Source organism: Candidatus Spongiihabitans sp. (assembly GCF_965237845.1).
GTDB lineage: Bacteria > Pseudomonadota > Gammaproteobacteria > Arenicellales > Poriferihabitantaceae > Spongiihabitans.
In genome coordinates this window covers 1324812-1382482 of record NZ_OZ250154.1, presented here as the reverse complement: position 1 = coordinate 1382482, position 57671 = coordinate 1324812, and the positions used below count along the sequence as shown (strand labels likewise).

Below are 57671 nucleotides of genomic sequence, written 5' to 3'. Positions count from 1 at the left end.
AGCTCTCGGTCACCAAGCTCGATCACAAACTCCCGGAAGTTTTTTATCCGGCTTTCAACCGCTTTATACTGCCGCTCATTGCGCGCGATTTCCATAAACCCGGTTGCCTTACCCATGTCGTTTATCCATGCCGCGTCTGTTTGATTGCGGGCGCATATTCGGATTCATGGCTGGTCGCTTGATATATTTTCAACAGCGCCTGTTGAAAATCATGCGGAACAATCTTTATGAACTGCTGGCGATACGCTGACCAATTATCCAATATCCGATTGGCGATGGCGCTGCCGGTAAAATTTTTATGATGACCAATAATCCGCTTTAGCCGCGCCTCGTCGGCTTCGAGTAAATTGTCACTATTTTCATTGGCCGCATCCTCATCCACCATTTCCAACGTCACCATCTGCTGGTTGCAACGCAAATCAAACTGACCGTCTTCGTCCAGCACATATGCAATGCCGCCGGACATGCCGGCGGCAAAGTTTCTGCCGGTCAGGCCGAGGCAAACCACAACGCCTCCGGTCATGTATTCGCAGCCATGATCGCCGACTCCTTCCACCACGGCAACCGCGCCTGAATTACGCACACAGAATCGTTCGCCAGCCACGCCATTAAAATAAACCTGGCCACTAATTGCGCCATAAAGAACCGTATTACCCACAATAATGTTGTCTCGCTGATCGTCGATTGCGCTATCCGCCGGCGGATAAATGACCAATTTTCCCCCTGACAATCCTTTGCCAACGTAGTCGTTTGCTTCACCTTCAAGTTCGATAGTGACCCCTTGTGCAAGCCATGCACCAAACGACTGGCCCGCAGTGCCTTTGGCTTTAATATAGATGGTGTCGTCTGGCAAGCCAGCATGACCATGTTTTTTGACCACTAGCCCGGAAAGCATTGCCCCAAATGCACGATTTGTATTGCGTATTCGGACGGGATTTGCGAAGTCCCCGCTCGGAGAATTACAACCGATGGAAACCGATTGCCCTTTTTCCAAGGCCGGCTTTGCCTGAATTATTATCTTCCGGTCTAAAACATTCTCCAACCCGTGATCTTGTTGTTCGCATTGATAAACCGCCACAGTTTTGTCCACTGCCGGTTTAGTCAATATGCGGGAATAATCCAGCCCCTTTGCCTTCCAATGTTCGATAGCATCTGTCATTTTTAACCGATCCATTTGGCCTATCATTTCATCAACCGTCGCGTAACCCAACCTGGACATTATTTGCCGCAGCTGTTCGGCGATGAAGAAAAAATAGTTGATGACGTGCTCGGCCTGGCCAGTGAATTTTTTTCTAAGCACTGGGTTTTGGGTTGCGATTCCCACCGGGCAGGTATTGAGGTGGCATTTACGCATCATTAAACAACCCTGCACGATCAATGGGGCCGTGGCGAAACCAAATTCATCGGCGCCCAGTAACGCACCAATGGCAACATCCCGCCCGGTTCTGACTCCGCCATCAACCTGTACCGCAATGCGGCCACGCAATTTGTTCAACACCAAAGTTTGATGGGTTTCTGCCAAGCCAATTTCCCAAGGCGAGCCGGCGTGCTTGATCGAGGTTAGCGGGCTGGCCCCGGTGCCGCCTTCATAGCCAGAGATGGTAACGTGGTCTGCATGCGCCTTGGACACGCCCGCGGCGACCGTGCCCACGCCCACTTCGGATACTAATTTGACCGAAATTCTTGCTTCGGGATTGACATTTTTAAGATCAAAAATTAATTGCGCCAGATCTTCTATGGAATAAATATCATGATGAGGCGGAGGTGAAATCAACCCAACGCCAGCCGTTGAATGTCGCACCCTGGCGATTTGCTCGCTGACTTTATAGCCCGGTAATTGACCGCCTTCGCCAGGCTTCGCGCCCTGAGCCATCTTAATTTGAATGTCGTCAGCATTGACCAAATAATCTGTTGTGACACCGAATCGACCCGATGCAATTTGTTTGATCGCGGAACGTTTGGGGTTTTTTGACCCGTCTTTTAGTGGTCGGTAACGCTCTTCTTCTTCGCCGCCTTCTCCGGTATTCGACTTGCCGCCAATCTGATTCATCGCTATCGCAAGGGTAGAGTGCGCCTCGTGGGAAATCGATCCAAATGACATCGCCCCGGTGGAAAATCGCTTGACAATGACTTCCGCTGGTTCAACCTGATCGATGGGAATCTGTTTGTCTGCCCATTGAAATTCGAACAATCCCCGAAGATTGAAAAGCGCCTTGTCCTGTTTATTGATAATTTCTGAAAACGCTTCAAATGTTTTCGGATTTTTGCCTCTGGTCGCATGCTGTAATTTGGAGATGGTTTCGGGATTCCAGATATGGACTTCACCGCGCGTGCGATAAGCGTAATCGCCACCGGCATCCAATTGGGTTCGATACAGAGGATGATCGCCGTAAGCCTGATGATGCCAAGTAAGAATATCTCTGGCAATTTCCGCAAGACCGATGCCCTGGATGGTGGAACTGGTGCCTTTGAAATAGGTGTCGATGAAATTTTCTGACAACCCGACGGCATCAAAAATTTGCGCGCCGCAATACGACTGGTAAGTGGAAATCCCCATCTTGGACATGACTTTTTTAAGCCCTTTGTTAACCGCGCGAATATATCTTTGTTGCGCTTCCTCAAAATCCATCCTTTTACCTTTCGGGCACTTCGCATTTAACCTTTGGTTCAACATCCCAAGCATATTATTAATGCTATCGAATGCCATATAAGGATTTATCGCCTCGGCGCCATACCCGGCCAAGGTTGCAAAATGATGCACTTCCAGGCAAGCGCCGGTCTCAATGACCAAACCCGATTCGGTACGAAGCCCTGTTTTAATCAAATGATGGTGAACCGCTGAGGTTGCCAATAACGCCGGGATTGCAATATTATCCGCATCCATTCGGCGATCAGACAGAATTAAAATATTAAACCCTTTTTGCAATACCGCTTGCTCGGCTTTATCGCACAACAGTTGAATCGCATCTTTCAAACCTTGCTGTTCCTGCTTGCTATCCTTGCCCCTCTTGTTGTTAATGGCGTAACAGATGTTTAGCGTTTTGGTACGAAAGGCGCCGTTTGTGTGGTCTTCAATTTGCCGAACGCGCTCCAATTGATTGTTGGTCAGCAGTGGCTGGGGAACGGTTAAACGCATTGCCTGGCCGCCATCGCGCTCACCGCCGCTCTGGCCGAATAAGTTAGGGCGCGGCCCAATTAACGAAAGCAATGACATGACCAATTCTTCGCGAATAGGATCAATCGGCGGATTAGTCACCTGAGCGAAATTTTGTTTGAAGAAATGAGAAAGATGTTTTGGTTTATTGGATAACACTGCGGGCGGGACATCGGTTCCCATAGAACCAAGCGCTTCTTCTCCATTTTGAACCATCGGCAATAACAGGAATTTTAAATCTTCCTGGGTATAGCCAAATGCTTGTTGGGCTTTCAACAAGGTTTCCGTGTCTGGCGACATTGCACCAATCGCGATACGCAGCGAGCCCAGTTCAATCTGAGTGTTATCCAGCCAGGCCTGATATTTGTTCAAACTTGCCAGTTGATGCTTGATTTCCTGGTCATCGACAATCCTGCCCTGCTCGAGATCGATCAGAAACATTTTACCGGGCTGCAAACGCCATTTCTTTTTGATGTTGTTTTCGGGAATATTCAATACCCCCATTTCCGATGCCATGACCACCATATTATCTTTTGTGATCAAATAACGCGCGGGACGCAATCCATTGCGGTCCAGCGTCGCGCCAATCTGCTTGCCATCGGTAAAAGCGACCGCCGCAGGGCCATCCCAGGGCTCCATTAATGCCGCATGGTATTCATAAAAAGCCCGATGTTGTGGATTCATCAAGGTGTTTCCCGACCAGGCTTCCGGAATTAACATCATCATCGCATGGGTCAGCGAATATCCCCCCGCCACCAGTAGCTCGAGTGCATTATCAAACGCGGCTGAGTCCGATTGCCCATCTGGAATAACCGGCCAAATCTTGTCTATGTCGTCGCCCAGCACATCGGAAAACATCGTGCTTTTTCGCGCTGCCATCCAGTTGATATTGCCGCGAAGTGTATTAATTTCTCCATTATGGGCAATCATTCTAAATGGATGAGCAAGATCCCAGGTCGGGAAAGTATTGGTGGAAAAACGCTGATGCACAAGGGCAAAAGCTGACACCATGTCCGGGTCAAGCAAATCCGGGTAGTATTCCGCGACCTGATTGGCTAGCAACATGCCTTTGTAGTTGATTAATCGCGATGATAGTGTGGTTATATAGAACTCTGTATTTCCTTCGATATCCGATTGCCGAATTCGTTTTTCAATCTGCTTGCGGATGACAAATAACTTTCTTTCAAAATCATCCTGATGCTCAAGGCGTCGGTCACGGCCCACAATAACTTGCCAAATATCAGGTTCGGTGGGCAAAACACTGGCCCCAAGACTTGAGTTGTTAACGGTCACCCTGCGCCAGCATAAAACACTTTGCCCCTCGTCCAAAATGTATCGCTCTACGATACCCTTCGCTTCGGCCCAGCCCGTTTGCGCCTGGTCGGTTTTACCTCGTTTAGTTATTCTTGCGCCTCGTTCCTTTAAGATATTAGGGTTGCGAAGTGTAGATTGCGGCATAAACACCATTCCCACGGCATAAAACCCGGGGTCTGGCAGATCCACTGGAATCACCTTGCGAAAAAATTCATCGGAAATCTGCAATAACACGCCCGCACCATCGCCAGCATTGGGGTCGGCGCCAACTGCGCCACGGTGGGTCAGGTTTTTAAGTATCTCTAGGCCGTTTTCGATGATTTGATGGCTTTTACGCCCGTCAATATTGGCGACAAATCCGACCCCGCAGGAATCGTGTTCATTCTTCGGATGGTATAGCCCTTGCTTTGTTGGAGATAATGAATTCAAGCTTTGCCTAATGAATAATGAATAATATTTGGGTTCAGAAAGAAAAACCCGCTAACCGGAAAACTATAGCGAGTTTTTCGCGTGTTGCAAAGTGCACTGCACTGCCGTAGTTAATTGTTCTGCAACAACGACTAACAGATATTATAGGCTAAGGTTATATTAATAAGCTCAAAACAACAATAATACACTTCTAGCATATTTATAACAGACTCTTATAACAGTTATCTACGCCGGCCGTGAGCATCGCCGGTCGTACGTTGACAGAACATGAGGATTTCCAATCGCTTCGCAGTCGTATATCGGTGTCAATATTTGCAGAATGATCGAAACGATTATCCCGTAGCGTAGCGCTTTAACGTCGCGTCAAGTGCGGATTCATCGTAGTCACTGGTAATAGATGCCTCGCCAATTGACTTGAGTAAAACCAAACGCACTTTGCCAGCCTGCACTTTTTTGTCCAATCGCATCAATGACTTTAGTTCATCCGCGGATACATCATCCACCGGTTCAACCGATAACCCGGCCTTGGACAACAACGCTATCACGCGTTGTACGTCTTGTTCAGAAATCCATCCCTGCGTCCAGGACATGTAAGCTGCCATTACCAAACCCAGTGCTATGGCTTCTCCGTGCAACCATTTACTATAACCTGTCGCCGTTTCTATGGCGTGGCCGAAAGTATGACCAAGATTAAGCAGCGCTCTGATTCCGCTTTCCCGTTCATCCTGTTCGACGATTTTCGCCTTGTTGCTACAGGATTGCTCAATGACATATTCAAGCGCTTGGGTATTTTGCTGCATCACAGCATTGATATTTTTTTCGAGCCACTGGAAAAACCCGGCATCATTGATCATTCCGTATTTAATGACTTCCGCGATGCCGGACGAAAATTGCCGCGCATCCAAAGTGGCCAATGTTGAGGTGTCCGCAATCACCAGTTGGGGTTGGTAAAATGCACCAATCATGTTCTTGCCGCGCGCATGATTAACCGCAGTTTTACCGCCCACAGATGAATCAACTTGCGATAACAACGTAGTGGGAATTTGAATGAAAGGGACTCCCCGTTGATAACACGCCGCAGCAAACCCCGCCATATCTCCAATGACTCCACCACCAAGCGCAATAACCGTTGCAGAACGGTCAAGTGGAATTGCCAGCATTTGATCAAATATTTTCTCGGTGGTCTGAAGACTCTTTGTCTGCTCTCCGTCTGCAAGAATTATTTCCGATATGTCCTTGCCGCTTAAAGCCCTTTTCACTTTTTCCAGATACAGCGGTGCGACAACTTCGTTGGTGACGATAAATACCTGATTGCCGCGGATCCAGGGAAGCAACTCCTCACCTTTTCCCAGCAACCCACTGGAAATTTTTATGGCGTAACTACGATCACCAAGATTTATGTTAACGGTTTTCATTGATGTTCTGGTCGTCCACCAAAAAGTGGCATGAGCGAAGTTTATCGGTAACCAGCGAGCATATCGAGCGCAAGCGTTTTTTATTTTAAGTATCCCTTGCGGGGCAGTTGGTTAATGTTATCAAAGGATATATTTTTCTTGCGGTCTTGCTCGCAGAATCCGAACTGACTTCGACGATGATATCGGCTTCATCAACATACAGAGGATCGCGCTCAAGCATAAGCTGAGTTAGTTTAGCTTTCGGGTCAAGCTGTTGTAACAGCGGTCTGGTTTGACAGTTCCTCAGCCGTTGCCATAAAATTTTCAAGGACGCCTGTAGATAGACAACTTGGCCGTGTTTGCGCATGACCAGCCGATTCTCCGGTCTTAATATGATTCCGCCGCCGGTTGATATAACTGCCTGGCGACCATCGCTAATCTCGGCGAGTAGTTTTGATTCCCGATCTCTGAAACCAGATTCCCCCTCGATCTCAAATATATGACTTATTGAAACCCCGGTTCGTTGTTCAACAAGCTGGTCGATGTCGATGAAATCAAGCAACAATAGTTTTGCCAGTTTTCGGCCAACCGTGGTCTTTCCAGCCCCCATCAGCCCGATCAAGTAAACGTTACCTTGCAATCGTATCCCACATGATTTTGATTTCTGCAGCTAACTCGCTATTTTGTCTAAGTATTTCAATCAGCTATTATGATCAGTGCCCGCATGAGTTGGTTACAGTTTGTCCCATTTGGTTTGCGACTCAGGCTCATGCAATTTCCAGGCTATAGACTGCTTGCATAGCAGGCACAGAATCAATTAATAATCATTCTAGCATAGCAGGATTGCTTATAACCTCAGCAATCTTTAATTTGTCACATCCATTGACGGGTAAAACGCCCAAACTGTTGGCGATGCAAAAACGTCCATAGTCTCAAAGGTTATGCTTGATTTCCATACGTTGGCCCAGCTTTTTTAGCTGGTCTCTGGGCAGCATCGCTAAACGGTCTGCCTATTGTCCGACATTCGATGTGACAATCATGCGACCCGATTGAGCGGATTTCCTACAACACCAAAACCTGGCGCATGGTGGAACCATCCGCTAGGCGGTCAAATCCTTCATTCAAATCATCTAACGCAATCTGACGGCTGGTCAACCGATCGATGGGGAGTTTGCCGTCTTGAAACAACCCGATATAGCGGGGTATATCCCGGCTTGGCACACAGCTTCCCATATAGCTTCCCTTGAGAGTCCGCTCCTCGCCGGCAAGACTCAGATGCGACAGGGAGATCGACGCGTCGGGGCCGGGCATACCGACGGCAACGGTGGCGCCGCCCCGGCGAGTTACCTTATAAGCCAAATCAAGCGCCTGCGGCACACCCGCCGTTTCAATGGCGATGTGTACACCGCCGCTGGTCGCGGTTCGCACGCACTCCACGCAGTCGTCATTTTCATTTTTGACGTTGAACGCTTCATGTGCACCGAGCTGCAGAGCTAGCTGGAGCTTGTCATCGTTGATATCTACGGCAATCACGCGCCCGGCGCCTGCAGCGATGGCCGCCAACAACGCGCTAAAACCAACACCGCCGAGACCGATGATGGCGACCGATTGTCCGAGCCTGATGTTCGCAGTGTTGACCACGGCCCCAACGCCGGTGATTACCGCACAACCAAACAATGCGGCCTGCTCGAAGGCAACGCCCGGGTCTATCTTGACCAGTCCGTTTTGAGAAATGACCGCAAATTCGGCGAACGCCGCGACACCCGAGTGATGGAATATACGGTTGCCGTTTTTATGAAGACGCGTGCTCCCATCCATCATCGTACCCGCCATATTCGCTTTTGTTGCCGGCTGGCACAGGGCCGGCCGGCCCTGCCGACACATTTCGCACCGACCACAACTAGACACGTAAACGGGCACGACGTGGTCCCCCACCTCGAAACCGTCCACGCCTGCGCCTATTTCGGCAACAACGCCAGCACCTTCATGACCAATGACCATCGGTGTCGGCTTGGCCCGTTCGCCATTGATGGCCAGCAAATCCGAATGGCAAAGGCCCACCGCCTTGATTTGTATGAGCAGCTCGCCTCGCCCAGGCGGATCGAGTTCAATTTCCTCAATGCGCAAGGGTTGGCTTTTGGTAAACGGATGCGGTTTTCCCGACTCCCATAGGACCGCGGCTTTAATTCTCATTATTGCTTCCCCTTGGTACCATGCTTATGCGACGGCCTGCCGTTGCGCGCCTCGGCTTGGCTGATTGATGCATCCAGAATGTTTATCCCTTCGTCGATGATTTCGATTGACGCAGACAACGGCACGAGCACACGAATGACATTTCGCGTCGGTCCTGCGGTGATCAGAATCAGGCCTTTCGAAAGCGCGATACGGACAATCTCAGCGGCCAGGTCACCGGAGGGCTCGCGTGTTTCCTGGTCAGCGACAATCTCAATGGCATTCATGCAACCCAACGCACGGACATCACCGATACAGCTAATGGCGTTCTTGTTCCTCATTTTTTTGAATCGGTCGTCAATATGGGCACCCAGTTTCAGGCCTTGTTCGAGCAAGCCTTCCTTGTCGATGATATCAAGAACGGCAAGCGCCGCCGCGCAAGCGACCGGATTGCCACCGAATGTGCCGCCAAGGCCGCCCGCTGGCACGCTGTCAATGATATCGGCGCGACCAACAATGCCCGATAACGGAAGCCCGCCGCCCATGCTTTTGCCAACGCATGTGAGGTCAGGGGCAATGCCGAAGTGCTCCATGGCGAACATCTTTCCAGAGCGACCAAACCCGCTCTGGATTTCATCGGCAACCATAACAATGCCGTATTGGTCACAAAGTTCGCGCAAATAGGCGATGAACGCCGGCTCGGCGACGTTGTAACCGCCTTCACCTTGAACGGGTTCAAAGAAGGCGGCCGCGATTTGCGTGGGTTCAACATCGCTTCTAAACAAAGTGTCGAACGCGCGTTTGGTGTCATCAAGGGTGACACGATGGTATGCGTCTGGAAAAGGAATTCGGTAAATTTCTGTGGGGAATGGTCGAAACCCAACTTTAAACGGGGTCATCCGCGCTGAGGCCCATCCCCATATACGAGCGGCCATGATAACCGTTAGTGAACGTCAGCAACGCTGGGCGCCGCGAATGGTGGCGCGCGATCTTGACCGCATTTTCGACTGCTTCGCCGCCGGCCGAGAAAAACAACGATTTCTTTTTGAACTCTCCGGGGGCCAACGCGTTCAGACGTTCGGCAAGTAGAACGTAACTTTCGTAGGGGCTAATCTGAAAGCAAGTATGGGTGAAACTGTGGATTTGCTGTTCAATCGCGGCTATGACCTTGGCATGTCCATGTCCAACGTTCTGGCACCCAATACCTCCGCAAAAATCGATGAAACGGCTGCCCTCAACATCCCAAACTTCTCCACCCTGAGCCCGGGCGGCAACAAAAGTTGATGAGTAAGCGATAGCACGAGCGACGCTTGCATCGCGTCGTTGCTCAATCTCAGCATTGGTGGTCACAACTTTAACCTTATTCCAATTTAATCTCCGCGGCCGGGCAAACCGCCGTTATTTAGATTATGCCCGAATCGATCGGTTTACGTTTAATACGGCCCGGCTGGCACCCTGAACAGAGCTAAAGAGACCCCGTCGGCACCGTGGAGAACAGAAGCGATCTCAACTCACAACCGCGTTTTTGAGTGTTCAAAGCCGTTTTAGTCCGTAGCGATTCGGTTTCCGGTGCCAGGCATTGCCTGCGCATTCATTAACACCTGAGCCGAACCTCGAATCGAACTTGAATCACTCGAGAAGTTGTGCATCTGGCGTAGCCGTCACTACGGCCAGATGCACGGTAATCAAGTGAAAAGATCGTCATTTCGGTAACATTGATGAGACCTCGGCAGCCATCTCCGCCTGGAGTTGCTTCATATCATTGGCTTCGCCGATCACGATCGACTCAAGGAAATCATAGATTACCTGAGTAATCGCGAGACCATGGTTGCCGGGATAGGCGATCCAGTCACGAAGCAGACCCGCTTGGCGGACGGCTGTCTGCTTGTTCGGGTTGTCTTTGTAGAAGTCGCCCAGCATGTCGTTTGCCGCTTTGTTTGGCGGCATATACCCCGTGGTTTCGGCGACGATTGCGGCACCGGCCCCAGACGTGATGAACTTGATGAAAGACCAGGCGGCTTCGACTTGTTTCGGATCATCGGAGGTTGAAGTCAGAATCACCGCGTTACCGCCAGCAGGCAGGCCTTTCGGCGCTGAACCCATGCCTGGAAACTCACCCGTCTTCAATTCGAAATCGCCTTTTGCCCGCTCAATGGAACCCACTGCGGAGGTTGACCAGAAGTGCATTGCCACCCGGCCGGCCGCAAATGGCTTGCCGGCGTCACCCACTGCTAAGTTGATCATCTTGCATTCCCGAAACAGTTTTTTCATGGTCTCCAAGGCGCGCAACCCGGCCGGGCCGTCAAAGTTGACCTTGCCATCCTTCAGGATCGGCTCCCCCTGACTCCACATCAAAGCTTGGAAGAACCAGTTGCCCGTGATGTTCCAACCCCAGAACAGCGGGTTCTTGAAACCCGCAGCATGAAGCTTCTTGCAGTTCCCAATGACCTCGTCCCAAGTCTTCGGCACAGACGTGATACCGACTTTCTTGAGGTTGTTCATGTTGTAATAACCCACCGGTAGCGAGACTGCAAACGGCAACCCATAAACCTTGCCCCCGAATGTGCTGAGGTCAAGCATTGCCTTGTGATAACCCTCCTTGGAAAAATTCGTTTCCTTGGCAATAAACGGTTCCATCGATTGGGCGATGCCTTTCTCGACCAAGAGCGCCTGTCGGTTGAGGCCTTGCAAGCTGATGTCTGGCTGTTTGCCGGCAACAGCTTCGCGCAGTATCGTTTGGGTGGCGTCCTCATAGTTATCGTAGGTTGCGCGGAACTTAACCTTGATGTCAGGGTGTTGTTTATTAAACAACGGCATGATGCGCTGGAACGTGACATCGAAAAGAGCGGAGTACGGATACCCCACTTCAATGGTGACCGGATCCGCCGCTTGGACGTATGTCGTCAAAGTGCCCGCCAGAATGGCAGCTGATAAAGTTATTTTGAGTTTCATTTGCTTTTCTCCTAATTGAATTTGGTGTTTATGTTTAGTAGCTTGGAGGCTCTGTTGATATTAGAGACAAAGCGGGCCTCATATTATATCCAATCCTAAGTCGACGCAACCGACTGTCCGGGTTCACCACATATGAGACAAAATCAGGCAGCCAGGGTGAGTTGCTGATAGTACGCCATCGGCCTCATTAAATCCAAACTATCGTGTGATCGGTAATGATTATAGGTCCACTGGTAACGGGCCAGTTCCTGGTTGATCGCGGTCACCGTCAACGACCCTTCATACAGCGGATAGAACTCATAACGACTGCATTGGCTCGCTCAACGCAACCGTCCCATTCAGGCTGTTTAGGCGGCAGCACAAACAGCGGCAGGTTCAAAGCCTCGCAGGCTTGTTCAAACTCATCTCGAAACTCGCTGCCGCCATCGACTTGTATCGACAGGATTTTGAACGGCGCTTGTTCAATAAGAGGGGCCAGGAAGTCCCTGGCGCAACGGCTGGTCGCTCGACTATAGGCTTTCAAGGCAACAAACCCGGTGCTCGGACAAGCCGCCTTGAACTCCTTGACGCCAAAGCCCGCTGGCAATCCTGCGCTCATATGGTTGATCTGCACCAGCTCGCCTGGCTGCCAGCGCGCATCCCGTATTGCCAGCGCTTGGCATGGCGCTGGAACTGGCGGCGGCGTTTGGGCTTGACCTGCTTTAAGCGCACCAGCCGGGCCAGGATGCACCCGACCGTGCTGAGGCTGAGGGTCAGACCCTGATCCTTGGACAACACCTTCCAGATCTTGCGCTTGCCCCACAAGGGGTATGGCGCAGGTGCAACACTTGTTGTGCCCGTTGGTTTGTCCATTGCACACCGCGGGGACGCTTCGGGCCGCGGCTTTGATTTTCCAAACCGCCCCAGCCGCGCCGCCGATAACGATCTAGCCTACGGCAGCAGGTCGCCTTTGACCCGCCGATGGTTTTCAGGCATAACGCCATCGTGCAGCCTGCTGCTTTGAGCTCGGCATACAGTTCCAGTTTCTTTATTCGATAGATTGCGGGTTCACTGGCGGTATCGGCAATCGCTCAACTGCGGACCGGTTTTCGCTCCTGCAAAACCTGCATTTCCGCCATCCTTGGCGGTCATATGATTGGATACGCAGGCTTTTAATCTGCATCGGGCAGTCTCCCGTGATTTAAGTGAAAGGATTTCACCTCAGACTACCCGATTTTTTATCCTCCTAATAATCTCATTTGTATCTGAGCCCGGACACCGGCATTTCGAAAGTGTGTTCAGCTACTTCATGCCGGTCAGCGTGATGCCCTCAATAAAGCGGCGTTGGGCCAATAGAAACGCTACGACCAATGGCGCGACCACCACGGTGGCCGCCGCCATCATTGGCCCGTATTCGTTACCATCCAGGTCGGATTTGAACATCCGCAATCCGAGCGGCGGAGTCATCAGGTCACGATCACCCGTGATTACGATGCGCGGCCAGTAATAGTCGTTCCAATGGGCGACGACGGAAAAAATCGCGAAGGCAAGCAACGCCGGAACGGCCGCCGGAAGCATGACCCGCCAAACGATGGCGAATTCGCTTATGCCGTCGATGCGCGCCGCATCGATCAAATCATCCGGCACGGTCATGAAGAACTGACGCATTAAAAAGATTCCGAACACCGATATCGTCCACGGAATCACAAGCGCGGCGTAGGTATTCGTCAACCCCACCTTCGCCAACATCACGTATAACGGCAAGGCTATCGCATGAACCGGTATCAGCAAGCAAAAGAGCACCAAGCCGAAGACTAGGTCGCGCCCCCAGAACCGTAATTTGGAAAGCGCGTAAGCGCAAGGCAGCGCCACCAGCACTTGAATAAAGAAAATCGATAGCGTCACAATCACACCGTTCAACATATAGCGCAGTAGCGGCGCCTCGCTAAAGGCCGCAGTGTAGTTGTAGACAATGGGGCGCATGGTGCATTCGTCCAGAGGCCGCCCGGCTTTGACGCACTTGGGATCCGTCATCATGGCCTGGGTGCCGAAGAAACCTCCTTGGTTACCCTCGATCTCGACCGGCGATTTAAATGAGTACGAAAGCATGAGATAGAATGGCAGAATGACTACCATGCTACCGGCCAGCAGGACCGCGTGCTTCATCGTTTCGCCAAACCACGTTGTCTGGGCGTTCATGAGTAATGCACCCTCCGATTGACGAAATAAACCTGAATCAGGGTGAGGGCGAGAACAAAAACAAGAAAAACCACGGTGATCGCCGAGCCGACCCCGAGCAGGTTGTGCCGAACCCCCTTCTCATACATTGCGTATACCATCATGTAAGTGGACTTACTGGGTCCGCCGCGGGTCAGCGCCTCGACTGTATCGAAAACTTGGAACGAGCGTATGGACGTGATAGTGACGACGAAGACATGGGTCGGTCCTAGCATCGGCCAAGTGACAAGCCTGAATCGCTCCCAGACACTAGCCGCGCCATCGACGGCGGCAGCGCTGTAGAGTTCACGCGGGATCGCCGTTAAACCGGCAAGATACAGCACCATGTTGAACCCGAAGACCTGCCAAATGCCGATAAAGGCAATGGTGCCCAAAGCATATTTCTTGTCGCCTAGCCACAGCGGGAAATAATCGACGCAGCCGCTACCGTACCAACTGTCGACGGGGTCGGCACCGAACCACGCGCCGGTCAGCAAACTGTGTAGCCAGGCGATGTCACAGCCGCTGCGAAGGATGTCGTTGACCAAGCCAATGATCGGATTCAGTGCAAATTCCCAAGCGATCGCCATGGCCAGGAGTGTTGCCATGACCGGCAAGAAGAAAACCGCCTTGTACACTTCGCCACCGAACCGGAGGGATGATATCAACATCGCGGACCCTAGCCCGAGCGCCACGGAGACAGGCACGACAATCAGCACATAAATCAACGACGCACTAAACATTTTTTTGTAACTGGAGAATTTCAGCAAATCCTGATAATTCGTCCATCCAACCCACTCAAAACCCGGATTGCCGAGGCCGTAATCGGTAAAGGAGAGTGCCGCAGCAACGATCACGGGCACGATCAGGATGATGATCATCAAAATCACCGCCGGCGCGACGAACCAGATTGGGAGACGGGAACGTCCCATCAGGCCGCCGTCACGATTTTGTCCTTGATGCGCCTGCCGGCGGCATCGAACAGGAGAGCTTTTCTGGTATCAAGATTGACAGTAGCTTGGTCACCCGTATGGAACCAATCCAGTGCCGATGCGCCCATGCGGCTGATAATCCGGCTACCGGTATCCAATTCCGCATGGAAATACACTTCGGAACCCAGGTTCTCGTGATGCACGATACGACACGGAAGACCGTCAGCGTTTAGGTCTCCCAGAGCCACGACTTCGGGGCGTACTCCGATCTGTATTTCCTGGTCCTTGGCATCGGAATACAAACCCGGCATGGGCCGACTGCCGATACTGATAGCGCCGCTATCGCTCACCTGCGCGGGCAGGATGTTGATCTTCGGGCTGCCGATAAACTCCGCAACGCGGATGTGATTGGGGTTGGCATAGACCTGGCTGGGGGTGTCTACCTGAAGCAGCTCGCCGTCCATCATCACCGCAATCCGGTCGGCCATGGTCATGGCCTCGGCCTGATCGTGGGTCACATAGATAAAAGTTGTTGCTAAGCGGCAGTGCAGTTCGGCAATCTCGGCACGCATGTGAACACGCAGTTCGGCATCCAGATTGGAAAGCGGCTCATCCATGAGGAAGGCCTGAGGATGACGCACCATGGCGCGTCCAACAGCGACCCGCTGACGTTGCCCGCCTGAAAGCTGGCCGGGTTTACGGTGCCTGAGATGGACGATGCCGAGCATGTCCATGGTCTCTTCCACGTCGCGATTAATTCCGGCGACGATGCCGGACGTGCCGGGCAGCCACCGACTGATTAGCGGCAGACGTTGCGCAAAATTGAGGCGCCGCATACGCAAAGGCACCGTGATGTTCTTTTCCACCGTCAAGTTCGGATAGAGCGCATAGGATTGGAACACCATGGCGATATCGCGTCGGCTGGGATGTCGCGCGTCCACCAACTCGCCACCGATCAAGATACTGCCAGCATTCTGCTGCTCCAGGCCAGCAATGATGCGCAACAATGTCGATTTGCCGCAACCGGATGGACCGACCAGAACAATGAACTCACCGTCCTTGATATCAAGCGATATATTCTTCAGCACGGCAACCGCGCCGAAGGACTTTTCGATCTCACGTATTGTCACGCTAGCCATATCAGCCTCTCAACGCGCTCAAAGCCCCATTACAATTGATTTTCTTGATTATCTTTCTTATCTGGTCGGTGCAGTAGTAACTGTGAGACTAGAATCAGACCCTTGGCACATCGTACCACAGTTTTTTGGTTTTCTCACAATGGTGTCCGGGTTCGCCACATATGAGACAAAATCAGGCAGCCAGGGTGAGTTGCTGATAGTACGCCATCGGCCTCATTAAATCCAAACTATCGTGTGATCGGTAATGATTATAGGTCCACTGGTAACGGGCCAGTTCCTGGTTGATCGCGGTCACCGTCAACGACCCTTCATACAGCGGATAGAACTCATAACGACTGCATTGGCTCGCTCAACGCAACCGTCCCATTCAGGCTGTTTAGGCGGCAGCACAAACAGCGGCAGGTTCAAAGCCTCGCAGGCTTGTTCAAACTCATCCCGAAACTCGCTGCCGCCATCGACTTGTATCGACAGGATTTTGAACGGCGCTTGTTCGATAAGAGGGGCCAGGAAGTCCCTGGCGCAACGGCTGGTCGCGCGACTATAGGCTTTCAAGGCAACAAACCCGGTGCTCGGACAAGCCGCCTTGAACTCCTTGACGCCAAAGCCCGCTGGCAATCCTGCGCTCATATGGTTGATCTGCACCAGCTCGCCTGGCTGCCAGCGCGCATCCCGTATTGCCAGCGCTTGGCATGGCGCTGGAACTGGCGGCGGCGTTTGGGCTTGACCGGCCCATAGTAGAATGCCGCCGGCTTGACCTGCTTTAAGCGCACCAGCCGGGCTAGGATGCGCCCGACCGTGCTGAGGCTCAGGGTCAGACCCTGATCCTTGGACAATACCTTCCAGAGCTTGCGCTTGCCCCACAAGGGGTATGGCGTAGGTGCAACACTTGTTGTGCCTGTTGTTTTGTCCATTGCACACCGCGAAGACGCTTCGGGCCGCGGCTTTGATTTTCCAGGCCGCCCCAGCCGCGCCGCCGATAACGATCTAGCCTACGGCAGCAGGTCGCCTTTGACCCGCCGATGGTTTTCAAGCATAACGCCATCGTGCAGCCTGCTGCTTTGAGCTCGGCATAGAGTTCCAGTTTCTTTATTCGATAGATTGCGGGTTCACTGGCGGTGTCGGCAATCGCCCAACTGCGGACTGGTTTTCTCTCCTGCAAAACCTGCATTTCCGACATCCTTAGCGGTCATATGATTGGATACGCAGGCTTTTAATCTGCATCGGGCAGTCTCCCGTGATTTAAGGTTATGTTTGATTTTGGTTTGTGTCGTCCATTGACGGCGGGCAGATATTTCAATCAGGCGCAACAACGCCTGTCTATTAAGGCTATAATAACCTCTAAAATCATAGTTTTGAAAGATTTTTCCATAGTGTTTCCATAGCGTAATTATCCTTAATCTCCATAACCGATATAAAATATTACTGCCAGCTATTGATGCCCGCATGAGAACTCTCTTAAAAATCATTCTAAAACTGTTCTCAATCGGGATTGTTTTTACCATGACAATGGGGATTGGACTCGCGCTTTATGCCGCGACCTTGTTGCCCGGTCTCCCCACTATTGAGGAAATTCGGGAAATTCCCCTGAATATTCCGCTAAGAATATATAGCTCGGATAAAAAGCTTATTGGAGAATATGGTAATGAACGGCGCATACCGCTTGCTTTGGATCAAATGCCGCCATTGTTGATCGATGCCGTTCTCGCCACTGAAGACGACCGGTTTTATCACCACACCGGGGTGGATTTTCCTGGCCTGGCCAGAGCCGCGATTAACAACTTGTTGAGTCGGTCAAGGGGTCAAGGCGCCAGCACTATCACCATGCAGGTAGCGCGAAATTTTTTCCTTAACCCTGAAAAAACATATACCCGAAAACTGAAGGAAATCCTGCTTGCTTTTAATATGGAGCGCGCATTGACCAAGGACGAAATTCTCGAACTATACCTAAATAAAATTTTTCTGGGCCACCGCGCATATGGCTTTGCGGCGGCCGCACAGGTGTACTACGGCGAAGAGCTATTAAATTTGAGCCTTCCCGAAATTGCCATGCTCGCCGGATTGCCCAAAGCGCCGTCTCGTGACAACCCGATTTCCAATCCCGAACGCGCCCTTCAAAGAAGAGCCTACGTACTAAAACGATTACATGGACTGGGCCGGATTGATGATCTGAGCCTGGAAACAGCGAGCAATGCACCGATGACCGCCAGACGCCATATCACCAGTGTGGATATTCAAGCGCCTTATGTATCCGAGATGGCGCGTCAATTAATGTATGCCCGATTTGGCGAGGAAGTCTATCAACGCGGTTTTAACGTCACCCTAACCATCAACAGCGAGTATCAGGCAAAAGCGAATCAGGCTTTGCGAAAAGGCTTGCTGGATTACGATTTGCGCCACGGATATAAGGGCCCTATAGACAAAATCGTATTAGATGACTATCTTGGAATAGACTTTGAAGGCAAGCTTCTAAAAGCACTCGACGCGTTCCCGTCGAGCAAAGAAATTCTTCCGGCGGTAGTCACCCAATTGGATAAGAATTCTTTCCAGAGTTTTAGTCAACGCGGCGAAACAGTTACAGTATCCTGGAAAAATATGACCTGGGCCAGGCAATATTTAAATGCCAACGCCATTGGACCTGAATTGACCTCGGCGGGTGAAGTAGTAAATGTCGGAGATATTGTTTATGTTCGGGAATTGGCTGACGGCGAATGGATGTTGTCTCAATTGCCTGAAGTTTCCGGCGCACTTGTCAGTTTGAATCCAGAGAGCGGCTCAATATTGGCGCTTAGCGGTGGATTTGATTACTATCTGAGCAAATTTAACCGAGCGACCCAGGCCGCAAGACAGCCGGGTTCTAATATAAAACCATTTATTTATTCCGCTGCATTAGCAAACGGATTCACCACCAGCAGTTTGGTGAGCGCTGCGCCCATTGTCGTCGGCGATTCTCTGGAGGGCGTTTGGCGACCGCAAAATTACAGTAAAAAGTTTTTTGGGCCAACCCCTCTGCGTAAAGCGCTGAGCCTGTCGTTAAACCTGGTATCTGTGCGTTTGGTGCGGGCTATTGGAATTGACAACACGATTGACCACCTAGTGGGGTTTGGATTTGATCGCGAGCAACTGCCGAAGAACCTTTCTTTGGCGCTTGGAAGCACCTCGATTACGCCGCTGAATCTGGCTTCATGCTTTGCAGTATTAGCAAATGGCGGCAAGAGAGCCCCCCCTTTCTTGATTGAAAAAATCGAGGACGCTGAGGGCAAACTAATCGAGTTACTACCGCCGCCCTGTGAAAATTGTGAGGAAGATACCGTCAGCCGTTATGGTGATGAGGAACCGGAAATTGTGCTTTCAATGGAACCGACTGTCCCGCAAATTCTCGATAAAAAGACCAGCGCAACAAGTGAGTCTGGCGCAGTAAGTGAATCTGGCGAACCTGGCGATGGCACGCCTGAAGATGCTGATTCCATGCGGGCGATTTCCCCACAAAATGCGTTTTTAATGCAAAGTTTGCTTAAACAAGTAATCTTGTCAGGTACCGGGCGGCGAGCGCTGGCACTCAATCGTACAGACCTGGCGGGGAAAACCGGGACTACCAATAATTTTCGTGACGCATGGTTTTCAGGGTTCAATCCCGATGTGGTTACTACCGTATTTGTTGGGTTCGATGAGCCTGCACATCTTGGCAGGCGCGAATCCGGTGCGTCCGCTGCGTTACCTATTTGGATTGATTTTATGGGCCGCGTGCTGCAGGACTTCCCCGAAAAACCGGAAGTAATACCAGAAAACATCACTACTCGTTTTGTTAACAGTGCTAGTGGAAAGATCACTTTCGCGGATGATCCGAATGGTTATTCTGAATATTTTTTGATTGGAACTGAGCCAAGTAATATGATCGAATCCCCGGGGAGTGAGGGTGATTCCAGTGACAATCAGTCTATCTCCGAATCACTGTTTTAACCCGAGTTCCATATCGTAGAATTGATAAGCCCAAATATCAAACAAGTCCGTCTTCGTGCAATATTCATAACATACTCAGGGCTTGTTATACCTGAATAGAAATCACCTTTTTCATTTTTTCCATGGCGCGTTTTTCAATTTGACGAATTCTTTCAGCCGAGACGCCATACTCATCAGCCAACTTATGCAGCGTAGGTTTGTCATCACTTAACCAACGCCGAGTCACAATGTCTTTGCTGCGCTCATCCAACTCAGTCAGCGCCGATGCTAACTGCTGGCTTCGTTCGCTGGTTTGCTCGTTACCGCTAACCACAACCTCTGGATCATAACGACTATCGCCCAAATGTTGTGACGGCGCCAAATAGCGCTCGTCATCGTCCTGATCAACCATTGCGTCAAACGCAACGTCGGTACTACTTAACCGGGATTCCATCTCCCGAACGGTTTTAGTTTCAACATCAAGATCTTTGGCAAGTTGGCTGACTTCTTCATTGTTCATCCAACCCAGTCGAGCCCTGCTTTTTCTCAGGTTAAAGAAAAGCTTTCGTTGCGCTTTTGTAGTGGCAACCTTGACCATACGCCAGTTTCGAAGCACATAATCGTAAATCTCGGCGCGAATCCAATGTACCGCAAACGATACCAGACGAACATCCCGACCAGGATCAAATCGTTTAACCGCTTTCATCAGCCCGATACTGCCTTCCTGAATTAAATCGGTAAGGGGCAATCCATAACCCATAAACCCTCTCGCCACTTTGACGACATAGCGAAGATGGGACATTACCAGTTCCCGGGCCGCTTCCAAATCACCCTCATTGTGATATCGCAAGGCCAATTCACGCTCCCTCTCCGCAGACAAAATGGGCGCCGCATTTACAGCACGCATATAAGTTGTCAGGTTATCGCCGGTTGATAAATCAATTGCGACAGGTAAACTTTGGGGCATAGTTCAGGATTCTCCAGTTGCAGATTAAAACCGATTTTAGCACTCGTTCAAGTAGAGTGCTAATATTTAGGAAAGTTTCAATAAATTGTTTATATTTTCAATATTTACTATTTTAACGACTTTTAGACGTTTTTACTCTAATTTAGCATTATTTAGTCGATTTTAGCCGATTTTACCCTAGATTCAACCCACTGCTTTACACGCACCCCAGCATCCTGACTCAGCGGATTTCTCTCTTGCCCGGATTGATTGGACCGCCTCGCATCCCCGGCAGCAAAAAGCAGAGCGAGGCATGAGCGGCGCTTTTTGCTGTCCGAGTGAATGCGATTGTTATACGTTACCAATACGTCTTCAGTAAGATATTCGCTGACATTAAGAAGCAAACCGAAGCAACTACTGGTTTAATAACCAAAGAACCTTTTTCAAGAATCATTTTTGCTCCAATGATTGCACCAATAAACTGACCTCCTATCATAATAACACCTATGCTCCAATACACATCACCATATAATACAAAATATAAAAGTGACGAAATATTACTTACAAAATTTAGTATTTTTGAGTTAGCCGTTGCGTTGGGTAGGCTATACCCCAAAAGAATAACAAAAGCTAAAGCCATAAAACTACCTGTGCCAGGACCAAAAAAACCATCATAAAACCCAAGCAATGGACATGCTAATAGAGCAAAAAATACAACTGTAAGTTTTCCCTTTCTATCTTCATCACTAATATGTGGTGAAAAAAGAAAATACAGGCCCATTGATATTAATAATATCGGTAATAGCACAATTAGTGTCTGGGCATCTATTTTTAATACAACCCAGCTACCAATAACTGAGCCAATAAATGTTGCAATAATTGCTAATTTAATTTCTTTCAGGTTAACCGTTTTCTTTTTGATAAAATATAAAGACGCGGTCAAAGTTCCGGCGCTTCCTTGCAATTTATTTGTTGCTAACGCAGCAGTAGGAGAAAGTCCTGCTAATATTAAAACGGGTATTGTTATTAAGCCGCCACCTCCAGCAATTGCATCAACCCAGCCAGCAATAATTGCAACAAAGAATAACAAAATCAATATCTCAAAACTAAACTCCATCAAGAACTCCTCCAAGCAAACCGGGCAGGAAATCTCTGAGCCTGCTTCTAGTATATTGTCTGCAATGCATTCTCCTGGAAAAGTTTTCTTTCCCTATAGGAATTCGATACTCAGAATTGTCTAACTCTCCTCTTCCATGTGTGACATTATTTTGGTTTTCATGATACGAATTTGGAATAAAAAGCAAGTCTTTTGATGTTAACAAAAACTCCAATATTTCCATCGTTCTAACCGTTGATAAAAAACGATCAAATAATCTCTTGTCTTTTTTGCTTTTTCCAACATACACCATCCTGTTTTCTGAGGCATTGATACAAGTCCCAGCAATGTTTCCATCTTTTCCTAAGAATATTGGATAATTTATTTCTCCAACAAATCCAGAAATCACGCCATCGGTACTTGCACCGACTTTTCTTAATCTCTTATCTTCATTAGAAATAGGTGATATTAGGTGAAACCTATTTTTGCCTCCGTGTTCAGATGGGTGAATAATTGCATCGTGATTAAAGAGAGCCGCTATTAGCCAAGTAAACCATTCAGAGTAAAAGAATTCCCTTAGACGATCATGCTTGTTTTCAGCATAGTTAAAACCTCTGCTTTCTATAGGTTCTATGTAAGAATGGCTAGGTTCTACAGGAGTATTTGTAATAAATACTACTGGTATTTCTCCACAGACATAAGAATTCTTTATAATTTTCAGAAAAATATCTATAGAAAAATCATTAACTTGTTTGTTTTTTATTTTTTTAAGAAATACAAGTGAATATTTTGCAAATTGGTGTGCTATCTCATCTTGACATAAATATGGATTATAGTTACTCAGGTTGGATTCAATATATTCTGTGATAAATTTTTTAAATGAGCTCGGCAGTTCAATTTTTACATACCCTCTATCATACTCATTTGTACCTGAAACTAGATTTGAGCGCCCTGCTACTTTCATAATGACTTCCCCATAAGCTTTGTTGTAAATGTAGTTTGTGCCTCTATAGGTATGCTAATTAGACCTTTATAAATTTTACAAGTGGTTATTTTTGGAAATACAAATTTCTGTGTAAACCAATCCACCACAGACCGTTTGCCAAAAACTTTTAAGAAAACCAATATAACTATGGGGTGTCAATTGGCACCATAGTCGTCTCAAAAAAGCGAAACGACCGAGATATCCCTTAAAAAAGGCATCGCGGGACAACTTAAACGTGTTAAAGCATCCTTGGTCGCTACACTTTATTGGAATGTCACCTGTCTGCCAATTATAAAATATACCTGGATAAATCCTGATCATCCGCCAAATCCTGCAAATAGCGATTGACATAATCAACATCGACATTAACCGATTGCCCGGATTTATCTGCCGCCTCAAATGAGATCGTTTCGAGCAATCTCTCCATCACCGTATGCAACCGACGGGCTCCGATATTTTCCGTTTGTTCGTTGACCTGCCAGGCAACTTCAGCAATTCGATTTATACCTTCCTCGGTAAACTCAAGCTGCACGCCTTCGGTGTTCATCAATGCCTGGTATTGCTCGGTAAGAGAAGCATCCGGTTCGGTAAGGATACGTACAAAGTCGCCAGAGGTAAGCGCTTTTAATTCAACTCGAATCGGCAATCGACCCTGTAACTCCGGGATTAAATCCGAAGGTTTGGCCAGTTGGAATGCGCCTGAGGCGATGAATAAAATGTGATCGGTTTTTACCATGCCATATTTTGTTGAAATCGTAGAACCTTCAATCAACGGCAGCAAATCACGTTGCACACCTTCCCGGGACACGTCCGCGCCGCCATGATGATGGGCCGAACGACTCACAATTTTGTCTATTTCATCCAGAAACACGATGCCATTTTGTTCGACATTTTCCAGAGCCTGCATTTTGATTTCTTCTTCGTTGATGAGTTTGGATGCTTTTTCTTCGGTGACCAGCTTAAGGGCTTCTTCGACCCTGGTTTTTCGTTGACGCGTCTTTTGACCGCTCATGTTTTGAAACATTTCCTGTAATTGGTTGGTCATATCCTCCATGCCCGGGGGCGCCATAATTTCCACGCCAATAGACGGATTACTGACCTCGATTTCAATTTCCTTGTCATTTAATTTGCCTTCCCTGAGCAGTTTACGAAATCGTTGACGGCCAGCGCTATCCTCATCTGCCGATTGCCCACGCGCAGGCGTCAATAAGATATCAAGAATTTGCTCTTCCGCAGCATCTTCCGCATGGGATTGTACTTTCTCAACAGCTTGCTCTCTGGTCATCTTCAATGACATATCCACCAGATCACGAATAATTGAATCCACTTCCCGGCCGACATAGCCAACTTCGGTGAATTTGGTCGCTTCGACTTTGATAAAGGGCGCTTTGGCAAGCCTTGCAAGACGACGTGAGATTTCGGTTTTTCCGACGCCGGTCGGTCCAATCATCAAAATATTTTTCGGGGTTATTTCAGTACGCAGATCATCTTGTGCAATCTGCATTCTTCTCCACCGATTTCGAAGCGCTATGGCAACCGCGCGTTTAGCCTCTTTCTGCCCAATAATATGTTTGTCGAGCTCTTGGACAATTTCCCGTGGGGTCATTTCAGTCATCTATCTATGTTCCGTTGCTAGTATCAGGGCTAGTAATCAAGACTCTCAATGGTCAAATGATCGTTGGTGTAAATACATATTTTTCCGGCAATTCCTAAACTTTTTCCAACAATTTCATTAGCTGACAATTCGGTATTTTCCATCAGGGCCAAGGCCGCGGACTTTGCGTAATCTCCGCCTGAACCAATAGCCATAACCCCATGCTCGGGTTCAATCACATCGCCATTGCCCGATATAATCAGAGACGCTTCCTTGTCGGCAACTGCCAGCAATGCCTCCAATCTCCTCAGCATCCGGTCGGTACGCCAGTCTTTAGCCAGCTCCACCGCCGCACGCACCAATTGCCCCTGATGTTTTTCCAGTTTTCCTTCGAATCGCTCAAACAAGGTGAACGCATCGGCGGTGCCGCCAGCGAAGCCAGCCAGAACTTGATCGTGATATAAACGCCGCACCTTTTTGGCATTGCCTTTCATCATGGTGTTGCCGATGGAAACCTGGCCATCTCCACCGATAACCACTTGACTACTTTTTCGAACCGACAGTATTGTGGTTCCTCTAAATTGCTTCATGAATATGTTTTAATTAAAAGTGAGGCGGAATCCTATGCAATGCGGACTAAACCGGAATTTTCAAGACTCCTCGAGTCCCTCCAGGTGATGGCGTTAATACCGAAAAATTTATTTAACAATCTTCAAATGAGTTGGCGTGGATTGTTTTGTATCTGGAATCTTTGCCTTTGATTGTAATTGCGATTTCTTTTTGGACGACGCTTTTGGGGGTTCTGGCAGGGTGTTTGTTGGTGGCGTAATGCCATTATCGTCATCCTGAAATACAATTCCCTGACCGTTCTCTCGTGCATAAATTGCGAGAACCGCAGACACCGGTGCGGTAATCTCCATCGGCTTGCCGGAAAATCGGGTGGAACACCATAACAACTCATCGCCAAGGTCTAGCCCGGATACGGATTGGGGATGGATATTCAAAATAATCTGGTTATCTTTAACGTATTGCTTGGGCACCACCACATCTGATCGATCTGTTGCAATCAGCACTTGCGGGGTAAATCCATTATCCAACGCCCATTCATAGATCGCGCGCATTAGATAAGGTTTAGTCGTCAGTGACGGATTCTGCTGTTTGCCGCCGCTACTATTGCCCGCCACTATTAGAGCGCCCCATGACTGTGAAACCAAGCGTTAGCGGAGTTCAATTTCCTGATCGCTCCTACTAGCATGAAATGCAGGTCGTCTAAACAGACGCTCGCCGTATTCAATGAGCGGCTCTGCCTGTTTCGGCAGTGCAACACCCAATGAAGGCAAACGCCAAAGCAATGGCGCAAAATAAGCGTCAACTAACGTGTAATCGGCGCCAAGAAAGTAGGGTTGGCTGGAAAAAATAGGTGACAACGCCAGCAGTCCGTCGTGCAGGCTTTTTCGCAATGCTGCAGAAGGCTTGGGCGTACTGGTTTCGCCTAAATTACACACGGGTTGTAACCAATCCCGAGTTAAACGGGAAACCATCAAACGGGTTTTAGCACGGGTTACAGGATCAGCAGGCTTCAGCGGCGGATGTGGAAAGCGCTCATCGAGATATTCGATGATCACCCACATGTCGTATAGCACCACATCTCGATCAATCAGGGTTGGGGTTTCACCGTAGGGATTGTATTCGCCAATTTTTGATGGATCGTCGCTCGCAAATATATATTCCACCCCAAAATCGATATCTTTTTCTAGAAGAACAATTCGACAGCAATGGCCAAATACATCAAGCGGGCCCGATAATAGTGTCATAGCAGGGTGCTTGTCTGCTTGGGGTAAGTTTAAACCCATTCTATGTTTAGGTCAGTTAGGTAATTAATTTAGTAGTCAGGGGAAAGGAAATAAAACATTTTAAAGCGGGCCTGATTATTATGGTGTTCTAATCAATATCCCGCCAATATTCCTTCTTGAGCATAAATGCCAGCGAGCCTAATACCACTAGAAACAACATTGTCCAGATTCCGTATTTAATGCGCACCATGCGCGCGGGTTCGCCCATGTAATACAGAAAATTAGTTAAATCTCGCATCGCATGGTCATACTCATCAGCATCCATTTTTCCTACGCTAACTAATTCGAAACTATCAAAAACTTCGCGACTATTGCCGTTCTGATCGGTCCTGGAATTGAAAATCGCCTTCTGGATTCCCTGCAATTCATAAAGCACATGCGGCATAGCGACATTCGGAAAAACCAGATTATTCCAGCCAGTCTCAGTACTGTCATCGATATAGAATGATCTCAGATAACCATACAACCATTCGGGGTCTCGAAGCTTGCCGATCAATGACAAATCCGGTGGCGCCACACCAAACCATTGTTCGCCCGCCTCTTTAGACAGGGTGGTGGTCATGGCATCGCCAATTTTTCCACCAGTGAAAATCATATTGCTCTCAACCAATTGTTCTGGAATTTCCAAGTCGGCTGCCATGCGGTTGTAGCGCATAAATTTGGCGCTGTGGCACGACATGCAATAATTCACAAACAACTTGGCGCCATTTTGCAACGATACCTTATCCCGCAATGAAACTTCGACAGGCTTCAGCATTCCATTCGATTCTTCAGCCGCAAAAGCGGAAATCGCGCTTGTCATTAAAGCCGTTATTAAAGCCATCATTAAAACCAGAGACAGGATTAACTTTTTGCGCGTATCATCCCTGATACGCGCTCTGGCGAACTCGCTTCGCTCGCGAAAAATCGCTCCTGGCGATTTTTTCATTCGGTAATTCTCTCTGGCACAGGCCTGGTTTTATCCATTTTGCTATAAATCGGCATCAGCAAGAAAAACGCAAAATACGAAGCAGTGAAAATCTGGGCAAGCAGCGTTCGAGACCCGCCGGGCGGTTGAGTGCCCAGATACCCGAGTATCACAAAGGAAGCCACGAATACCGCAAGCCAGGATTTAAATATCCAGCCTTTATAGCGAATGGATTTGACCGGGCTACGGTCCAGCCACGGCAGGAAGAAAAACACCGCAATTGAAGCAAACATCGCCAACACGCCCCAAACCTGAGTGCCAAATGCGCTCGGGATGGCACGCAAAATTGCATAGTACGGCGTGAAATACCACACTGGGGCAATATGATCCGGTGTTTTTAGCGGATTTGCCGGCTCGTAGTTAGGTTGTTCAAGAAAGTAACCGCCCATTTCTGGAAAAAAGAATACGATGGCAAAGAAAATCGCCATAAATACCACCGTCCCCATAATGTCCTTAACGGTGTAATAAGGATGAAACGGAATGCCGTCCGCGGGAGCATCCGCGCTCCATTGGTTTCCTTTAGGCCCCTGTTTAATTTCAATGCCATCAGGATTGTTGGACCCGACTTTATGCAAGGCAACGATGTGAAGAAAAACCAGCCCTACTAAAATAAACGGAATTAAATAGTGAAAAGCATAAAACCGATTCAGGGTGACATCCGAAATTACATAGTCGCCGCGAATCCATTCAGACAATGCGCCACCGACAAAAGGCAGCGTTTCAAATAGATTTACAATTACCTGAGCACCCCAAAACGACATCTGCCCCCAAGGCAACAGGTAACCGAAAAAGGCTGATGCCATCATTGCAAGAAATATGACCATGCCGAATATCCAAATCAACTCTCTTGGTTTTCTGTAAGACCCATACAGTAATCCACGAAACATATGCAGGTAAATCACAACGAAAAACAATGACGCGCCAGTAGAGTGCATATAGCGTATAAACCACCCGCCCCATACATCTCGCATAATATATTCGACCGACGCAAACGCCAGCTCGACATCGGGCTTGTAGTTCATCGCCAGCAATACACCGGTGACGATCTGCAAAACCAGAACCACCAATGCCAAGTTGCCGAAAAAGTACCAAAAATTAAAGTTTTTTGGCGCGTAATATTCGGTTAAATGCTCCCGAGTAACTTTTGTTGCTGGAAATCTAGCGTCCAGCCAAGTCATAAAACTCATGATGCCACCTTTGCATCCACACCGATTAACAAGACCTTGTCCGACAAATATTGATGTGGCGGAACCACTAGATTGGAGGGGGCCGGAACGCCGCTGTATACACGACCGGCCAGGTCAAATTTTGATCCATGACATGCACACAAGAAACCACCCTTCCAGTCATCATCAAACGACACCACGCCAATTTCAGGTTGGTATTTCGGTGAGCAGCCAAGATGGGTACATATACCCACCAAAACCAACACCTCTTGCTTGATCGATCGGTAGATGTTTTGAGCATAGTCTGGTTGCTGGCGGTTTTTTGAATCAGGATCAAGCAGCCTGTCATTCAAGTCGGCGAGCATTTCCAGCGACTGCCGTGAACGATGAATCACCCATACCGGCTTACCACGCCATTTAACGACAAGCTGCTGCCCAGACTCGAGTTTGCTGATATCAACTTCTACCGGGGCCCCGGCTGCTTTTGCTTTTTCGCTGGGGCTCATGCTGCCGGCAAACGGAATCGCCAGACCGACAACCCCTGCCAAACCAACGCCAGACGTCGCTATGGTCAACAAGCGGCGGCGCTTGTGATCCACCTGCTTGTGATCCATATGCCTGTCAGTCATGTCCTAACCTCTACAAATGCGAAATGATTGGAATTGCCCTGAAAATATATTTGCAGAATCTATTAACATAATTTATTCGGACTCCGACTAATTTCAGGACTATGTAAGAAACAGACTATTATACCAGAACACTAAAATTGGTGGCAAAGAATATTATTCCCGGCACCTCTGACCGACGCTTATATGTTCTAATTGCCATTGTCTTGGGTACCATCAATTCTGTCGAACAATCAATGAACATAAGAAATAAGGTTGCAGTGGTTACTGGCGCCACAGGCGGAATCGGCTTTGCGACTGCCAGCAAGCTGATGGAAAAAGAGATTGGCGGACTTGCAGTTGTTGATCTGTCGGAGCGATGCGAGGAAACCGTGAAGCAACTAAACAAACTGGCGGGCAAAGAAAAAGCGTTGCCCTTTTGCGGCGATGTCACCGATCCGGAATTCCGCAGGCTGGTTTTTAATACCATGCACGGGAAATTTGGAGCAGTGCAAATTTGCGTGCCAGCGGCAGGCATTGTGTCTGACTCACTGGCTGTCAAAGTTAAGCAGGGCGGAGAAATTGAGATTTATGCCGAATCCGTTTTTAAAAAAATCCTGGATGTCAACTTAGTTCATCCAACATACTGGGCGATGGAAACCATCGCGGGCATCGCTAAACAGCGTCATGCCGAGGGACGAAAAAAGTGGGGCGCGGATGAGGATATACAGGGTGCCATTATCCTCATCGGATCCGTCTCCTCTCAGGGCAATCGCGGGCAGGTCGGATACGCGGCTGCAAAATCAGCACTAATCGCAGTCAGTTCGACGCTAAACCTGGAAGGGCTTTTTCATGGCGTGCAAACCAAAATAGTCCACCCTGGATTTGTGGACACCAAAATGGTTGACGCGATCAACGATGAGTATTTCGAAAAAAACTTAAAGCCACTAATTGGGCTAGGGCGAAAAATACAACCGCAAGAAATTGCCGATATAATATGCGCGATGATTGAGAACCCGGCGATTAGCGGCGAGGTGTGGGCCGATGCCAGTATGACACCGCTAGCTTGAACAACTATGGCATGAATAACTATTGAGAGACATTGAAATGAAACAAATACTTTTAGACTCTACGCAACTCAGCGCTCAATTGAATCATCTCAATTCGGCTTTGGAAAATCCATGGGAGGTTGTCGATCAGAAACTTCATAAGACCTTCGTGTTAAAAAATTTTATTCAGGCTTTCGGGTTTATGACCCAGTGCGCAATAGCAGCGGAGAAAATGAATCACCATCCGCAATGGAGCAACGTCTATAAAACAGTGGAGATCAACCTCACTACCCATGAGAGTGGCGGTATTACCACGCTGGATTTCGAGCTTGCCCAAAGGATGGAGCAGTTTTCAGGCGACCCCAGGGACGGGGGAGGTAGAGAGACGCAGGATGCCAAAGCCGACGACCCCAATTAATTTCTATTCTGCTGTTGAATCGCTCTAAAATCCTTGCCGATGAAGTTGCGCAGCAATTATGCGATGGCGCCACGCTAGTTACTGCCAATAAACGTCTCGCTCGGGAAGTCCGCCAGCAATTTAACCAGCATCAACTGGTCCAAGGTAAACAGGCCTGGGATACAGCAGACATCCTGCCTTTTGAAGCCTGGGTTTTTCGTCTGTGGCAATTTATTCGGGACGACCCCAGGGATGGGGGAGGCAGAGCGACGCAGGATGCCAAAGCCGACGACCCCAGGGACGGGGGAGGTAGCACTGAGTCTGGAACAGAAGTCGAGAGGCGTGTCCGGTTCAATCCATCAGGCACAACGCATACCGACTATCAGGCCGACCATCAGGCCGACCGTATTGTGCTCAATGCTTTGCAAAGCAAGGCCGTGTGGACGCAAATTATATCCGAGGACATTAATACCAATCAGCGGAACTCCCAGCCGTTATGGAATATTGCCGCAACGGTTAAAACCGCCATGGATGCCTGGCGAATTTCCCGGCAATGGGATATCGCCATAGACGACTGTGGAAAATCGTTCCTGGCCGATCACCGCAGCTTTGCCGGATGGGCTAATTTATTTATACACCAGTGCCAGAAAAATAACTGGATGGACGCTTATCAGTTGATTGATGTGATAATTGAACGGGTTAATGCTGGCAAACTGATAGACTTTGCGCCTCTGATCTGGATGGGGTTTGATAGTTTTAACGCCCAGCAAAAACGTCTTATCGCAATCTTGCGGCAAAATAATATCCGTTTATCTATTCATCAGGTTGCGGATAGTGGTTCAAGACTCCATTGTCAGTTTCGCCAATATGAGAGCGAATCTGAGCAATGGTTGGCTGCCGCTCACTGGATTAAGGACAAAATAGATCATCGCCCCAATCAAAGGCTTGCCGTGGTTGCGCCGTATCTGAATAAATCACGCGGCGCAATTGATTACGCGTTGAGCCAAATACTCAGCCCGTGCCATGTGATCGATAGCGGCAGCAGCCGCGCAAAACCATTCCATATTTCATTGGGCGTAAAACTAAACGATTCGCCTGTGGTCGATGCTGCTTTATTGCTGTTGTCGCTAACTTCAACGGCAGGTCTGACCAATTCAACAATCAGCAAAGTTATCCTTACCCCATTTATAGGTGGCGCCGATAGCGAATGTCATGCCAGAAATAAATTTGAGTTTTGGTGTCGTCGATATTTGCCCTATGAATTAAAGTTTTCCAGCTTTTTGGAATCGCTGAAACAATGGCAGTCGGCTTCCTTGGTGCCAGTTTTTCTTGAAAAAATCAATGCCAACAGCACGTTGACGGCATCAATCAAGGAAGCTCGCTCGTTTTCCTATTGGTCTGAATTTTTTTTGACCTGGCTGGAAAATTTTGGATGGCCCGGGGAGCGCGCCTTAAACAGCGAGCAATACCAGACTGTTGAGGCGTTCAAACGTGAGCTCTCTACTTTAGGGTCATTGAATTTGGTCGCTAACCCGGTCACAGCATCAACCGCACTTTCGGCTTTCACCCAACGCTTAAATGAAAAACCATTCGAGCCGGAATCGCCCCGGGTCAAGGTTGATGTACTCGGCATCATGGAAACTGCTGGAATTGAATTTGACGCAATCTGGTTTGGCGGTTTAATTGAAAGAGACTGGCCGCCCGCTGTGCAGGAAAGTCCGTTTATTCCCCATGCGCTGCAACGACAAGCAAACTATCACCATGCATCAGTATTGCTAAACGTCGACCATGCCAATATGCAACAAATTCGGTTGATCAATCAATGTGACGAAATTGTGTTCAGTCGTTACTGTTTTGACCAGGATGTTGAGCTGCTGCCCAGCGCATTTTTTGAGGCCCCGGTCGAACCCAATCTGGCCACACCAAAACCGCCCCAACCCACCCTAATCAAATACTTTCAAAAACATAAACCACAACTCGAAACATTCACAGGCACCCGGGGACTTGGCAAATCCGACCCCCCTACTCGGGGCGGTACCTCGGTTATTCGCGATCAGGCAGCATGTCCTTTTCGCGCCTACGCCAGACATCGACTCGGTGCGCGTGATGCCGATGCTCGAGCGCCGGGACTGGATGCATTGGACCGTGGAACCTTGATTCATCGCATTCTGGAGGGGGTATGGCAAACACTGCAATCATCGGGAAAACTTGCCGCCATGTCCGACAATGCCCTCAAACAAATCATTGACGACAATATCGCCACATGCAGCAAACGGTTTTTTCACAAAAGCGGCAGTGGTAAAGGATTCTTTCAGGCGCAAGATCAATGGCTCAGTCAGTTGTTGCTGCAATGGTTTGCAGTGGAAAAAAACAGAGAGCAGGAATTTCGCGTGGTCGAACTTGAAAAGCAGCAGCAACTGACCTTAGGCAAGTTAACATTGAACTTCAAAATTGATCGCATGGATGAGCTGGCCGACAATACGCTGATGTTAATCGACTACAAGACCGGTGAGGCGGGTTCGATTAAGGCGTGGTTTGGCGAGCGCCCCAAAGAACCCCAGCTACCGCTATATGCGCTGGCACAACACTTCGACACAAACGACCACAAAAATAACAATCGGGAGCGCCCTCTTTCAACGCTGGCATTCGGGCAGGTTCGTGCAGGCCAGAGCGCATATATTGGCATTAGCGGTGACCAGCCATTTCAAACTGCAAAACACACTTCCAGCAAAGTTTCAAAATTAAGCGATACCGGCGTGGATGAAGAATTAAAAAACTGGCCAGCCCTTATCGAATACTGGAATGAGCAATTAACCAAACTGGCCGACCAGTATTACGACGGGCATGCCGAAGTAAACCCTTTGGACAATACAACTTGTAACTACTGTGATTTGCATGGGTTATGCCGAATTTATGAGGCCGGCACAAACCGATGATTATAATATACATTATGGGCATGACCTCCAGCGATGACTTTGAACAATGATTAGCCCGGCGGACAATCAACAACGCATCGAGGCATTGCACCCAACCCGCTCTTTCATCGTCCAGGCACCAGCAGGTTCGGGCAAAACCGGTTTGTTGGTCAGGCGATATTTAACGTTGCTTGCGCGAGTTGCTGAGCCGGAAGAAATTCTTGCCATTACTTTTACCCGAAAAGCGACCGCGGAAATGCGCTCAAGAATTTTGTCTGCGTTAAAGGGGGAGGACAATGAACTTGAGAGGCTGGCAAAACTCGCGTTGGCGAATGACCAACGCCTGGGTTGGAATATTCTCGACAATCCTCGTCGTCTGAGAATTCAAACCATAGACGCATTTTGTTATGAATTGGTAGGACGTATGCCTTGGTCTGCCAGGTTTGGTAGCGCACCCAACGTGCTGGAAGATCAAAATACGGAACTGGCATACCTGCAAGCAGCAAAACGCACCCTGAATCATATTGAAGAGCATGACGACTGGTCGACCGATTGCGCCAATCTCATCAAACTGCTGGACGCGCATTTCGACAAAGCGCAATCGCTTTTGGCGATGATGCTGCAAAAACGCGATCGATGGATGCGCGGGCTGAAAACCGCCACTCGGGCACAGTACGAAATGATGTGGCGACAGGTTATCGAGCAACAGCTTGCCGCCGCAACCAAGAGCATACCCGATGATCTGAAAACCGAAATTGCCGCGCTGGCAAAATTCGCCGCCGCCAACCCCTACGAGAAAAACCCCAATGCTGATTTGATGTGCTGTTTGGAAATGGAGGGCTTCCCTGATCCCGTGACTGAAAATCTTAAGTATTGGCGCGGCATCGCCTCGCTGGTTTTGACCAATCAACTCGAAGTCCGTAAAACGGCTGATGTCCGGCTTGGCTTTCCGCCCAACCACAAACCGGAAAAACTACGCATGAAGTCGGTGCTGGAAACCATGGCGCGCGATACGCTTAATGGCGGCGGCGCGGTTCAAGCATTAACCAGAATTCCGTTGCTGCCGGACGACACATTCACCGATGAACGATGGGCGGCATTGCAGTCTTTATTGGCGTTATTGCCCGTAGCGGCCGCAGAGCTGCGCTTGCTGTACAAGGAAAACAATCAGGCGGATTACATCGAAATTACCCAACGAGCTGAAATGGCGCTAGGCGATGGCGATTCCCCCAGCGACCTTGCGCTTTTCTTCGATTACCAGCTCAAGCACTTGTTAATGGACGAAGTCCAGGATACTTCCCGGGCGCAGCTCGAGTTGCTTATAAAACTCACCAGCGGGTGGCAGCATGGCGATGGGCGAACGCTGTTCTTTGTGGGCGACCCAATGCAATCAATTTACCGATTCCGCGAAGCCGAAGTCGCCAACTTTCTGAGCATTCAGGAAAACGGTATCGGCGAAATCAAGCCGGAAGCCCTGACCCTGAAAACTAATTTCCGCTCAACCACTGCGCTGGTCGATTGGTATAACCACATTTTTTCTGAGGTATTCCCGGCGCAGGACGACATCATCAACAGCGCGGTCCGCTATTCCCGAAGCATTGCCTTGCACGAGGACGAGGACGAGAGTATTGAAAATAATTATTGTCAAGGCGCGGTATCTATTCACCCTCAGGTTGAGGGCAGCCGCGAAAGCGAAGCTGCAAATATTTGCGCGCAAGTAAAATTTGAACTGGAGCAGAAGCCTGATGCACAAATTGGCATTTTGGGCCGCAACCGCCGCCATCTGGTCGCCATCACCCAGGCACTACGTGAACACGATATTCAGTTTCAGGCCATAGAGCTGGAATCGTTAATCCAACGCCCTGCAATTCAGGATCTTATGGCGTTGACTCGCGGATTGATTCAGCTCAGCGACCGCATTGCCTGGCTTTCTATATTGCGGGCACCGTGGTGCGGCATGACGCTGGAAGATATGTCAGTTCTGGGCATGAATGACCACAACAGCACCATCGTGGAATTGTGCAGAGACGATAAAATTATGGCCGACATGAGTCGGGACGGCTTTAAACGGCTAATCAGATTACTTGAAGCGCTGGCGGCGCCCCTGGCCCAGCGGGGACGGGTAAGCCTGCGGCAGAATGTGGAGGCCGCCTGGCTAAGTTTGGCTGCACCAGCCTGTATCGATCAATCAGATGTTGCCAACTGCGAAAGTTATTTTGAATTGCTCGATAAATTGGAGAACGATCACCTCATCATTACGGCCAGATTGCTGTCCGATGCGGTTGCCAGATTGTGGTCCCGATCCGACGGCAAGTCACAAGTACAGGTTCTCACCATTCACAAGTCCAAGGGACTTGAATTCGATGTGGTCCTGCTGCCTCAACTTCACCGCATTGCGCGTACTCCAGAACGGGAATTGATGCGTTGGACCAGATTGCCCGATCAATTGTTGATTGCGGTGCTGCCTCACAGCGACGTTAAAGATGACAAGTTTTATAAATATCTTGGAGACCTGGAGCAGCTCCGGCAACAAAATGAACTTCGCCGCTTACTCTATGTTGCCTGCACTCGAGCGCGTCAAAAACTCCATTTGTATATGACCCTGTATATGAGTGGCGACCCGGATAAAGCGGGACAACCAAAGGCGCCGCCAAAGAGCGCCTTGCTTAATTTGCTATGGCCGTCATTGCAGAAGGAGATCGCACAAAGTTTAGTTGACGCCGATTCCCATGATTCCAGCGCCGCACGGCAAGAGCGTGTTCTGCCACTGACTGAATTTAAACGTCTGCCGCTAAAATGGCAGCGTCCTGATATTCCGCCCGGGATTATGATCGACCAAGCGCTGGACCAGGAACAGATCGATTCGAAATCCGAAGAATCGGATCAAATCGAATTTTCATGGGCCGGCGAAACTGTGCGTATTACCGGCATTGCCATTCATAAAATGCTTCAGCAAATTGATCAGGACAATTGGCTGCAATGGAAATCCGAGGATACCGAGGCGTTGCTATCTAAAAATAGAATCGTGTTGATGGACAATGGTCTTTACGGCGAACAACTGGAAATCGGCATCACAAATATGCGTGATGCCATAGAGAATCTTAAAGCAGACCCAAAAGCCGACTGGATTTTTTCGTCTGCCCATCAACAGGTTAAACGCGAGTGGCCGCTAACCGGATTTGTAAACAAGGTATTTTCAAGCGTCGTCATCGATCGCAGTTTTGTCGATCAACACGGCATTCGCTGGATTGTGGATTTCAAGTCAAGCCGCCACAAGGGCGGCGATGTGCAGGCGTTCATGGCGCGCGAAAAAACCCGCTACCAACAGCAACTCGAACACTATGCAAGCATCGTCAGGATGCTTGAACGACATAAAATAACAGGCAACGAAATAAAAGAAAACGAAATCAAACTTGGGCTGTATTTTCCCTTGTTAAAAGGCTGGTGCGAATGGTCGCCTCCGCATCTATGATTTGGCATCTATAGTTTGGTGGCTGTTGCCGATGGTTTGCGCTCCAACTCCATGCCCATGATAGCATTCCATGCCAATTAAATTTAACTGCCAAATTCAACCACCAGATTTAACTTCCGGGCATGCCCGAATCAAATAAAATACCCGAGGCCGTCGATGTGGTGGTGATTGGCGGTGGCATTGTTGGCAGCAGCACTGCTTACTACCTGGCCCGAAATGGGATTAGTGTGGCGCTTTGCGAAAAAGGCGAGATCGCTTGCGAGCAGTCCGGGCGAAACTGGGGGTTTATACGTCAACAAGGCCGAGACCCGGTTGAATTGCCGCTGATGATTCATTCTTTGGCGTTGTGGCATGAGTTGGTTGGTGAACTTGATGAGGATATCGGCTTCCACGTCGGTGGCACCTTGTATTTATCTGAAACCGAGCAACGCTACCAGAGTAATCTGGCTTGGCTAAAGCATGCCAAAGTCTTTAATCTTGACACTCATTTTCTCAGTCTGGGCGATTTGCAAGCCCTCATCCCCGGCATTCAAGGTCAATCCCGGGGCGCGTTATGCACACCGAGCGACGCATGTGCAGAGCCGACTCTGGCTACCCGAGCCATCGCCAAAAGAGCAAAACAGCACGGCGCGACAATACTCAACCAATGCGCCGTTCGCGGAATTGATATCGAGGCCGGACGTGTTGCCGGAGTAGTCACAGAGCACGGCCGAATTCGAGCGCCTGCCGTAGTCTGCGCCGGGGGCGCATGGTCTTCGTATTTTTGCCGGCATCTGGATTTGGTGTTGCCCCAGCTAAAGGTGACGGGTTCGGTGATGGCCACTGCACCGGCGGCGTTGATAACGCAACTGTCTGTTTGGCGAAGTGGGCTGGGGTTGCGGCGGCGGATGGATGGCGGCTACAACGTCGCCTATGGCGGCAGTTCCACTTGCGACCTAACTCCGGACTACTTGCGCTTTTTCCGGGATTTTTTTCATGCTTATAAAAATTCAAAAGAGCAGGTGTCGCTCAAAATCGGCAACCGATTTTTTACTGAACTGCGCTGGCCTGCAAAATGGTCTTTTGACCAGATCACGCCTTTCGAAAAAGAGCGCATCCTTAATCCTAATCCCGACATCAAACTACTTAACAAAGCCTACCGCTTACTCGGCCAAACTTTTCCGCAATTGAAGGGCATTGAAATCAAGCAACGATGGGCTGGAATGATTGATGTGACACCGGATCAATTACCGGTGATTTCGACTGTTGATCGCATCCCCGGACTCACCTTGTCAACCGGATACAGCGGCCATGGATTTGGAATCGGGCTGGGCGCCGGCAATGTCACCGCAAAATTAGCCATCGGCAAAACCCCCGCCGTGAGTCTGGATGCCTTTTCGATGGACCGGCTGATGAGGTAAAATTTTCGTGTTCGAGAGGGATAAAAGGGATAAAAACGCCGTTCATCGGATGGCGCAAAAAAATTGCTTGTTTAATTGTCTATACTCTTCGCTCTGATTTTTACTGCCAGTAATGCGAAACGTTAGGCGCTGAAAGAGGGTAAAATGGAATACATGAAAACGTTTGATAACCTTTCAGTTCCTCATCCGTTCCCCTATCAAGGCAGTAGCGAGGAATTGCACAATATATTCTTCCTCACTTCCCTGCCAATGTAAATTGCCTGATAGAACCATTTTGTGGCGCCAGTGCCATTTCACTGTCTGCAAGGGTAAATGGGCTAACAAAAAAAATAATCCTTAATGATTTAAATGAGCCATTGATGCATTTATGGAAAGAAATACTGGAAAGACCCGGTGATTTAGTGAAACAGTATGAACAATTGTGGCATGAACAGCACTCTGATAAAAAAGAGTATTTCTTTAAAACACGCGAAAAATTCAATTCAACACACCAGCCACATCACTTATTGTATTTACTGGCCAGGATAGTAAAAGGTTCAGTTAGATACAGTTCATCCGGTTCATTTAATCAAAGTGCAGACAATAGGCGATCCGGTATGCGTCCAAACACCATGCGACAAAATATTTTTGATGTTTCTTCTGTGCTTTCCGGGATCACGCGTCTTTCATCCGTTGATTTTCGAGAAGTGGTGAAAAAAGCAAAAAAACATGACCTGGTTTACATGGATCCACCGTATCAAGGCACATCATTTACCAGAGATCACAGGTATTTAAATGGTCTCACCTATGATGAGTTTATCGATGCGCTTAAAGTAATGAATCAAAAAGATGTTTCATACATCATTAGTTATGACGGACAAACGGGTAAAAAATATCATGGCAAACCGCTTCCAAACTCTCTTTCACTAAAACATCTACATATCAAGGCGGGCAGATCGAGCCAAGCCACGCTCTTGGGTAATAATGCTGAAACCATAGAATCACTGTATCTATCCCCCGCTTTAGTTGATCGTTCAGGTAGCGAAAAACATTCTATTCCTACGGTGCTACAAAAACAGCAGGAGATTATGTTTGAAGGTAACAGAAGAAGCACCAGAGTATGTTAAGAATGTGTTACGCAATCACTTTAAGCATAAAAGCAGCTAACAAACGCATGCGCTCGGACAAAATAAAGCGGCGTTGCTTCGCTATGCAACTTTGTTTACCGATGATGCGAGACGTTAGGGGCCTCTAGGCCTTCAGTGCGGCAAGGCGACGTGGATACTGGAATGGACAAGGTTCAGCGGATTCAGGCAGTTTTTTATATTATATTGGGTACCAGGTGAAGTTCCATATTGTTATTAAAAACTGTTTTTTTATCTTTGTTTAGAGCATGATGCATCAGGGCAATATGCCCTATACTAATAGTCAGGTGGCGCGGTACCGCCTCGGCAGTCATCTATCAAATCATCATCGGCATTTAACAATCGGACATATTGAGGATATTACAATGAAATATTTTAACACGCGCATTCAACTTTTATTAATGTTGATATTGGCTACGATTCCAGTCGCGGCTCATGCACATTCTGATTCATGGAAGTTTACGGAAAACAATAATAATGTTATTCGTATGCAGACCAAGGGCGGAGACTCTGCTGAGTCAGGAAATGTGAAGATAGAGTTCTATGGGCATATGGCATTCAAAATCACATCTCCAAAAGGATTGAGCATTATGATAGATCCTTGGCGCAACGACCCATCCGGGGCTTGGGGACTTTGGTTCCCTGCAGAATTTCCGGAAGTTCCCGTAGATATTGTTCTTTCAACGCACGCACATTTTGATCATGACGCAATTTATCACCCTCACGCTACTATGGTACTGGAGCGCATGGCTGGGGAATTTAACCTTGGCGATGTGAAAATCATTGGTGTTGCCGAGAAACATATGTGCAAATCCAAAGGCTGGTACAAGTGGACTGAAGCAGCAAAAGAGTTTAATCAAGACTTTTGCCCGCCAGATAATTTTTTGCATATGGATAATTTTATTCAAATCGTAGAAACAGGCGGTATGCGAATTGCCCACTGGGGAGATAATCGTCCGCTGCCTACCAAATTTGCGGATGATCTATTAAAAAATATAGATGTTCTCATTATGAACATAGACGGTTCACGACACATTCTGTCCTATGAAGATATAGATGCCGCACTTAAACGCTACAATCCTAAAGTAGTAATACCAGGACATTACTATACTAAGGGCGCCAGTAGCATTCTGACTACTTTAAGCACAGCCGATGAATGGGTTGATCGACAAAAGGATGTTGTACACTTGAATAAATCTGAATTACTGCTTGAACCTGATAAGATAAAATCTTTGAAGCAGAGAGTTTACTATTTTGGTATGAATCACTCTAAAAAATAGTCTTGGATATACAGGTGAAACGTCTAACAAAGCACGCCATCCAAACAATCAACCGCACCGATATGATTGAAAGCCCTTCTGTTAATCGCTACGCCGTTCAATCCGGTTTGCCCGTATTTTTTTGCCAGCACTGATTCAAACCGCCTGTTCCAGATTAAACGCCGCTGCCAGTAACTCCTGGGTGTAGGGGTGTTGCGGGCTCGCAAAAATGGATTTCGCTGCGCCTTGTTCAACCACATCACCATTACGCATCACCATCAGGTCATCGGCGATGGCGCGCACCACGCTCAAGTCGTGGGAAATAAACACATATGCCAAGCCATGTTGTCGTTGCAGTCGATTCAGGAGATCTAATACCTGAACCTGCACTGCGCGATCCAGGGCCGAGGTGGGTTCATCAAGAAAAAGAATTCTCGGTTCCAGTATCAAGGCGCGGGCGATGGCAATGCGCTGACGTTGGCCGCCGGAAAATTCATGGGGGTAACGAAAGCGCACCGCCGGATCAATTTCAACTTCTTTTAGAATCTCAATCACCTTTTCATCGCGCGCGGCCGGATCGGTGACCAGCCGATGGGCATCGAGACCTTCACTGATTATTGCGCCGATGGTCAGCCTCGGTGACAACGAGCCGTAGGGATCCTGGAAAACAATTTGCATGGCCAATCGAACTTGCGGCATTGATAGCCCGCCGCGGACTCCAAGCGGCTTGCCATCGAGCAACACAGTGCCTTCGGCCTGCACCAGCTTCAATAATGCTAATGCAAGGGTGGTTTTCCCTGAACCCGACTCACCGACCACGCCCAGAGTATGGCCGGGATGAAGTTTTAATGAGGCCTGGTTGACCGCCTTTATATGATCGACTGTTCTTTTTAGCAATCCCTTTTTAATCGGGAACCAAACTTTCAAATCGTCCGCCTGCAACACCACTTCCGTTTTGACTTCGGGTGGCTGCCGCAAAGGCGGCTCTGCGGACAAAAGCGCTTTGGTATAATCTTCTTGGGCGGAGGTAAAAATTTGGGTGGCAGCCCCGCGCTCCACTACCTTGCCCTGTTTCATTACCAGTATTCGGTCAGCCACTTTTTTGACCATATTCAAGTCGTGGGTGATGAGCAAAATAGCCAGGTTTTCCGCTGCTTGCAGATCTTTTAACAAGCTGAGAATTTTCGCCTGAACGGTCACATCCAATGCCGTGGTGGGCTCGTCGGCGAGTAATATTTCCGGCCGATTAGCCAAAGCCATCGCAATCATCACGCGCTGCTTTTGGCCGCCGGACAATTGATGTGGGTAAGCGTCGAGTCGCGCAGCTGGATTGTGGATGCCAACACGATCGAGCAACGAAATAATTTTTTTTGTTGCCGCATCACCGGTAATGCCTTGATGCAATGCCAGCGATTCGCCGATTTGTTTTTCAATCATATGCAGGGGGTTTAACGCCGTCATCGGCTCCTGAAAAATCATCGATATATCGTTGCCGCGAATGCGTTGCAGTGTTGCCTGATTAGCCCCAACCAGCTGTTCCGCCAGATCTTCCACTTGATAGATTATCGAGCCCTGGGGGTGAAACGCGTAGGGGTACGGCAATAATTGCAGGATCGACAATGCGGTGAGCGTCTTGCCCGAACCGGATTCACCGACCAGGGCAACGGTCTCACCGGCGTGTAATTCCAAATCCATGCCGCTGACCACGTCAGTAACAATGCGTTCTTGTTTTTCGGTGCGCTGAAAACTGACCGCAAGATCGGTGACCGTTAAAATCGGATCGCTCATGTTATTGCTATCGTTCTGGTCAGCACGCTAACGAAATAATTTTCTCGGATCAAAGGCATCGCGCACGCCCTCGCCGATAAAAATTAACAACGACAACATGGTGCCGATAATGACAAATCCGCTAATCCCCAGCCACGGCGCCTGTAGATTTGCTTTGCCTTGAGCGAGCAATTCTCCTAATGATGGCGAGCCTGGCGGCAGACCGAACCCCAAAAAGTCAAGCGAAGTCAACACCGTGACCGATCCCGCCAGGGTGAAGGGCATAAAGGTAATCGTAGCCACCAAAGCATTGGGCAGCACATGGCGCAAAATAATCCGGACATCGCTCACACCCAGCGCCCGGGCCGCACGAACATATTCAAATTTTCGCGTTTTCAAAAATTCCGCGCGTACCACGCCGACAAACCCCATCCATGAAAATAATAACAGTATCCCCAGCAGCCACCAAAAATTTGGCTCCACCACGCTGGCCAAAATGATCAAGATATACAGCGTCGGCATGCTGCTCCACACTTCCATAAATCGTTGCAATATCAGATCAATCCAGCCGCCGAAGTACCCTTGAATGGCGCCTGCGCCCACACCTGCCACCGCACTGATAATCGTTAGCATGAATCCGAATAAAACCGAAATGCGAAAGCCATAAATAATCCTGGCAACGACATCACGGGCCTGATCATCGGTGCCTAAAATATGCCGCGCACTGGGCGGCGCTGGCGCGGGATGGCGCATATCCCAATCAACTGTGGTATGGTGAAATTCTATTAATGGCCACACCGCAAAACCATTATCTGCGATTTGTTTTTTCAGCCATGGGTCGTGATAGGCCGCTGCGGTTGGAAAGTCTCCGTCAAAATCTGTTTCATTGTAATCCACCAGCGCCGACCAATAAGCCTGGCCTTTGTACATAATAAAGAACGGTTTATCATTTGCCACCAATTCCGCAAATAATGAAATTACGAACAATATCAAAAATATCCAAAGCGCCCAGACACTGCGGCGGTTGGCCTTAAATAACTCCCAACGACGTTGACCAATCGGGCCTAAAGAAAATGAGCATGCCGTAAACCAACGCCTGCCCGCTTGTTGGCTATCCGTATTCATGGCCGTATTCATCGCCGTATTGGTGGTCATGATTCACTGGTGTCGAAATCGATGCGAGGATCAATCCAGGTATACATCAGGTCGGAAATAATTCCCAACACCAATCCAAGCAAGGTGAAAAACCACAACGATCCAAACATCACCGGATAATCCCGTTGCAACGCCGCTTCAAACCCCAGCAAACCGAGACCATCCAGCGAAAAAATAATTTCTATCAGCATCGCGCCAGTAAATAGAATACTGACCACCGCCGCAGGGAATCCGGCGATGACGATGAGCATGGCGTTACGGAACACATGACCATACATGACTTTTCGTTCGCTCAGGCCTTTTGCTCGTGCGGTCAACACATATTGCTGGCTGATTTGGTCGAGAAAGGAATTCTTGGTAAGCATGGCCAAAGACGCAAACCCACCAACTGTCAAGGCAATTATCGGCAATGTTAAGTGCCAAAAATAATCCGCAATTTTTGCGCTCCAGGACAAGGTGTCCCAATTGTCCGAAAGCAGCCCCCGCAAAGGAAACCAGTCATAATATACGCCGCCGGCAAACACCACTAACAACAACACCGCAAACAAGAATCCGGGGATAGCCACCCCGATAGTGAGCATCACGCTGGTGGTAATATCGAACCGACTGCCATCCCGAACCGCTTTTCTGATGCCCAATGGGATGCTGATCAAATACACCAGCAACGTCGACCATAATCCTAAAGAAATAGATACCGGCATTTTTTCAAGCACCAAATCCACAACGGCACGGTCGCGAAAGAAACTATCGCCAAAATCGAATCTTAAATAGTTCCTTATCATGCTGAAGAATCGCTCATGCACCGGCTTGTCGAAACCAAATCGTTTTTCCAATTCTGCAATAAACTCTGGGGCAAGCCCTTGTGCGCCTCGATACCGACTATTATTTGAGCCGCTGCTTTGAATTATATTTTCCGAAGCGTCTCGGGTAACCCGTTCTGCGGCATCGACCCCTTCTCCGGTAATGTTAGCGATGGCTTGTTCAACCGGACCACCCGGTGCAAATTGAATCACCACAAAATTGAATAGCATGATCAAAAACAACGTGGGGATGACCAACAACAATCGTTTGAATATATAGGCAGCCATTAGCCGGTCTTCGATTTCATTGTGCGCTCCGATTTCATTGCTCGCTTTATGGCCAACCCGCCAATAACCAGAATCACCGCCAGCAATCCAAGCTTCCAACCGCTTGGGCCGCTGCCGCTTCGTGCGGCGGTATCGCCGCGGCTGCTATTGCGTTGGGTGATTGCACCGCTATCACGCGCCTGAGCCAGCCTTGCCGATCTCTCGTCATCCAGCCACCATCTCGAAATATTGACGCCATTACGCAGCGGAATCCGCGGTCGGTTATATTTATTCCACCATAAAATTCGGTCCGCGGGCAAATGCCAATTCGGCACGATAAAGTGCTGCCATAGCAGCACACGATCCAAGGCGCGAGTAACGGTGATCAATTCCTGCCGGGTTGAGGCGACCACTATTTTTTCGATAAACGCCTCAATGACAGGATGACAAATACCGGCGGTATTGCGACTGCTCGGTCGCGCCGCCGCCGCACAACTCCAATATTCACGTTGCTCATTGCCCGGCGTTTCACTTTGGCCCCAGCCGCCGACGATCATGTCAAAATCAAACGAGCGGATTCGATTGATGTATTGCCCGGTATCGACCACACGCACTTTCATGTCGATGCCCAAGCGTTTGAGATTGCTGACGTAGGGCAATATCAGTCGTTCAAATGAACTGCTGTACAACAACATTTCTATGCTCAGGGGCTGGCGCTGTTGATCCACCAGTTTTCCATCTTTGATTTCCCAGTCGGTTTCTCGAATCAAGGACAATGCTTTTAATAAATTCTGCCGAGACCAGCCACTGCCGTCGGTTTCTGAAACCTCAAAGGGCTGGGAAAACAATTCCGGCGGCAACGAAACGCGATAGTTTTCCAAAAGCGCAAGTTCGTCGCCTTCGGGAATGCCCGAAGATGCGAGTTCTGAATTGCTGAAGTAGCTTTTCGAACGAGTGTATTGGTTATAAAATATTTTCTGATTGGTCCAGTTAAAATCAAATGCCAGGGAAATAGCTTGACGAATTTTACGATTTTCAAATTTCGACCGCCGCAAATTCATCACATAAGCCTGCATTCCCTGAGGCGCTGAATGTCTTACTTGTTCTCTTACCAACCACCCGGATTCAACTGCTGGAATATCAAATTCAGTGGCCCAACTCTTGGCGGTGTTTTCTGCATAAAAATCGATTTCCCCGGCCTTTAGCGCCAATCTAATCGGAATGCGGTCTCTGAAAAAATCGAACCGCAACAAATCAAAATTATTGATGCCGCGATTCACTGGCAAATCTTTTCCCCAGTAATCCACCACGCGTTCCAACTCATAGTAACGCCCTGCGTCAAAGCGTTTGATTCTATATGGGCCGCTTCCCAAGGGCGGTGACAATGTGGTTTTGGTAATGTCCCGCTCTTGGTCATGTCCCTGCCAATAGTGTTTAGGCAATATTGGCAGGTCGCCAATAATGAGCGGCAATTCACGGTTGCCGGTATTCTTGAATTGAAATCGGACAGCATGCTCACCCGTCACTTCAACGCGTTCAACATCAGCATAATAAAACCGATAAGATGGTGCGCCTTTCTCCATCAGCGTATTAAACGACCACACCACATCGTCCGCTGTAATCGGCTTGCCGTCATGCCATTTAGCCTGAGGGCGTAAGTGAAATATGATCCAGGTTCGATCCACAGGATATTCGAGTCGCTCACAAATCAGACAATATTTGGTAAATGCTTCATCCGCGGACGATACCAATAAAGTTTCAATCGATCCCGGCGATACCGCAGAACCTTTATCAATCCAGGGGTTGAAGCTATCAAAAGTTCCGCGGGCACCCCGACGCAGCAAGCCGCCTTTTGGTGCATCAGGACTGACATAATCAAAATTTTCAAACCCTGCCGGATACTTGGGGTCGCCATGCATGGCGATAGCGTGGCTGCGGATGATTTCCGATTGAGCGAAACTTGAAAGTGGCGCAAAACCTAAAAGCGGCAAGCACGGCCACAACCAGAAAAAAATTCGCGCCAATAAAAAGACCCTCAAGGATGTGGTCAATTTTGATTTCCTGTTTGAGCGCCTGAAAAATCCGTCTGGAACGGATTTTCGCGCAAGCCCCGTAGGGATACGTATCAAGGATGATACGAACAAAATCCTGTTCATGTCGGATTGTTGCATTTTTAGTTTTTAGTATTGTTACACTGGTAATTTTTTGGTAATTTTTATTTTCGTAATCAGACCACAGTTGTTGCATTTCATTCTACCCAATTCTCATTCCAAACCCTGGCCTCATTCCAAACCCTGGCTTGACTTCAACTTGACCGCTAACCGCAAAAAACCAAAATCAGATTTTAGCCAATCGTTGCTCAAGTGGTTTGATCACTACGGCCGTAAATCTTTACCTTGGCAACAAACCAGAGATCCATATTACATTTGGATTGCCGAAATTATGTTGCAACAAACCCAGGTTGAAACAGTCATCTCATACTACCAAAAATTTATCGCGCGGTTTCCCAATATTGACTCATTGGCAAACGCCGAAGCCGAAGCCGTCATGACTTATTGGGCTGGACTGGGTTATTACGCCAGAGCCAGAAACCTGCATCGCGCCGCACAGCAAATTCGCGATCAGCATGGTGGCGATTTCCCGTTAAGACTTGATCAGGTTATGGCGCTGCCCGGCATAGGCCGTTCCACCGCCAGCGCCATTCTCGCTTTTTCCCAAAACGCTCGACACCCAATTCTCGATGGCAACGTCAAACGGGTGCTGACCCGCTACTTCGCTATTGCCGGTTATCCGGCAACTAAAGCAGTGGAAAACCAATTATGGGTTCTAGCTGAACAGCTTACGCCGAACAAGCGTGTCGCAGACTATACCCAGGCAATAATGGATTTTGGAGCAACCCTTTGCAGCAGACGCTACCCGGATTGTTCAAAATGCCCGATTAGCCACAAATGCCTGGCTTTTTTACAGGGCAACCCTGCGTCCTACCCCACACCCAAGCCGAAGGCGCCCCGTCCGCACCGACAATCCAGGATGATATTAATTTCCAATTCCAATTCCGAGTATTTGCTGATTAAACGCCCGCCAAGCGGTATATGGGGTGGCCTTTGGGTGTTCCCGGAACTCAGTAACGCCGAACAGGACTTTCAGCGCTGGTGCAAAAAAGAGCTTGGCATCGCCGTAAAATCAGGCAAAAACATGGCAATTGTACATCATGGCTTTACCCATTTTGAATTAGAAATTCAACCCATACACTGCACAGTTGATCGGGCAGCACCTGGATTCATGGGTGGATTCATCGGCGGCATCATGGACACCGACCACTATCTTTGGCACAATCCACTATCAAACGCACCGATTGCAATACCCACTGCCATAAAGAAAATTTTTAATCAGCTTGTTGAATAGATTACTACTATGAGTCGCATGATCACCTGTACCAAACTCGGCAAGGAAGCCGAGGGGTTGGATAGCCCAACCTGGCCCGGACAGTTGGGCCAAAGGATATTCGATCAGATTTCCAAACAAGCCTGGCAAGATTGGCTAAGGCAGCAGACCATTTTAATAAACGAATACAAACTCAATCCTTTGGATCGAAAACACAAAAAATATCTGGCCAGCCAAATGGAAGCCTATTTGTTTGGCGACGGCATCGTCTTGCCCGATGCATGGAAAGAGCAAGAAGAATAAAATAAGGCGGCTCTTTTTAGAAAGGCCCTGGTGCTGGTTGAATCCTGTGGCGAGGTTGTATTTGCCGGCGAGGTTGTATTTGACATAGCCTGTACTATGTTTTTACTATTCAGGTCTTATCCTCACCATTGATTCGGATGAAACCCAAAGCCGCAACCTGTTACCAACACCACGGCCCTTCCAAAAAGATGCCCCTTCAGGAATATCGAACTAATGCCCAAGACCATGGCCATGGCAATGGTGGTCGTTGGCATCCCCATGTCACTGTGGCTTGCATCGCAAAACGAGACGGCAAATATTTAATGGTCAGGGAGCGCTATCGGGGAAGCAGTGTAATCAACCAGCCGGCGGGACATGTTGAACAAGGGGAGTCTTTGATTGAGGCGGTAATACGCGAAACTCTGGAGGAAACCGGATGGGAATTTGAACCAAATTACCTCAGCGGCATCTATCAATTTGTTGCTGGCAATGGCGAAACTTATATGAGATTTACTTTTTCGGGCGAACTGATTGCCTTAAACGAAAATTATTCGCTGGACCCGGCGATCGAACAAGTGGTGTGGCTGAACCGAGCAACGCTTGAAAACAATTCAAAACATTTACGAAGCCAGGTTGTATTAAAGTGTATCGCCGATTTTGAGAATGGCAATCGACTGCCCCTGAACTGCGTACAACAGTTGGACTTGCTATGATGAAAGTGATTGTGATGAAAATAACCGTGATAAAAGTAATTGTTGCACTAATCTCGCTGACTTTTTCGCTTGCCAGCTGGGCTGGCAAGGAGCAAGGCGTTATCGCCCCTGCCTACGTCACGCTGGATGCCATTCCTGTTTGCTATGATTTTGGATGCAAAAATAGTTCTATCGTCAATTTGTCGGTTACAGAATGGACTGAAGTTGTGGGCTGGTTCAATCCGGTAGCGGAAACACCGGATCAGGAACGCGAACAAATCAAGCAGGCAATTGGCTGGATGGAAGTGTTGATCGGCAAGCATACCCCAACCCATCGTGATCTTGCGTTTGATTTGCCTGCCGACCGGAACGATGTTTCAGATTTATTTCCTGGCCAACAGGATTGCATTGATGAAGCCTTCAACACCACCACATATTTACGACTATTGGAATTGAACGGCTTTTTCAAACATCACGCAGTTATTGAGCAAGCCTATCGCCGTGCGATTTTTGATCAGCATTGGGCAGGGCAAATAATGGAAAAATCCAGCGGCACACGGTTTGTGGTTGATTCATGGTTTCAGCCTAATGGCCATTTGCCGATAATCCAGGCAAGCAAGGACTGGGAAGACATCAACATGCTGAGTGCTGTTATTGATGATTCCCGGGATGATTCCCGGAATGATGATCGCCCTGAGAAAAAACATTCATTCTCGACTCGCTTAATAGAGGATGAAAATACGGAGTGAATAGTTGCCTCTGTGAATATGTGTCGTGTATAATATTATTGTAGGGATGTCGGGGGGGGTGGACTCCTCGGTCGCGGCCGCAAGGTTGATTGAACAAGGTCATAAGGTGACTGGCCTGTTCATGAAAAACTGGGAAGAGGATGATAACCAGGAATACTGCTCAGCTGCGGAAGACCTTGCCGATGCCGAAGAAGTTTGCAAACTTCTTGATATCGAACTTAAAACAATAAATTTCTCATATGAGTATTGGACTCGGGTGTTCCAGTTATTTCTTGAAGAATACCGCAACGGCCGCACTCCAAATCCCGATGTGGTTTGCAACAAGGAGATAAAATTCAAGGCGTTTTTAGATTGGGCGATGCATCTGGGGGCCGACTTTATCGCAACCGGTCACTACGCCAGAATTGAAAAACAACATTATCATTACCGCCATTGTAATTACCTGCTTAGAAAAGGACGCGACCGGCGTAAGGATCAAAGTTATTTTTTACATACATTGGGTCAGGACGCATTGCGCTACGCTTCCTTTCCGATTGGTGAAATGCGAAAACAACAGGTGCGGGAACAGGCGAAGACGCTGTCATTGCCCACACACGATAAAAAGGACAGCACCGGAATATGTTTCATTGGAGAACGCCGCTTCAGCGATTTTCTCGGTCGGTTTTTACCCACCCAGGATGGCCCGATAAAAACCCTTGAAGGAGAAACCATAGGCCAACATAAAGGCGCATACTACTACACCATTGGCCAGCGTCAGGGATTGGGGATTGGCGGCGATGGCGCAGCCTGGTATGTGGCGGAAAAAGACGTGAAAAGAAATATCGTTTATGTGGTGCAAGGCCACGACCACCCCGCCTTGATGAAAAAAATAGTGGTGGCCGTACAACTACACTGGATAACCGGGCTGCCGCCGGTATTGCCAGCGAATTGCAAGGCAAAAACGCGCTATCGCCAGGACGACCAGAACTGTGTTATTTCCATGATTGGGATAAATTATACCCGGATCGAATTTGACCATCCTCAATGGGCGGTTACGCCCGGGCAATCCATTGTTTTTTACCACGACGATGTGTGCCTGGGAGGCGGTATAATTAAATCTGCATTAGATGCCTGAGAAATTGGATACTTGATTATGATGATTAGACGGCGGGCAGCAAGGATGACTATGATAAAATCGCGGTTGTCCCAATGCTGATAACCAACGCCAATAATTGCCTGTGACCGATAAGACTATCACGCTAAGTCCGCTGACCGCGCTATCTCCTCTGGACGGCCGCTATCAAAGCAAAACCGCCTCGTTACGACCGTATTTTAGCGAATACGGCTTGATTCACGCACGCGTCACGGTGGAAATCGAATGGTTGATTCATCTCTCCAATCGACAAGAAATCGCTGAAGTCCCGACCTTTTCGAAACCGAGCATCAAGTTTTTGCGCGCGCTGATTTCCGGGTTCGATATTGCACAGGCCGAGCAGGTGAAATCCATTGAACGCACTACCAACCATGATGTCAAGGCGGTCGAGTATTACCTTAAAGACAAAATCAAGGATCGAGACGAAATTGCCAATGAAATTAAAGGGATCAGCGAGTTTGTTCATTTTGCCTGCACTTCAGAGGATATCAATAACCTGGCTTATGGATTGATGCTGAAAGGCGCGCGGGATGCGGTGCTGATGCCCAAAATCGCGGCGCTGATAGCTGTTATCGACGCGCGCGCCGACGATTATGCCGACCAACCGATGCTGGCACGCACCCATGGCCAACCTGCCAGTCCCACTACGGTAGGCAAGGAATTTGCCAATGTGTCCCATCGGTTAAAGCGGGCCGCCAAGCAATTGGCGAAACAAAAACTATTTGGAAAATTCAACGGCGCGGTTGGAAACTTTAACGCCCATTATGCCGCTTACCCTGATCTCAACTGGCCCGATATCGCAAAAAACTTCGTCAGCGGTTTAGGATTGACCTACCAGCCCCTTACCACCCAAATAGAGCCGCATGACTATATCGCTGAGTTTTGCCATAGCCTTAGCCGACTCAATACCGTACTGATCGATTTTGACCGGGATATATGGGGCTATATCGCACTCGGTTACTTCAAACAAAAAGTCATCGACGGCGAAGTAGGCTCGAGCACTATGCCGCACAAGGTCAATCCCATTGATTTTGAAAACTCCGAGGGCAATCTTGGGCTTGCCAATGCGCTACTTGGGCATCTTGCAGACAAGCTGCCCGTGAGCCGCTGGCAGCGCGACTTAACCGATTCCACCGTACTGAGAAACCTCGGGGCCGGCGTTGGATATAGCGTGCTTGCCATGGAGTCGGCCTTGCAGGGATTGGAGAAACTGGACTTGCATGCCGGTGCGCTGAACCGCGACCTTGATAAAAACTGGGAAGTGCTGGCCGAACCAATCCAGACGGTGATGCGCCGCTACGGCATTGCAGAACCCTACGAAAAACTAAAATCCTTGACCCGAGGAGGCCAAGGCATTAACAAGGAATCGTGGCATGAGTTTATTCGCGCCCTGGAAATCCCTGAACAGGCAAAAACGCAATTGCTTGAAATGACGCCAGCGAATTATATCGGCAATGCCGCTGAGGCGGCTCGAAGCGCACACATCAATCAGTGCGGCGATCAATAAATCGATTATTTTAAGTATTCCTTTGGGGCAGTTGACCGAACCATTGATTGAACAAGTGCGGCTGTCAAAACTAATGACCGAGCGCGGCATGTGTTCACGACGTGAAGCCGACCGATTCATCGAGCAGGGTCTGGTACGCCTCGGGCATGTATATTTTTGAGGAACGAGCGCCGAGCCTTTTCGCATGAAAGACTTTAAGATAACAAACACTTGCGCCCGAACAAAATGAAATATTTAAACGAGGTGTATGTGGATGGACATGCCGTCACCACCTTGGCAACCAAGATCCTGAAATCCCAGATTATCACCCTGCACCACCGCGCGCGCAGTCAGCAGTCACGTCTGCTTACGGTATTGATAAACAAACCGCTGGGCTACGTCTCCGGCTTGCCTGAAAAAGGTTATCAATCGGCGGTGATGCTGATTAACAAAGAAAATCGGCATAACACTGACCATGCGACACCACAGCGACACGGACTTGCTCCAGCCGGACGGCTCGATATTGATTCTACCGGTTTGATGGTTTTTACTCAGGATGGGCGAATTGCCAAGACCCTGATCGGCGCGAACAGTGCTATCGAAAAAGGCGCTATCAAAAAAGAATACCGGGTGCGGATCAGCGGCGACATTACCGCTTCCAAAATAAAACAGCTCCGACACGGATTGCTTCTGGATGGCAAAGCACTGAAACCAGCAAAAGCCGAAAAGATAAAAGCCGAAAAGATAAAAGATTGGCATCTCATATTTACTTTGATCGAAGGCCGCAAGAGGCAGATTCTCCGGATGTGCGAATTGGTTGGCCTAAAGGTTACAGGTTTAACCCGTGTACGAATCGGCAAGATCAAACTTGGCAAACTTGGAATCGGCAAATGGCGGCTGCTGCGACCTGATGAAAGATTCTAAATGTATCCCTTGCTAAGACCTTTGTTATTTAAACTGGGGCCTGAAACAAGTCACGATCTGGTGATGAATGCTCTGGGGCTGGTTTCCAAATCAAAGCACCTGACCAGGTTATGCGCAATGCTGGTCGGCGCCGAATCTCAATCCAAACCTGCGCCGACCCAGCCGGTTCAGGCCATGGGCATTACTTTCCCCAACCCGGTCGGGCTGGCGGCGGGATTGGATAAGCAGGCAAACGCATGTAATGTCTTGCATAAAATGGGATTTGGCTGGCTCGAATTGGGCACCGTGACTCCCCAACCCCAACCGGGCAACCCAAAACCCAGGATGTTTCGGCTGCCCGAACACCAGGCGCTGATCAACCGCATGGGATTTAACAGCGTCGGTTTGACCCGGTTTGTCAAAAATCTTGAGCAAGCCGACCCGGAAATTATCAAAGGCATAAACATTGGCAAGAATGCGGCAACACCGTTGAACAACGCCATAAAGGATTATCTGATTGGTCTGCGCGGCGTTTATAACCATGCCGATTACGTCACCATAAATGTGTCCTCTCCAAACACCCGAAACTTGAGGGATTTGCAGCAGGATCAGGCCCTGAATCAATTGCTTCGCGCTTTGAATCTTGAACGCCAGCAATTGGCTGACAATACCGGAAAATATGTGCCGTTGGTTGTAAAAATTGCGCCAGACCTTGAGCGCCGCCAAATCGAAGGCATCGCCTCGATACTGCGCCAGAACAGCATTGATGGCGTGGCCGCAACCAATACCACGTTATCACGGCGAGCTGTTGAACAACACGCGTTGGCTCAAGAAGTGGGGGGGCTCAGCGGGCCTCCCGTACAAAATGCGGCGACTGAGGTGATTGCTGCATTGCATCAAAACCTGCAGGATGAAATTCCCATCATCGGTATCGGAGGAATCGATAGCCCGGAATCAGCGCTGCAGAAATTCGAAGCCGGTGCGAAACTGATTCAGATCTACACCGGTTTTATTTATCAGGGCCCAGAGTTGATAAAGACCCTGCTCGACGCACTTTCGCAGTCAGCGCGGCATAATATATTTGCCAAAGCAGTAGAGACAAAGCGATAATTAGCGACATCTGAAATTGTGGATTGCAAAGCCCCGCACTCCGGCTTTGCGCACCACCCTAGAAAAATTCTATAGAATGAGGAAATACACATGAAGGCACCATTCTCCAACGCTACGCTGCTGGAAAAAGATCGCCAGCATCTGATTCACCCGCTACACCACACGGCTGGTCACGCTAACGGCCGAGTCTGGGTCAAAGGCGAAGGCTCTTATCTTTATGACGCTGATGGCAATCGCTACATTGATGGCTTGTCATGCCTGTGGAATGTCAGCGCCGGTCATGGCCGCCAGGAATTGGCGGATGCGGCTCAAAAACAAATGAGTGAACTGGCATTCTGTTCAAGTTACGCTGGCGGATCAAACCGACCGGCAATCGAACTGGCCGAAAGGTTATCGACTATCGCCCACTCCAATGGCATGGCAAATATGAGCAATTTTTACTTTACTAGCGGAGGCGGGGAGTCGACGGACAGTAATATAAAATTGGCGCGATTTTACTGGAAAGTTAAGGGCAAACCGAAAAAAACTAAAGTTATCAGCCGGCTTTGGGCATACCACGGCGTAACTTTTGCGGCAATGTGTACGACCGGAATTAAAAGTTATTGGTCGATGTTTGAACCACTGATGCCTGGATTCAGCCATATCCCATCCCCCGATCCGTATCACTATCCGGTGCCGCAAGACGGTTCGTCCCAAGGTATCGCCGCGGCCAATGAGCTGGAAAAAGAAATATTAAGACAAGGCGCGGAAACGGTGGCTATGTTTATCGCCGAACCGGTACAAGGCGCCGGCGGGGTAATTGCTCCTCAAGATGACTATTTCAAGCGCATCCGTGAAATATGTGATCAGTATGAAGTGTTATTGGTTTCAGATGAGGTAATCACTGGTTTCGGGCGAACCGGAAAAATGTTTGGTTTACAACACTACGATGTCGAACCGGATTTAATGCAGTTCGCTAAATCAATTACTTCCGGCGCAGCGCCATTAGGCGGCATTGGCATCAGTCACGAGATTGCCGAAACCATTACCTCCAGCAAAGCGCCGTGGATGCATGCCTACACCTACAGTGGTCATCCCACTACCTGCGCTGTTGCCCTGGCAACTCTGGACATCATCGAAAATGAAGACCTTCCCGGGCAAGCCGCATCCAAGGGTGAAGCCATGTTGCAAAAACTTCATGACGCTTTGGATGATCACCCCCACGTTGGCAACGTGCGCGGAAAAGGCATGATGCATGGCATTGAAATCGTCAAGGACAAGGCGACCAAAGAATGGTTTGAGGCGGATTTCGGGCTAGGCGGAAAATTAACTAAAGCGCTGATGGAGCGCGGACTCTGTACCCGCGTCAGGAGCGAAGTCATCTGCAATGCGCCGCCCCTGACCACCGATCAAGGGACTTTGGATGAAATGGTGGCCATTTACAAAGATGCCATAACACACGTGCTCGGTTAGTCGCTTAGTGATAATCGTGTCGATTTTGATAAGATACGCGCCTCACTAACCCTATAAACCGAGACAACATACAGACCTTATGGATTACGAAGTCGCTCGCGTCAACATGATCGAACAACAAATCCGGCCCTGGAATGTGTTGGAGATGCAAACCTTAAACGCGTTGAGTGAAATTCGCCGCGAAGATTTCGTTCCGGCTCAATATAAGGATTTGTCATTTGCGGATGTCCGCATTCCCATTGGCGGCGGTTCGATTGGCGATGGCCCCATCAGCGATGGTCAAGTGATGCTGGAACCTAAAGTCGGGGCGAGAATGGTTGAGGCGCTTGGCCTGAAACCGATCCATAAGATTCTGGAAATTGGAACAGGCACGGGCTATCTGACCGCTTTGCTTGCCACTATTTGCGAGCATGTCACCAGCGTTGAAATCGATCAGCAATTAACTCGCCAGGCCGGCATGAACTTGGCTATGGCGGGAATCATCAATGTAGAATTGGTACAAAGCGATTGTTTTGCATTTTGCCACAATCCCGGAGAACATGGTTCCCAATTTGATGGTGTATTGATAACCGGGTCGATGCCCGAAATCGATAAAACATTCCGCAACATGATCAATATTGAGGGATGCATGGTTGGAATCGAGGGCTATAACCCGGCCATGCAAGTTGTCGTTTATCGCGCTGCCGGGGCTCGGCGATCGCTTTTTGAAACCAGCGTGCCCAGACTAATGAATGTTGATGACAAACCGTCTTTCACCTTCTGAATATCCTAAGAACATCATGCCCCGTTGCCAAGTCCACCCCCATCCATTATTGACAGCATTGTGGGCGGTCATTGCCATCACTACCTGGGTCACCAAGTCATACGGCGCAGATTTATGGGATATTTACGAACTCGCGCTAACCAATGACCCGGAATACCAGGCCGCCGTACTTGGCCATGAATCAAACCGGATAAACTTGCCCCTGGCCAAGTCCGCTTTCAAACCGTCGGCCACCGCCAATAGCCAGATTGGCCGTCAAATATCAGACGCATCGGCAACCTCGCAAACAAGCAATAACCATTCAATCAACCTGAATCTAAATATTCCCCTGTACGATAAAACCAAGCGGGTGGCAATCACCCAAAGCAGGTATCAGGTCGATATCTCCAGTTTGCGATTGCTTGACGCTAAACAACGGTTGATACTGCGTGTTGCCAATCGATATTTCAATCTGCTGGCCGCTCAAGATGCCAGGCAAGTAGCGCGCCTTGAAAAAATAACCATTCGACGACAAATGGATCTTGCCAGCAAACGACTGGAAGTCGGGCTTGGAACACGAACCGATTTGTTTGATGCCGTGGCGCGGCTTAAGCTGGCCGAAGCCAACGAAATTCAGGCACAAAACCAGATTAATAATGACCTAGCCTTACTTAAACAAATCATTGGCATGACTCCTGAAGCGCTGTCGATTCTTAATGATTCCGCGCCATTAGCATTGCCCGCCCCCAATGATGTCGATGCCTGGATCAATCGATCCATTGATCACAACGTTCCTCTTAAAGTTGAAATGCTGAATCTGGAAATTGCCCTACAGGAAATAGACAAACAGAGAGTCAGTCGATCGCCTACGGTAAGTTTGGACGCCAACCACAGATTTTCCGATTCGGGCGCCTTTTCCTCAACCAACTCATCCCGCTCCGGGGAAATCAATACCACTTCGGTCTCATTGATCATGCGTTTCCCCTTTTATCTCGGCGGCGCCATCAACCTAACCACCCAACAAGCTGGATTAGAATATAACCGAACAGAACGATTACTGGAACAAGCGCGAAGATTGGCATCAGTCGAAACCACCTCGGCCTTTTTGGCGGTGGCCAGCGGTGTCAGTCAGGTGGAGGCGCTGCTCAATGCCATCACCGCAGGCGAAAGCGCACTGGAAGCGAAAGAACAGGGTTTTAGCGCAGGTCTCACCACAAACCTTGATGTGCTGGATGCCCAACGTGATTTATCGCGCTCGCGAACAGATTACCTGCGCGCAAGGTACAACTACATTGTCGCAGTCC

General features: G+C 48.9%; 46 protein-coding genes and 2 pseudogenes (2 of these 48 cut by a window edge). 20 read left to right on the top strand and 28 right to left on the bottom strand.

Going from position 1 to position 57671, the window contains the following annotated elements:
• The 13 genes and pseudogenes from ACPXXB_RS06605 to ACPXXB_RS06545 all read right to left on the bottom strand — a co-directional run.
• Window positions 1-116 carry the start of a glutamate synthase subunit beta gene (locus ACPXXB_RS06605; protein ID WP_423905694.1) on the bottom strand. Its footprint begins 1381 nt before the window's first position, so 116 of the gene's 1497 nt are visible here — the first part of the coding sequence; it begins with the start codon at window positions 114-116; the stop codon falls past the left edge of the window.
• A gap of 5 nt (window positions 117-121) precedes the next feature.
• Window positions 122-4897: a glutamate synthase large subunit gene (gene gltB, locus ACPXXB_RS06600; protein ID WP_423905691.1), complete on the bottom strand. Its 4776-nt coding sequence runs from the start codon at window positions 4895-4897 to the stop codon at window positions 122-124.
• Between the two features lie 332 nt (window positions 4898-5229).
• The gene (gene aroB, locus ACPXXB_RS06595; RefSeq protein WP_423905689.1) at window positions 5230-6312 is read right to left on the bottom strand and encodes a 3-dehydroquinate synthase; all 1083 of its coding nucleotides are present in this window, start codon (window positions 6310-6312) and stop codon (window positions 5230-5232) included.
• Between the two features lie 85 nt (window positions 6313-6397).
• Entirely contained in the window at window positions 6398-6931 is a 534-nt protein-coding gene (locus ACPXXB_RS06590) for a shikimate kinase (RefSeq protein WP_423905687.1), read from the bottom strand.
• Between the two features lie 422 nt (window positions 6932-7353).
• Window positions 7354-8484 (bottom strand): zinc-dependent alcohol dehydrogenase family protein, encoded by a 1131-nt coding sequence (locus tag ACPXXB_RS06585; RefSeq protein WP_423905684.1) that lies wholly within the window; start codon window positions 8482-8484, stop codon window positions 7354-7356.
• Window positions 8484-9813: pseudogene (gene gabT, locus ACPXXB_RS06580) on the bottom strand (4-aminobutyrate--2-oxoglutarate transaminase). The gene ACPXXB_RS06585 and the pseudogene gabT overlap by 1 nt, the downstream one beginning before the upstream one ends.
• Window positions 9814-10164: 351 nt before the next feature.
• Window positions 10165-11415, bottom strand: a complete 1251-nt coding sequence (locus ACPXXB_RS06575) for an ABC transporter substrate-binding protein (protein ID WP_423905681.1) — start codon at window positions 11413-11415, stop codon at window positions 10165-10167.
• Between the two features lie 268 nt (window positions 11416-11683).
• Complete coding sequence (locus tag ACPXXB_RS06570) at window positions 11684-12217, bottom strand: hypothetical protein (RefSeq protein WP_423910836.1); 534 nt, start codon at window positions 12215-12217, stop codon at window positions 11684-11686.
• Between the two features lie 479 nt (window positions 12218-12696).
• Window positions 12697-13593: a carbohydrate ABC transporter permease gene (locus ACPXXB_RS06565; RefSeq protein WP_423910833.1), complete on the bottom strand. Its 897-nt coding sequence runs from the start codon at window positions 13591-13593 to the stop codon at window positions 12697-12699.
• The gene (locus tag ACPXXB_RS06560; protein WP_423911029.1) at window positions 13590-14492 is read right to left on the bottom strand and encodes a carbohydrate ABC transporter permease; all 903 of its coding nucleotides are present in this window, start codon (window positions 14490-14492) and stop codon (window positions 13590-13592) included. Before ACPXXB_RS06560 ends, ACPXXB_RS06565 begins: the two co-directional genes overlap by 4 nt.
• 50 nt (window positions 14493-14542) lie before the next feature.
• A complete protein-coding gene (locus tag ACPXXB_RS06555; RefSeq protein ID WP_423910830.1) occupies window positions 14543-15682 on the bottom strand; it encodes an ABC transporter ATP-binding protein in 1140 nt (379 codons plus the stop codon).
• Between the two features lie 297 nt (window positions 15683-15979).
• The gene (locus ACPXXB_RS06550; RefSeq protein WP_423910827.1) at window positions 15980-16543 is read right to left on the bottom strand and encodes a hypothetical protein; all 564 of its coding nucleotides are present in this window, start codon (window positions 16541-16543) and stop codon (window positions 15980-15982) included.
• Window positions 16494-16859 carry a hypothetical protein gene (locus tag ACPXXB_RS06545; RefSeq protein WP_423910824.1) on the bottom strand — a complete coding sequence of 122 codons (366 nt, stop codon included), beginning with the start codon at window positions 16857-16859 and terminating at the stop codon, window positions 16494-16496. The genes ACPXXB_RS06550 and ACPXXB_RS06545 overlap by 50 nt, the downstream gene beginning before the upstream one ends.
• A gap of 266 nt (window positions 16860-17125) precedes the next feature.
• On the opposite strand from ACPXXB_RS06545, the gene ACPXXB_RS06540 reads away from it, so the two are divergent.
• The gene (locus ACPXXB_RS06540; RefSeq protein ID WP_423910821.1) at window positions 17126-19639 is read left to right on the top strand and encodes a penicillin-binding protein 1A; all 2514 of its coding nucleotides are present in this window, start codon (window positions 17126-17128) and stop codon (window positions 19637-19639) included.
• 85 nt (window positions 19640-19724) lie between these two features.
• On the opposite strand, the gene rpoH is transcribed toward ACPXXB_RS06540, so the two are convergent.
• The 10 genes from rpoH to petA form a co-directional block, all read right to left on the bottom strand.
• Window positions 19725-20585 (bottom strand): RNA polymerase sigma factor RpoH, encoded by an 861-nt coding sequence (rpoH, locus tag ACPXXB_RS06535; protein WP_423910818.1) that lies wholly within the window; start codon window positions 20583-20585, stop codon window positions 19725-19727.
• 337 nt (window positions 20586-20922) lie between these two features.
• Window positions 20923-21681, bottom strand: a complete 759-nt coding sequence (locus tag ACPXXB_RS06530) for a TSUP family transporter (protein ID WP_423910816.1) — start codon at window positions 21679-21681, stop codon at window positions 20923-20925.
• A complete protein-coding gene (locus ACPXXB_RS06525; protein WP_423910813.1) occupies window positions 21671-22624 on the bottom strand; it encodes a hypothetical protein in 954 nt (317 codons plus the stop codon). Before ACPXXB_RS06525 ends, ACPXXB_RS06530 begins: the two co-directional genes overlap by 11 nt.
• Before the next feature lie 310 nt (window positions 22625-22934).
• The gene (gene hslU / locus ACPXXB_RS06520; protein ID WP_423910811.1) at window positions 22935-24260 is read right to left on the bottom strand and encodes an ATP-dependent protease ATPase subunit HslU; all 1326 of its coding nucleotides are present in this window, start codon (window positions 24258-24260) and stop codon (window positions 22935-22937) included.
• Between the two features lie 29 nt (window positions 24261-24289).
• Window positions 24290-24829 carry an ATP-dependent protease subunit HslV gene (gene hslV, locus ACPXXB_RS06515; RefSeq protein WP_423910808.1) on the bottom strand — a complete coding sequence of 180 codons (540 nt, stop codon included), beginning with the start codon at window positions 24827-24829 and terminating at the stop codon, window positions 24290-24292.
• A gap of 108 nt (window positions 24830-24937) precedes the next feature.
• Window positions 24938-25423 (bottom strand): ClpXP protease specificity-enhancing factor, encoded by a 486-nt coding sequence (locus ACPXXB_RS06510; protein ID WP_423910805.1) that lies wholly within the window; start codon window positions 25421-25423, stop codon window positions 24938-24940.
• Between the two features lie 33 nt (window positions 25424-25456).
• Window positions 25457-26053 (bottom strand): glutathione S-transferase N-terminal domain-containing protein, encoded by a 597-nt coding sequence (locus ACPXXB_RS06505; RefSeq protein WP_423910802.1) that lies wholly within the window; start codon window positions 26051-26053, stop codon window positions 25457-25459.
• A gap of 127 nt (window positions 26054-26180) precedes the next feature.
• Window positions 26181-27020, bottom strand: a complete 840-nt coding sequence (locus tag ACPXXB_RS06500; RefSeq protein WP_423910799.1) for a cytochrome c1 — start codon at window positions 27018-27020, stop codon at window positions 26181-26183.
• On the bottom strand, window positions 27017-28246 hold the full coding sequence (locus ACPXXB_RS06495) for a cytochrome b (RefSeq protein WP_423910796.1): 1230 nt from the start codon (window positions 28244-28246) through the stop codon (window positions 27017-27019). The genes ACPXXB_RS06500 and ACPXXB_RS06495 overlap by 4 nt, the downstream gene beginning before the upstream one ends.
• Window positions 28243-28839, bottom strand: coding sequence for a ubiquinol-cytochrome c reductase iron-sulfur subunit (petA, locus tag ACPXXB_RS06490; protein ID WP_423911027.1), 597 nt, complete (start codon window positions 28837-28839; stop codon window positions 28243-28245). Before petA ends, ACPXXB_RS06495 begins: the two co-directional genes overlap by 4 nt.
• A 248-nt stretch (window positions 28840-29087) precedes the next feature.
• Between petA and ACPXXB_RS06485 the strand changes: the two genes are divergently transcribed.
• The 7 genes from ACPXXB_RS06485 (at window position 29088) to ACPXXB_RS06455 (ending at window position 40467) form a co-directional block, all read left to right on the top strand.
• Complete coding sequence (locus tag ACPXXB_RS06485) at window positions 29088-29900, top strand: SDR family NAD(P)-dependent oxidoreductase (protein WP_423910794.1); 813 nt, start codon at window positions 29088-29090, stop codon at window positions 29898-29900.
• Window positions 29901-29937: 37 nt separating this feature from the next.
• Entirely contained in the window at window positions 29938-30297 is a 360-nt protein-coding gene (locus tag ACPXXB_RS06480; protein ID WP_423910791.1) for a 4a-hydroxytetrahydrobiopterin dehydratase, read from the top strand.
• Window positions 30298-30311: 14 nt separating this feature from the next.
• Complete coding sequence (locus ACPXXB_RS06475) at window positions 30312-33212, top strand: PD-(D/E)XK nuclease family protein (protein WP_423910788.1); 2901 nt, start codon at window positions 30312-30314, stop codon at window positions 33210-33212.
• A 46-nt stretch (window positions 33213-33258) separates the two neighbouring features.
• The gene (locus ACPXXB_RS06470; RefSeq protein ID WP_423910785.1) at window positions 33259-36663 is read left to right on the top strand and encodes a UvrD-helicase domain-containing protein; all 3405 of its coding nucleotides are present in this window, start codon (window positions 33259-33261) and stop codon (window positions 36661-36663) included.
• A gap of 122 nt (window positions 36664-36785) precedes the next feature.
• Entirely contained in the window at window positions 36786-38063 is a 1278-nt protein-coding gene (locus ACPXXB_RS06465) for an NAD(P)/FAD-dependent oxidoreductase (protein ID WP_423910782.1), read from the top strand.
• Between the two features lie 215 nt (window positions 38064-38278).
• Window positions 38279-39169: a Dam family site-specific DNA-(adenine-N6)-methyltransferase gene (locus ACPXXB_RS06460; protein ID WP_423911024.1), complete on the top strand. Its 891-nt coding sequence runs from the start codon at window positions 38279-38281 to the stop codon at window positions 39167-39169.
• Between the two features lie 383 nt (window positions 39170-39552).
• Window positions 39553-40467 (top strand): MBL fold metallo-hydrolase, encoded by a 915-nt coding sequence (locus ACPXXB_RS06455; protein WP_423910780.1) that lies wholly within the window; start codon window positions 39553-39555, stop codon window positions 40465-40467.
• Between the two features lie 135 nt (window positions 40468-40602).
• Here ACPXXB_RS06455 and ACPXXB_RS06450 read toward each other — a convergent pair whose 3' ends face one another.
• From ACPXXB_RS06450 to ACPXXB_RS06430, 5 genes are read right to left on the bottom strand one after another with little or no spacing between them, the layout of a single operon-like run.
• Complete coding sequence (locus tag ACPXXB_RS06450) at window positions 40603-42234, bottom strand: ABC transporter ATP-binding protein (protein WP_423910777.1); 1632 nt, start codon at window positions 42232-42234, stop codon at window positions 40603-40605.
• A 27-nt stretch (window positions 42235-42261) separates the two neighbouring features.
• On the bottom strand, window positions 42262-43338 hold the full coding sequence (locus ACPXXB_RS06445) for an ABC transporter permease (protein WP_423911021.1): 1077 nt from the start codon (window positions 43336-43338) through the stop codon (window positions 42262-42264).
• A gap of 26 nt (window positions 43339-43364) precedes the next feature.
• Window positions 43365-44456 (bottom strand): microcin C ABC transporter permease YejB, encoded by a 1092-nt coding sequence (locus ACPXXB_RS06440; protein WP_423910775.1) that lies wholly within the window; start codon window positions 44454-44456, stop codon window positions 43365-43367.
• Complete coding sequence (locus tag ACPXXB_RS06435; protein ID WP_423910772.1) at window positions 44456-46354, bottom strand: extracellular solute-binding protein; 1899 nt, start codon at window positions 46352-46354, stop codon at window positions 44456-44458. Before ACPXXB_RS06435 ends, ACPXXB_RS06440 begins: the two co-directional genes overlap by 1 nt.
• A complete protein-coding gene (locus ACPXXB_RS06430) occupies window positions 46320-46682 on the bottom strand; it encodes a hypothetical protein (protein WP_423910769.1) in 363 nt (120 codons plus the stop codon). The genes ACPXXB_RS06435 and ACPXXB_RS06430 overlap by 35 nt, the downstream gene beginning before the upstream one ends.
• 63 nt (window positions 46683-46745) lie before the next feature.
• On the opposite strand from ACPXXB_RS06430, the gene mutY reads away from it, so the two are divergent.
• From mutY to ACPXXB_RS06370, 12 genes and pseudogenes are all read left to right on the top strand, one after another.
• Entirely contained in the window at window positions 46746-47840 is a 1095-nt protein-coding gene (mutY, locus tag ACPXXB_RS06425; RefSeq protein ID WP_423910766.1) for an A/G-specific adenine glycosylase, read from the top strand.
• Window positions 47841-47849: 9 nt separating this feature from the next.
• Window positions 47850-48122, top strand: a complete 273-nt coding sequence (locus ACPXXB_RS06420) for an oxidative damage protection protein (RefSeq protein WP_423910763.1) — start codon at window positions 47850-47852, stop codon at window positions 48120-48122.
• A 137-nt stretch (window positions 48123-48259) separates the two neighbouring features.
• Window positions 48260-48814 (top strand): NUDIX hydrolase, encoded by a 555-nt coding sequence (locus tag ACPXXB_RS06415; RefSeq protein ID WP_423910760.1) that lies wholly within the window; start codon window positions 48260-48262, stop codon window positions 48812-48814.
• A complete protein-coding gene (locus ACPXXB_RS06410) occupies window positions 48811-49542 on the top strand; it encodes a hypothetical protein (RefSeq protein WP_423910758.1) in 732 nt (243 codons plus the stop codon). The genes ACPXXB_RS06415 and ACPXXB_RS06410 overlap by 4 nt, the downstream gene beginning before the upstream one ends.
• Before the next feature lie 16 nt (window positions 49543-49558).
• Window positions 49559-50656 carry a tRNA 2-thiouridine(34) synthase MnmA gene (mnmA, locus tag ACPXXB_RS06405; protein WP_423911018.1) on the top strand — a complete coding sequence of 366 codons (1098 nt, stop codon included), beginning with the start codon at window positions 49559-49561 and terminating at the stop codon, window positions 50654-50656.
• Between the two features lie 118 nt (window positions 50657-50774).
• A complete protein-coding gene (gene purB / locus ACPXXB_RS06400) occupies window positions 50775-52181 on the top strand; it encodes an adenylosuccinate lyase (RefSeq protein WP_423911015.1) in 1407 nt (468 codons plus the stop codon).
• 46 nt (window positions 52182-52227) lie between these two features.
• Window positions 52228-52320 (top strand): annotated as a pseudogene (locus ACPXXB_RS06395) (S4 domain-containing protein); the annotation flags it as partial.
• 86 nt (window positions 52321-52406) lie between these two features.
• The gene (locus ACPXXB_RS06390; protein WP_423910755.1) at window positions 52407-53084 is read left to right on the top strand and encodes a pseudouridine synthase; all 678 of its coding nucleotides are present in this window, start codon (window positions 52407-52409) and stop codon (window positions 53082-53084) included.
• Entirely contained in the window at window positions 53085-54173 is a 1089-nt protein-coding gene (locus tag ACPXXB_RS06385) for a quinone-dependent dihydroorotate dehydrogenase (RefSeq protein WP_423910752.1), read from the top strand. It abuts the gene before it with no gap.
• Window positions 54174-54263: 90 nt separating this feature from the next.
• Window positions 54264-55625: an aspartate aminotransferase family protein gene (locus tag ACPXXB_RS06380; RefSeq protein ID WP_423910749.1), complete on the top strand. Its 1362-nt coding sequence runs from the start codon at window positions 54264-54266 to the stop codon at window positions 55623-55625.
• Between the two features lie 79 nt (window positions 55626-55704).
• Window positions 55705-56388 (top strand): protein-L-isoaspartate O-methyltransferase family protein, encoded by a 684-nt coding sequence (locus tag ACPXXB_RS06375; protein WP_423910746.1) that lies wholly within the window; start codon window positions 55705-55707, stop codon window positions 56386-56388.
• A 49-nt stretch (window positions 56389-56437) separates the two neighbouring features.
• Window positions 56438-57671: the 5' portion of a TolC family outer membrane protein gene (locus tag ACPXXB_RS06370; protein ID WP_423910744.1), read on the top strand. The gene runs 83 nt beyond the window's last position; only the first 1234 of its 1317 coding nucleotides appear in the window; it begins with the start codon at window positions 56438-56440; the stop codon falls past the right edge of the window.

What these genes read in the sequence shown, in the direction of transcription:
- ACPXXB_RS06505 (WP_423910802.1), bottom strand. Translation starts at nt 26,053, where the DNA reads ATGACACTATTATCGGGCCCGCTTGATGTATTTGGCCATTGCTGTCGA.
- ACPXXB_RS06465 (WP_423910782.1), top strand. Translation starts at nt 36,786, where the DNA reads ATGCCCGAATCAAATAAAATACCCGAGGCCGTCGATGTGGTGGTGATT.
- petA (WP_423911027.1), bottom strand. Translation starts at nt 28,839, where the DNA reads ATGGATCACAAGCAGGTGGATCACAAGCGCCGCCGCTTGTTGACCATA.
- ACPXXB_RS06390 (WP_423910755.1), top strand. Translation starts at nt 52,407, where the DNA reads ATGAAATATTTAAACGAGGTGTATGTGGATGGACATGCCGTCACCACC.
- ACPXXB_RS06435 (WP_423910772.1), bottom strand. Translation starts at nt 46,354, where the DNA reads ATGCATGGCGACCCCAAGTATCCGGCAGGGTTTGAAAATTTTGATTAT.
- ACPXXB_RS06495 (WP_423910796.1), bottom strand. Translation starts at nt 28,246, where the DNA reads ATGAGTTTTATGACTTGGCTGGACGCTAGATTTCCAGCAACAAAAGTT.
- rpoH (WP_423910818.1), bottom strand. Translation starts at nt 20,585, where the DNA reads ATGCCCCAAAGTTTACCTGTCGCAATTGATTTATCAACCGGCGATAAC.
- ACPXXB_RS06545 (WP_423910824.1), bottom strand. Translation starts at nt 16,859, where the DNA reads ATGTCGGAAATGCAGGTTTTGCAGGAGAGAAAACCAGTCCGCAGTTGG.
- ACPXXB_RS06420 (WP_423910763.1), top strand. Translation starts at nt 47,850, where the DNA reads ATGAGTCGCATGATCACCTGTACCAAACTCGGCAAGGAAGCCGAGGGG.
- ACPXXB_RS06575 (WP_423905681.1), bottom strand. Translation starts at nt 11,415, where the DNA reads ATGAAACTCAAAATAACTTTATCAGCTGCCATTCTGGCGGGCACTTTG.
- ACPXXB_RS06470 (WP_423910785.1), top strand. Translation starts at nt 33,259, where the DNA reads ATGATTAGCCCGGCGGACAATCAACAACGCATCGAGGCATTGCACCCA.
- ACPXXB_RS06560 (WP_423911029.1), bottom strand. Translation starts at nt 14,492, where the DNA reads ATGATCATCATCCTGATCGTGCCCGTGATCGTTGCTGCGGCACTCTCC.
- ACPXXB_RS06450 (WP_423910777.1), bottom strand. Translation starts at nt 42,234, where the DNA reads ATGAGCGATCCGATTTTAACGGTCACCGATCTTGCGGTCAGTTTTCAG.
- ACPXXB_RS06530 (WP_423910816.1), bottom strand. Translation starts at nt 21,681, where the DNA reads ATGGAGTTTAGTTTTGAGATATTGATTTTGTTATTCTTTGTTGCAATT.
- hslV (WP_423910808.1), bottom strand. Translation starts at nt 24,829, where the DNA reads ATGAAGCAATTTAGAGGAACCACAATACTGTCGGTTCGAAAAAGTAGT.
- ACPXXB_RS06455 (WP_423910780.1), top strand. Translation starts at nt 39,553, where the DNA reads ATGAAATATTTTAACACGCGCATTCAACTTTTATTAATGTTGATATTG.
- ACPXXB_RS06380 (WP_423910749.1), top strand. Translation starts at nt 54,264, where the DNA reads ATGAAGGCACCATTCTCCAACGCTACGCTGCTGGAAAAAGATCGCCAG.
- ACPXXB_RS06480 (WP_423910791.1), top strand. Translation starts at nt 29,938, where the DNA reads ATGAAACAAATACTTTTAGACTCTACGCAACTCAGCGCTCAATTGAAT.
- ACPXXB_RS06415 (WP_423910760.1), top strand. Translation starts at nt 48,260, where the DNA reads ATGAAACCCAAAGCCGCAACCTGTTACCAACACCACGGCCCTTCCAAA.
- ACPXXB_RS06585 (WP_423905684.1), bottom strand. Translation starts at nt 8,484, where the DNA reads ATGAGAATTAAAGCCGCGGTCCTATGGGAGTCGGGAAAACCGCATCCG.
- ACPXXB_RS06555 (WP_423910830.1), bottom strand. Translation starts at nt 15,682, where the DNA reads ATGGCTAGCGTGACAATACGTGAGATCGAAAAGTCCTTCGGCGCGGTT.
- ACPXXB_RS06430 (WP_423910769.1), bottom strand. Translation starts at nt 46,682, where the DNA reads ATGCAACAACTGTGGTCTGATTACGAAAATAAAAATTACCAAAAAATT.
- ACPXXB_RS06375 (WP_423910746.1), top strand. Translation starts at nt 55,705, where the DNA reads ATGGATTACGAAGTCGCTCGCGTCAACATGATCGAACAACAAATCCGG.
- ACPXXB_RS06445 (WP_423911021.1), bottom strand. Translation starts at nt 43,338, where the DNA reads ATGAATACGGATAGCCAACAAGCGGGCAGGCGTTGGTTTACGGCATGC.
- aroB (WP_423905689.1), bottom strand. Translation starts at nt 6,312, where the DNA reads ATGAAAACCGTTAACATAAATCTTGGTGATCGTAGTTACGCCATAAAA.
- ACPXXB_RS06540 (WP_423910821.1), top strand. Translation starts at nt 17,126, where the DNA reads ATGAGAACTCTCTTAAAAATCATTCTAAAACTGTTCTCAATCGGGATT.
- ACPXXB_RS06485 (WP_423910794.1), top strand. Translation starts at nt 29,088, where the DNA reads ATGAACATAAGAAATAAGGTTGCAGTGGTTACTGGCGCCACAGGCGGA.
- hslU (WP_423910811.1), bottom strand. Translation starts at nt 24,260, where the DNA reads ATGACTGAAATGACCCCACGGGAAATTGTCCAAGAGCTCGACAAACAT.
- ACPXXB_RS06385 (WP_423910752.1), top strand. Translation starts at nt 53,085, where the DNA reads ATGTATCCCTTGCTAAGACCTTTGTTATTTAAACTGGGGCCTGAAACA.
- ACPXXB_RS06525 (WP_423910813.1), bottom strand. Translation starts at nt 22,624, where the DNA reads ATGAAAGTAGCAGGGCGCTCAAATCTAGTTTCAGGTACAAATGAGTAT.
- ACPXXB_RS06440 (WP_423910775.1), bottom strand. Translation starts at nt 44,456, where the DNA reads ATGGCTGCCTATATATTCAAACGATTGTTGTTGGTCATCCCCACGTTG.
- ACPXXB_RS06500 (WP_423910799.1), bottom strand. Translation starts at nt 27,020, where the DNA reads ATGAAAAAATCGCCAGGAGCGATTTTTCGCGAGCGAAGCGAGTTCGCC.
- ACPXXB_RS06410 (WP_423910758.1), top strand. Translation starts at nt 48,811, where the DNA reads ATGATGAAAGTGATTGTGATGAAAATAACCGTGATAAAAGTAATTGTT.
- ACPXXB_RS06565 (WP_423910833.1), bottom strand. Translation starts at nt 13,593, where the DNA reads ATGAACGCCCAGACAACGTGGTTTGGCGAAACGATGAAGCACGCGGTC.